This is a genomic window from uncultured Shewanella sp. (genome assembly GCF_947501665.1).
In the GTDB taxonomy this organism is placed as follows: Bacteria; Pseudomonadota; Gammaproteobacteria; order Enterobacterales; family Shewanellaceae; genus Shewanella.
This window is the reverse complement of the sequence record NZ_CANMWS010000008.1, coordinates 1-57671: the sequence shown is the minus strand read 5'-3', so window position 1 is coordinate 57671 and position 57671 is coordinate 1. Positions and strand designations below refer to the sequence as shown.

44 protein-coding genes, 1 tRNA gene, 1 rRNA gene, 1 pseudogene and 1 riboswitch are annotated in these 57671 nt (G+C 39.1%); of the genes and pseudogenes, 30 read left to right on the top strand and 17 right to left on the bottom strand.

Translation table 11 applies throughout. From position 1 onward, the window contains the following. Positions 1-134 precede the first annotated feature (134 nt). From Q0976_RS07495 to Q0976_RS07480, 4 genes and pseudogenes are all read left to right on the top strand, one after another. Positions 135-554 (top strand): hypothetical protein, encoded by a 420-nt coding sequence (locus Q0976_RS07495; protein WP_299492606.1) that lies wholly within the window; start codon positions 135-137, stop codon positions 552-554. Positions 555-672: 118 nt separating this feature from the next. Next, entirely contained in the window at positions 673-834 is a 162-nt protein-coding gene (locus tag Q0976_RS07490; RefSeq protein ID WP_299492604.1) for a hypothetical protein, read from the top strand. A gap of 265 nt (positions 835-1099) precedes the next feature. Then, positions 1100-1660 (top strand): hypothetical protein, encoded by a 561-nt coding sequence (locus Q0976_RS07485; RefSeq protein ID WP_299492601.1) that lies wholly within the window; start codon positions 1100-1102, stop codon positions 1658-1660. 208 nt (positions 1661-1868) lie between these two features. Then, positions 1869-1976 (top strand): annotated as a pseudogene (locus Q0976_RS07480) (cytoplasmic protein); the annotation flags it as partial. A gap of 264 nt (positions 1977-2240) precedes the next feature. On the opposite strand, the gene Q0976_RS07475 reads toward Q0976_RS07480, so the two are convergent. Next, on the bottom strand, positions 2241-2984 hold the full coding sequence (locus Q0976_RS07475) for a 5'-nucleotidase, lipoprotein e(P4) family (protein WP_299492599.1): 744 nt from the start codon (positions 2982-2984) through the stop codon (positions 2241-2243). A 1200-nt stretch (positions 2985-4184) separates the two neighbouring features. Between Q0976_RS07475 and Q0976_RS07470 the strand changes: the two genes are divergently transcribed. From Q0976_RS07470 to Q0976_RS07455, 4 genes are all read left to right on the top strand, one after another. Continuing rightward, complete coding sequence (locus tag Q0976_RS07470) at positions 4185-5402, top strand: aspartate aminotransferase family protein (RefSeq protein WP_299492597.1); 1218 nt, start codon at positions 4185-4187, stop codon at positions 5400-5402. Between the two features lie 145 nt (positions 5403-5547). Continuing rightward, positions 5548-6567, top strand: coding sequence for an arginine N-succinyltransferase (gene astA, locus Q0976_RS07465; protein WP_299492595.1), 1020 nt, complete (start codon positions 5548-5550; stop codon positions 6565-6567). Positions 6568-6576: 9 nt separating this feature from the next. Next, entirely contained in the window at positions 6577-8037 is a 1461-nt protein-coding gene (astD, locus tag Q0976_RS07460; protein WP_299492593.1) for a succinylglutamate-semialdehyde dehydrogenase, read from the top strand. 111 nt (positions 8038-8148) lie between these two features. Continuing rightward, positions 8149-8946, top strand: a complete 798-nt coding sequence (locus Q0976_RS07455; protein WP_299492591.1) for a DUF1338 domain-containing protein — start codon at positions 8149-8151, stop codon at positions 8944-8946. A 316-nt stretch (positions 8947-9262) separates the two neighbouring features. Here the strand turns inward: Q0976_RS07455 and Q0976_RS07450 are convergent, their stop codons facing one another. Then, on the bottom strand, positions 9263-10078 hold the full coding sequence (locus Q0976_RS07450) for a delta-class carbonic anhydrase (protein WP_299492589.1): 816 nt from the start codon (positions 10076-10078) through the stop codon (positions 9263-9265). A 243-nt stretch (positions 10079-10321) separates the two neighbouring features. On the opposite strand from Q0976_RS07450, the gene ahpC reads away from it, so the two are divergent. From ahpC to Q0976_RS07425, 5 genes are all read left to right on the top strand, one after another. Next, a complete protein-coding gene (gene ahpC / locus Q0976_RS07445; RefSeq protein WP_299492587.1) occupies positions 10322-10891 on the top strand; it encodes an alkyl hydroperoxide reductase subunit C in 570 nt (189 codons plus the stop codon). 171 nt (positions 10892-11062) lie between these two features. After that, complete coding sequence (gene ahpF / locus Q0976_RS07440) at positions 11063-12682, top strand: alkyl hydroperoxide reductase subunit F (RefSeq protein ID WP_299492585.1); 1620 nt, start codon at positions 11063-11065, stop codon at positions 12680-12682. A 299-nt stretch (positions 12683-12981) separates the two neighbouring features. Then, positions 12982-13275: a hypothetical protein gene (locus Q0976_RS07435; RefSeq protein WP_299492583.1), complete on the top strand. Its 294-nt coding sequence runs from the start codon at positions 12982-12984 to the stop codon at positions 13273-13275. Positions 13276-13284: 9 nt separating this feature from the next. Further along, on the top strand, positions 13285-13968 hold the full coding sequence (locus tag Q0976_RS07430) for a hypothetical protein (protein WP_299492580.1): 684 nt from the start codon (positions 13285-13287) through the stop codon (positions 13966-13968). After that, positions 13965-14390, top strand: coding sequence for a helix-turn-helix transcriptional regulator (locus tag Q0976_RS07425; protein WP_299492579.1), 426 nt, complete (start codon positions 13965-13967; stop codon positions 14388-14390). The genes Q0976_RS07430 and Q0976_RS07425 overlap by 4 nt, the downstream gene beginning before the upstream one ends. A gap of 138 nt (positions 14391-14528) precedes the next feature. On the opposite strand, the gene Q0976_RS07420 is transcribed toward Q0976_RS07425, so the two are convergent. Together Q0976_RS07420 and rbsK are read right to left on the bottom strand one after the other, a co-directional pair. Beyond that, positions 14529-16259: a transporter gene (locus Q0976_RS07420; RefSeq protein ID WP_299492577.1), complete on the bottom strand. Its 1731-nt coding sequence runs from the start codon at positions 16257-16259 to the stop codon at positions 14529-14531. 120 nt (positions 16260-16379) lie between these two features. Continuing rightward, positions 16380-17288 (bottom strand): ribokinase, encoded by a 909-nt coding sequence (gene rbsK, locus Q0976_RS07415; RefSeq protein ID WP_299492575.1) that lies wholly within the window; start codon positions 17286-17288, stop codon positions 16380-16382. Positions 17289-17555: 267 nt separating this feature from the next. Further along, positions 17556-17732, top strand: a riboswitch (cobalamin riboswitch). A gap of 120 nt (positions 17733-17852) precedes the next feature. Here rbsK and Q0976_RS07410 point away from each other — a divergent pair. Continuing rightward, the gene (locus Q0976_RS07410; protein WP_299492573.1) at positions 17853-19904 is read left to right on the top strand and encodes a TonB-dependent receptor; all 2052 of its coding nucleotides are present in this window, start codon (positions 17853-17855) and stop codon (positions 19902-19904) included. Between the two features lie 83 nt (positions 19905-19987). On the opposite strand, the gene Q0976_RS07405 is transcribed toward Q0976_RS07410, so the two are convergent. After that, positions 19988-20587 (bottom strand): outer membrane beta-barrel protein, encoded by a 600-nt coding sequence (locus tag Q0976_RS07405; RefSeq protein ID WP_299492571.1) that lies wholly within the window; start codon positions 20585-20587, stop codon positions 19988-19990. A 198-nt stretch (positions 20588-20785) separates the two neighbouring features. Beyond that, positions 20786-21430 carry a porin family protein gene (locus Q0976_RS07400; protein WP_299492569.1) on the bottom strand — a complete coding sequence of 215 codons (645 nt, stop codon included), beginning with the start codon at positions 21428-21430 and terminating at the stop codon, positions 20786-20788. Between the two features lie 477 nt (positions 21431-21907). Here Q0976_RS07400 and Q0976_RS07395 point away from each other — a divergent pair, with 477 nt between their 5' ends. After that, positions 21908-22639, top strand: a complete 732-nt coding sequence (locus Q0976_RS07395; RefSeq protein ID WP_299492567.1) for an HDOD domain-containing protein — start codon at positions 21908-21910, stop codon at positions 22637-22639. Positions 22640-22707: 68 nt separating this feature from the next. Here Q0976_RS07395 and Q0976_RS07390 read toward each other — a convergent pair whose 3' ends face one another. Further along, entirely contained in the window at positions 22708-23598 is an 891-nt protein-coding gene (locus Q0976_RS07390) for a LysR substrate-binding domain-containing protein (RefSeq protein WP_299492565.1), read from the bottom strand. Positions 23599-24245: 647 nt separating this feature from the next. Between Q0976_RS07390 and Q0976_RS07385 the strand changes: the two genes are divergently transcribed. Then, a complete protein-coding gene (locus Q0976_RS07385) occupies positions 24246-25166 on the top strand; it encodes a bile acid:sodium symporter family protein (RefSeq protein ID WP_299492563.1) in 921 nt (306 codons plus the stop codon). A 198-nt stretch (positions 25167-25364) separates the two neighbouring features. Next, positions 25365-26810, top strand: a complete 1446-nt coding sequence (locus Q0976_RS07380; protein WP_299492561.1) for a hypothetical protein — start codon at positions 25365-25367, stop codon at positions 26808-26810. Here Q0976_RS07380 and Q0976_RS07375 read toward each other — a convergent pair. The 5 genes from Q0976_RS07375 to Q0976_RS07355 form a co-directional block, all read right to left on the bottom strand. Next, positions 26761-29010 (bottom strand): PAS domain-containing protein, encoded by a 2250-nt coding sequence (locus tag Q0976_RS07375; RefSeq protein WP_299492559.1) that lies wholly within the window; start codon positions 29008-29010, stop codon positions 26761-26763. The two genes, Q0976_RS07380 and Q0976_RS07375, sit on opposite strands and share 50 nt — an antisense overlap. 293 nt (positions 29011-29303) lie before the next feature. After that, entirely contained in the window at positions 29304-32435 is a 3132-nt protein-coding gene (locus tag Q0976_RS07370) for an efflux RND transporter permease subunit (protein ID WP_299492557.1), read from the bottom strand. Then, a complete protein-coding gene (locus tag Q0976_RS07365; RefSeq protein WP_299492555.1) occupies positions 32435-33646 on the bottom strand; it encodes an efflux RND transporter periplasmic adaptor subunit in 1212 nt (403 codons plus the stop codon). Before Q0976_RS07365 ends, Q0976_RS07370 begins: the two co-directional genes overlap by 1 nt. A 331-nt stretch (positions 33647-33977) precedes the next feature. Next, complete coding sequence (gene srmB, locus Q0976_RS07360; RefSeq protein ID WP_299492553.1) at positions 33978-35204, bottom strand: ATP-dependent RNA helicase SrmB; 1227 nt, start codon at positions 35202-35204, stop codon at positions 33978-33980. A 561-nt stretch (positions 35205-35765) separates the two neighbouring features. Next, positions 35766-36479, bottom strand: coding sequence for a methyltransferase (locus Q0976_RS07355; protein WP_299492551.1), 714 nt, complete (start codon positions 36477-36479; stop codon positions 35766-35768). A 454-nt stretch (positions 36480-36933) separates the two neighbouring features. Here Q0976_RS07355 and Q0976_RS07350 point away from each other — a divergent pair, with 454 nt between their 5' ends. The 5 genes from Q0976_RS07350 to lysS all read left to right on the top strand — a co-directional run bounded on the left by Q0976_RS07350 (position 36934) and on the right by lysS (position 43960). Next, positions 36934-39294, top strand: coding sequence for a winged helix-turn-helix domain-containing protein (locus tag Q0976_RS07350; RefSeq protein ID WP_299492549.1), 2361 nt, complete (start codon positions 36934-36936; stop codon positions 39292-39294). An 836-nt stretch (positions 39295-40130) separates the two neighbouring features. Then, a complete protein-coding gene (locus Q0976_RS07345; protein WP_299492547.1) occupies positions 40131-40295 on the top strand; it encodes a hypothetical protein in 165 nt (54 codons plus the stop codon). A 308-nt stretch (positions 40296-40603) separates the two neighbouring features. Further along, on the top strand, positions 40604-41053 hold the full coding sequence (locus Q0976_RS07340) for a MarR family transcriptional regulator (RefSeq protein ID WP_299492545.1): 450 nt from the start codon (positions 40604-40606) through the stop codon (positions 41051-41053). Between the two features lie 185 nt (positions 41054-41238). Further along, positions 41239-42337 (top strand): peptide chain release factor 2 gene (gene prfB / locus Q0976_RS07335; RefSeq protein WP_299492543.1). Its coding sequence is split into 2 segments (ribosomal slippage): positions 41239-41313 and positions 41315-42337, totalling 1098 coding nucleotides; the frame shifts between segments, so codons are not numbered across the junction. 120 nt (positions 42338-42457) lie between these two features. Further along, complete coding sequence (gene lysS, locus Q0976_RS07330; protein ID WP_299492541.1) at positions 42458-43960, top strand: lysine--tRNA ligase; 1503 nt, start codon at positions 42458-42460, stop codon at positions 43958-43960. A gap of 116 nt (positions 43961-44076) precedes the next feature. Here lysS and Q0976_RS07325 read toward each other — a convergent pair whose 3' ends face one another. Beyond that, positions 44077-45117, bottom strand: coding sequence for a hypothetical protein (locus tag Q0976_RS07325; protein ID WP_299492539.1), 1041 nt, complete (start codon positions 45115-45117; stop codon positions 44077-44079). Positions 45118-45279: 162 nt separating this feature from the next. Continuing rightward, positions 45280-46329 carry a hypothetical protein gene (locus tag Q0976_RS07320; protein ID WP_299492537.1) on the bottom strand — a complete coding sequence of 350 codons (1050 nt, stop codon included), beginning with the start codon at positions 46327-46329 and terminating at the stop codon, positions 45280-45282. A 135-nt stretch (positions 46330-46464) separates the two neighbouring features. On the opposite strand from Q0976_RS07320, the gene Q0976_RS07315 reads away from it, so the two are divergent. Continuing rightward, on the top strand, positions 46465-46914 hold the full coding sequence (locus Q0976_RS07315) for a GNAT family N-acetyltransferase (RefSeq protein WP_299492535.1): 450 nt from the start codon (positions 46465-46467) through the stop codon (positions 46912-46914). A 126-nt stretch (positions 46915-47040) separates the two neighbouring features. Beyond that, positions 47041-48903: a methyl-accepting chemotaxis protein gene (locus Q0976_RS07310; protein ID WP_299492533.1), complete on the top strand. Its 1863-nt coding sequence runs from the start codon at positions 47041-47043 to the stop codon at positions 48901-48903. A gap of 165 nt (positions 48904-49068) precedes the next feature. On the opposite strand, the gene Q0976_RS07305 is transcribed toward Q0976_RS07310, so the two are convergent. Both Q0976_RS07305 and Q0976_RS07300 read right to left on the bottom strand, forming a co-directional pair. Continuing rightward, positions 49069-49144 (bottom strand) — tRNA-Phe (locus tag Q0976_RS07305). A gap of 163 nt (positions 49145-49307) precedes the next feature. After that, complete coding sequence (locus Q0976_RS07300) at positions 49308-50069, bottom strand: outer membrane protein assembly factor BamD (protein ID WP_299492531.1); 762 nt, start codon at positions 50067-50069, stop codon at positions 49308-49310. Between the two features lie 122 nt (positions 50070-50191). Between Q0976_RS07300 and rluD the strand changes: the two genes are divergently transcribed. Next, positions 50192-51163 (top strand): 23S rRNA pseudouridine(1911/1915/1917) synthase RluD, encoded by a 972-nt coding sequence (rluD, locus tag Q0976_RS07295; RefSeq protein ID WP_299492529.1) that lies wholly within the window; start codon positions 50192-50194, stop codon positions 51161-51163. Positions 51164-51174: 11 nt separating this feature from the next. Continuing rightward, positions 51175-51894 carry a peptidoglycan editing factor PgeF gene (gene pgeF, locus Q0976_RS07290; protein ID WP_299492527.1) on the top strand — a complete coding sequence of 240 codons (720 nt, stop codon included), beginning with the start codon at positions 51175-51177 and terminating at the stop codon, positions 51892-51894. A 305-nt stretch (positions 51895-52199) separates the two neighbouring features. On the opposite strand, the gene Q0976_RS07285 is transcribed toward pgeF, so the two are convergent. Further along, positions 52200-52724, bottom strand: coding sequence for a lactoylglutathione lyase family protein (locus Q0976_RS07285; protein ID WP_299492525.1), 525 nt, complete (start codon positions 52722-52724; stop codon positions 52200-52202). 97 nt (positions 52725-52821) lie between these two features. On the opposite strand from Q0976_RS07285, the gene Q0976_RS07280 reads away from it, so the two are divergent. The 4 genes from Q0976_RS07280 to Q0976_RS07265 all read left to right on the top strand — a co-directional run. Beyond that, positions 52822-53691, top strand: a complete 870-nt coding sequence (locus tag Q0976_RS07280) for a LysR family transcriptional regulator (protein WP_299492523.1) — start codon at positions 52822-52824, stop codon at positions 53689-53691. A 78-nt stretch (positions 53692-53769) separates the two neighbouring features. Further along, the gene (gene clpB, locus Q0976_RS07275; protein ID WP_299492521.1) at positions 53770-56343 is read left to right on the top strand and encodes an ATP-dependent chaperone ClpB; all 2574 of its coding nucleotides are present in this window, start codon (positions 53770-53772) and stop codon (positions 56341-56343) included. A 155-nt stretch (positions 56344-56498) separates the two neighbouring features. Further along, the gene (locus Q0976_RS07270) at positions 56499-56825 is read left to right on the top strand and encodes a hypothetical protein (RefSeq protein ID WP_299492519.1); all 327 of its coding nucleotides are present in this window, start codon (positions 56499-56501) and stop codon (positions 56823-56825) included. 679 nt (positions 56826-57504) lie between these two features. After that, positions 57505-57671, top strand: a 16S ribosomal RNA gene (locus tag Q0976_RS07265); the annotation flags it as partial.

The window sequence follows — 57671 nt, the reverse complement described above, 5'->3', positions numbered from 1 at the left end:
TGATCGGTTCTGTTTAATTTTATGTAAATTGATTTTAAGCAAACGAATGAAATACGTTAGTATAAATGAGATTGATTTCTATTCGTGTATACAGACCGTAGTGCATGTTTGTTGTGCTCTAAAAAGGAATTTTTATGTACTTATGCAGTATTATAATGTCGATGCTGGTAACGTATTTGTACGCCCAATATCAATGTAAACAACAGGACAGGCATATTGCCCTGCATTATGGCGTATCTCAAACACAACCTGTCCGCTTTCAAATTCCTTGTTCTCATGTTGGGTTTTATTGGTTTATTTATGCATTGCGCGCCCAATCTCTGATTATATTAGTGTTCAGTTTTGCCGAAATAAAATTAGCGCAACAATCTGTGTTGGGTATTGCCATGCAAGCGGTGGCAGGTGGAGCCTTGTTTTGTCTTTCTTTTATGATTTTAAGAGGGGGCAGCATAGTGTGGTTTTTGGCGACCTTACTGACATGTAATCCTTTTTTTTGGTTAAGTAATACGCGCTATTATCTAAAAAATAGAGATTTTTTTCATGATATATCATAGTGTTATATTTTTGTTCTGAGTTAGGATATTTTTTGTCTTCTTTTAGGGAGGAAGCTTGCTATATATGGGCTGGTAACGTATTATTTTTAAACATGTCTGTAAAGGATTGATGAGCATTATGACGTTAGAAGCAATTAAGCGTGCGGCAACCGCTTTAAAAAATAAGAAAAGTACCGATTCGTATACTCTTTCACATCAAATTAAAGCACAAATATTAGCACGTAAAATGTCAAGTGATGAGATCAATCATGTCTATGCAAAAACAAAAATTCAACTTTAACGTTTAAACAATTTTCCCTATTCCTTTAGGGGAGCCTTTAGGGTAACGCTCTGTTCTTAATCCAATGAATACATTGAATGATAAGAGTATTAAAATTCGTAAGCGACAATATATTTATGCGAACTCCTCATTAATTTCTCTTACTCTATGTAATCTATTCAATGTAAAAGCCCGTAGGCTTCACCGTAACGACTATCAAGTATTATGCGTTTATGGATTACAGGAAAGCCATTTATAACAATCAACACATAAGGAGTTGTGTGCTGTGTGGTATCATCGAATTTTTGACGAAATTATAGAAGGTGATGATGATTTTGTCGGCATGATTGCGTATGCCATTTACAAGCAAGAAAAAATTAAGTGGATTAATGTCCAATATGAAAAAACAGGTGCCTACCCTGTTAAAGACGAAATTGATCGCTATTTTCATGATGTCGCTTCAACGCCAGACTCCTTAGCTCGCTATCGCCAACAAGCTGAAAATATTGTTAATAAATTTACCCAGTTGTCTTTATTTGAAGAGCTGGATGAATATAAGAAACAATTACGGGACGATCAGATCATTAAATCTATCGAAGAGAAGCTGTATAAAGGCAAAACGAAAACCATATTTGAAAATGTGATTTCAGGTCTAGTGGCATCAGGGATCATTGTTATGTTGAGCATTTTTTTATTTTTATATGACAAAATGCAAGATGAAAATTTTAACCAAGCATCGGACATTCCTGACATTATCAAAAATAATCTACCCGATAGTTTGAACGATGACTTTAACACAGATTTAAATAAAAAAATCAATGAGAAGCTATCAGATAAGAGTTATTGAACAACCTTGAGTGGATAAGTGGATAACAGTCCTGAGCGAATAAATAGCCCTGAGCGAGTAAACAACCGTGAATGATAAGCGTCTAAAATTATCGATGGAATAAATTGCGCTTAGTCGTATATATTAGCCGCAGTATTTTGATGTGATTTTTTGATAATTTTGATATCTCATCGCCGTCAACAAGACTAAAGGCTACATCAAGGCTGGGTGGCATAAAGTTGAGTTTTTGACGGATGATACAAGCTTTAGTGTTGATTTTTATGCGCAGCAAGATTCTGATATTGTGACTGAAAACCGTTCGGAGCGTAATGAATAAGGCGTGAGTTAATGTCGTCAGTACAAGTGTCTATCGTCGTGATGACTGATTCGTTTTAATGCCACTTCAACCTGTTACATCAATATACTGAGCACTTAGCTATTACTTTATGAGTGTCACGTTAAGTAAGAGCATGATTCATTTCCACATCACGTTTCAGGCTTATTTTTTATTTTAAAATAAAAACCCGAGCCATTTCCATCGTCGGGTTTTGTTGTGTATGACGTTAACTAAATAACTAAAGCGAGAAAAAGCTGAGGCTTATTATTCATCCCAAGCGGTAAGGGGGGCCTTCATCCATGAGCCGTAAGAGGCGTTAGGTAACACAAACCAGTCTTTACCTAAATGCTCGGCTTGTTGTTGGACTAAGTGCCGTTGATATTTGGTTGATTTCTTGTTTTTAAAAATGGCGTCGAAATCGGCTAAAGTATCGCCAAATAACATCACAATGTGATAGTTTTCACGAATAGAAGCACGACGTTTCTCTTTAGTGTCAGTATACAGTAAGACATTATCGCTGCTGACTTGAGGTAAGTTAAGTGCTTTTAGGCTGTTGAGTGTTTCGGCTTTATTTGTTTGTAAGCGATCTGACACATAAAAAATATTAACGTTTTGTGAGTTCACATAATCTAAAAAAGCCTTTGCACCAGGAATAAGCGTCGGATGGCCTTTTTGTTCCCAGTCACTCCAGGTATCCCATGAAGTATAATCGTGGCAATTGTTCATATCACGAACCAGTAATGGACTGTTATCAATGACAGTTTCATCAAGATCCAGTACCACAGCCATTTTTTTAGCTGATTTGTCTGCTTGCATGATTTGCTTAAAACGCTCAGTTGCGAAAGCGTAAGTCTGTAGTTGTAGTGCGGTAACTTCAGCAGATTGCTGCTGGTAGCTTAGCGCTATTGCGTTTTCTTTGACTTTACAAGCATCATCATTACCCGCGGCCAATGAGACAGTGCTGATAAGGGGAAGGCTAAGTAAAAGCGCTGCAATTTTTTTTGTCATAGATGGAAAACCTTTATTTTTTACTGGTGGTATTAATATTAAATAATGTCAATTCGTTAGAACATGATTAAAAGCGAACTAAACCATTCAGACTCGTCAACCAGAGTTGAGATTTTGGCTGTCGCACTATTAATTAATTGCTGATTTAGGTGCTGACAGTCGAACTGATGATAAAATTTGGTGTTTATGAAGACGTGAGAGAGTCCAGCGATCGGTTGTGATCTCTTGTGTAAAGGGTGGCTGCTTTGATCACTCTATGTCTCAGTGTGAAGAATTTAGAAGCTTATTATTCATATTATTACATGATATTTTACAACCTCACCCATTTTAGACTAAATGAACATGCATATTTACATGGCTTGAGTTATTTACGTTTCTTACGTTACTGACAGGTTTGATAAATGAGTTGATAATAAAGGGCTGGTTAGGTTGTTGTTGTGCCTGTGTTTGTTTTTATTGTGACTGTTGAACTTTAGTAGTTTGTTCCCTTGTCGTATCAAACGCCTCAAGAAGGAGTGTTAGATGAAGGCATCTTTTATCTTATTGGCATAATGTCGAGTATTTAAGATCAATTGACTTGATGCGCCTTTAATTACTCTTGTTATTGCGATTAAGGGAATAATAGAAAAGCGTATCGTTAAATGATTTGTGAAGAAAGGAATATGTCATCGTGTTATTTCACCGTTAATGTAATGTGCAGTGTTCGAACTCATCGAAATCTTTGGCATGATTCAAATTGCATTCAACATTGATAGCTAAGTAATCTGAGTAATAAACGGTCAAGGCAAACGATAAAGTGAGCGAAAGCTTGTCTGGATGATCCTTTGAACTTTCCTTTTACTTTACTATGAACAATGTTCCTTATAGGCGTAAATAATAGCCAAATAAAGCCGCTTTTATTGTTTATTTATGCGTTTTTGGTGAATATTTAGAGTGAATGAGGTGTAAATAACTTTTTTATGACTATTTATGCGCTAAACGCCCATAGAATACGCTTGTCTAATTCCATTTTTCTAATCTTTATGCATTGAAAGCCGATCGTGAGTGAATAGAGTTTGTGAAAAACTGGCATTTTGATCACATTTTAGCTAATAATGTCGTTATCGTAATACAAGTCGCCGTATAAGCCCTAAGTTTTGTAGGGAATATTAAGTGACTACGGACGGTTTTTACCGTTATAACTAGAAAGGATCAGAAGCAATGAGCATTGACATTAATTTAACAAGAGCCCAATTTGATGAGGTCATGGTGCCTAATTATGCGCCTTCGGCTGTTATCCCTGTGCGTGGCGAAGGCAGCCGTGTATGGGATCAGACGGGTAAAGAATTTATCGATTTTGCTGGTGGTATTGCGGTGAACTGTCTAGGACATTGTCACCCTGCGTTAGTGGGAGCATTAAAAGATCAAGGTGAAAAGCTGTGGCATCTGTCTAATGTTATGACCAATGAGCCTGCATTGGAATTGGCGACAAAATTGGTCAATGCGACGTTTGCCGATCGTGTTTATTTTGCCAACTCTGGCGCAGAAGCGAATGAAGCAGCATTAAAATTAGCGCGTCGTTATGCGTTAGATAAGTTTGGCCCAGAAAAAGATCAAATTATCGCATTTGATAAGGCGTTCCATGGTCGTACTTTCTTCACTGTGAGTGTGGGTGGCCAAGCGGCTTATTCAGATGGCTTTGGTCCTAAGCCTGAAAGTATTTCTCATGTACCGTTTAATGATATTGCTGCTCTGGAAGCCCTGATTTCTGATAGAACCTGTGCAGTGATGATGGAACCTCTTCAAGGTGAAGGTGGTATTATTGATGCCGAACCTGAGTTTTTAGTCGCAGTACGTGCTTTATGTGATAAGCATAATGCCCTACTTATTTTTGATGAAGTTCAAACAGGTGTCGGCCGTACGGGTGAGCTTTATGCTTATATGTCTTCAAATGTGGTTCCTGATATTTTGACTACAGCAAAAGCGTTAGGGGGGGGATTCCCGATTGCGGCCATGTTAACCAAAGCAGATATTGCTGCGCATTTGAAAATAGGTACTCATGGTTCGACTTATGGTGGCAATCCACTGGCGTGCGCCGTGGGTAATGCGGTATTAGACGTCGTGAATACTCCTGAAGTATTAGCGGGCGTGAAAGAGCGTGAGCAATTGTTCCGTGACGGACTCAGTAAAATTAATGATAAATACAATGTCTTCTCAGAAGTACGTGGTAAAGGATTATTAATTGGTGGCGTGATGAATGAGCAATTTGCTGGCCGTTCAAAAGACTTTTTGGTGGCGTCTGCTGAAGAAGGTTTAATGTGCTTGATTGCTGGGGCCAATGTGGTGCGATTTACGCCTTCATTAGTGATCTCAGCTGCTGATATTGAAGAAGGTTTAGCACGTTTTGAGCGTGCAGTAGCAAAGGTTTTTGCTGCATAAAACGGGTAAAAGAGCCTTATTTATTTAAGGCTCTATCGAGTTGGCTGAAGGAATGCTTAGACAGTGCTTTTAGATGCAAATTTGTCGTGCTTATGTCAGGCATGGAAGGAGTTGACAGCCAAGTTACAATGAGGAGACATCATAGATGTTAATTATACGTCCTATTCGATCGAGTGATTATGAAGCACTCTATCGCATTGCAGAAGAGTCCGGTCATGGATTTACCTCTTTACCCGTCAATGAAACATTACTTAAAAGTAAAATTGCCCGAGTAGAAGCCTCTTTTCAAAAAGACTTACAAACACCGTTTGATGAAGGTTATTTGATGGTGCTTGAAGATACCGATACACAAGAGGTTGTGGGCACTTGTGGCCTTGAAGCGGCTGTAGGAATGGAAGATGCTTTTTATCATTACCGTTTAGGTACCGAAGTGTATCATTCTAAACAGATTGATGTGCGGAACGAGGCTGAAACCTTAACCTTATGTCATGACTATACTGGGGCCGCAGAGTTGTGTACTTTGTTTTTACGGGATACCTATCGTAAAAACAGCAATGGTCGCATGCTGTCTCGTAGTCGTTTTCTATTTCTCGCCCAGCACGCGAATCGTTTTGGCGATACAGTGATTGCTGAGATGAGGGGGGATTGTGACGATGAAGGGAATTCTCCTTTTTATGGTTGGTTACAGAAAAACTTTATTGGCATTGATTTTGTTGAGGCTGATTACCTGTCGGGTTTAGGAAAAAAAGCCTTTATGGCTGAAATGATGCCAAAGCATGCAGTTTATGTGTGTTTATTGCCTGAAGAAGCTCAAAAAGTCATTGGTGAAGTACATACCAATACACGCCCAGCATTAAATTTACTTGAAGCAGAAGGTTTTAGGTGGCGTGGGTATGTTGATATTTTTGATGGTGGGCCAACTGTTGAGTGTAATTTAAATGATATTCGCTCAGTCAGGGAGAGTCGTTTGTTAACCGTGACAATCGGTGAGATGCCAGAGACAACAACGAAATTTATTCTCTCAAATACACACTTAAAAGATTACCGAGCAACCTCGGCCCTTTTAAACGTCAGTGAAGATAACGATGATGTTATCTTATCACCCGAATTAGCCGCTGCGTTATTTGTTGAGCCAGGCCAACAAATTCGTATTTTGGCATTGTAGGAAATTAATATGACACAATTTATTCAAGGTCAGTGGGTTGCTGGTCTCGGTCACGAAGTGACTTCAATTAATCCGGCCAATCAAGACGTAATTTGGCGTGGCCAAACTGCAACACCTGAGCAAGTTGACATTGCAGTAATGGCTGCGCGTGAAGCTCAGTTTGATTGGTTTATGCTTGGATTCGATGCGCGTTTAGCGATTATTGAAGCGTATCGTGATCAGCTTGAAGCCAATAAAGCTGATCTTGCAGAAGTGATTGCACAAGAAACCGGTAAACCACAATGGGAAACTGCTACTGAAGTGGGTGCTATGATAGGTAAAATCGGCTTATCTGTTGCTGCATATCACAAGCGTACCGGTTCATCTGAAAATGATACGCCAGCAGGACGTGCGGTGCTGCGTCATAAACCTCATGGTGTGGTCGCGGTATTTGGTCCTTATAATTTTCCTGGTCATTTACCCAATGGCCATATTGTTCCTGCATTACTTGCTGGAAATACTGTGGTTTTTAAACCATCAGAGTTGACACCAAAAGTCGCTGAATTCATGTTAACGCTTTGGGAGCAAGCGGGATTACCTCAAGGTGTGATTAATTTAGTGCAAGGTGAAGTTGAAACCGGTAAGGCACTGGCGTCACATACTCAAATTGACGGTCTGTTCTTTACGGGAAGTTCACGTACGGGGCATATTTTACATCAACAAAATGCGGGGGACCCTGGTAAAATCTTGGCACTTGAAATGGGGGGCAATAATCCGCTTATCATTAAAGATGTGAATGATACCAAAGCCGCCGTACACGATATTATTCAGTCTGCTTATATTTCGTCGGGTCAGCGCTGTACTTGTGCCCGTCGTTTATATGTGCAAAAAGGTGAGCAAGGTGATGCGTTACTTTCGCAACTTGCTAGCGCAGTGAAAGAGATACAAGTGGGTGCGTGGAATGCGCAGCCACAACCTTTCATGGGTAGCATGATCTCAGAAACAGCAGCCAAAGGCATGGTCACTGCACAGCAATCATTGATTGATTTAGGTGCGACCAGCTTAGTGGCGTTAGCCCATATTGAAGCTGGGACGGGTCTCGTGTCTCCTGGGCTTATCGATGTATCTAATGTCACTGAATTGCCAGATGAAGAGTATTTTGGTCCGCTATTACAAGTGGTACGTTATAGTGATTTTGACGAGGCGATAAAACTGGCTAATAATACTCGCTATGGATTGTCAGCAGGATTATTAAGTGACAGTCGTGATGATTATGATTATTTCCTTGCTCGCATTCGTGCAGGGATTGTGAATTGGAATAAGCAAATTACTGGCGCGTCAGGTTCAGCACCTTTTGGTGGCGTAGGCGCCTCAGGTAATCACAGAGCAAGTGCTTTTTATGCGGCAGATTATTGTGCTTATCCAGTGGCTTCGGTAGAAGCGGATGCGGTGAGCTTGCCAGCAAACCTTAGTCCAGGTTTACATCTATAATGTAAAATCAAATCATGCTTAAATGTAAGCCTGATTAAATTTTATCCTGTTGTTTAGTGTATGTTCATTGAAGTGGCCAAAGGCGGCTTCAATGTTCTAAAGGAGTGAATAATGCATACCCATGTCGACAAATTGTTTGATGCATTGTGGCAAGATTATATTCAAATGACCCCATCGGCGGCCAAAGTCCATCAGTTGCTGTCTAATGGCGAACCCATTATTAACGATCATATAGCACTGAGAACCTTTAATATTGCCAAAGTGAATCTTGGCGTGCTAGCGGCACATTTTGAATCAATAGGTTACGTGGCTTGTGGTGATTATAATTTTGAGGCTAAAAAACTGGTCGCTAAACATTTTGAGCATCCAGATAGTACTCAGCCTAAAGTGTTTATTTCTGAGCTGTTGGTTGAAGAATTTAGTCCTGAATTACAGAAGATAGTAACAGGCTTTATTGATGAAATGGATGCCAGTGTTGTGACCGCAGATAACTTTTTGTATTCGGGCCGTCATTGGGATTTAGACTCGAAAACCTATGAAGTCTTATTGGCTGAAAGCGAATATGCTGCTTGGGTTGCGGCATATGGTTATCGCGCCAATCACTTTACTGTTTCGATTAATCACTTGCCGAATTTTGACAATATTCTTGATGTGAATCAAGCATTAAAACAGGCAGGTTTTGTGCTCAATGCAGTGGGTGGTGAAGTTAAAGGTTCCTCTGAGGTATTGCTGGAGCAATCATCCACCATGGCGGATAAAATCAATATGCACTTCAGTGATAAGCAGCTCGAGATCCCCAGCTGTTTTTATGAGTTTGCCTTACGTTATAACATGCCTAATGGTGAACTTTATACAGGTTTTGTGGCCGCATCAGCTGATAAAATCTTTGAAAGCACTAATGTTAATTAGCCCGTTAGTTAAGTCGTTGAACTAACGGATTAATCATTGAAAAGCCACTCAAATGAGTGGCTTTTTTGTTAATGCATTTAGTCTAATCAACCTGAACTTTGGATAATGAGTGTCAAAGAGTATTGGCCATCCATTTAAAGTCAATAGGTTAAAATCAGTCCCGTTATTTTTTATTGTTTAATTTGGCTAAATACCGCTATTTTTGTCTATACCAAGGCGGGATGTCGTGTCTAATAGTGGGCTATTAGTAGAAAACATAACATAGATAGGGGTAAAAATAGCGCTATTAAGCGGCGCAGCTTATCCCGAGTTCAAGTTAATCAATACTTGATAATTGAGCGGGGTTAATGACTAAGCTTCTCACGCCGTGGGCCTTCACTTCTTGAAAAACATTGCCTTCACACCAAGTTCCTAAACTGCGAATGTTGAGCTTTTCACAAAGGGGGCGGACACTCCAAGTGACACTTTTATTGGAGCAATGTTGTTGACTATATTGAGGGCCCGTTGTGGAGCCTAAGAATTCAATGGGTTGGCCAGTGTCTAAAGGGAGGGCTTTGGTTTGGTAAAAGTTACTGTGTTTTTCAACATCATAAGTAAAATCATTAAAGTCGACGGCGCCATCATCATTGACTAAGGCAAACACTTGGGCCTCGACTCTTAGGCTTGGGTTGGCGCAACTCGTCGTTGAGCAAGCAGCTAGCCCGACACCTGGCTCAACTTCACAGGATGAATAGACCCAATGCACTTCAACCGTATTACCTGGAATAAGCCCATTACACATGTTACCGGGAACGGGCATGACTTCAGCATAATTGAGTGTTTTACTTATATTGCATTGATAGCCGCCACCCACACCATTTTGATCGCCTTTACCCGCATAAATATTAAAGGCTTTCGCTTTGTGCTCAGCATTATAGTGAAAGTGGATATTACATAAGTTCATTTGGGAATAAGGAGGCGCGACACCAAAGGTTTGGCTATTGTCACCTTCACCTTGTTTGATATTTCTAGGGGCTTGGGGCCCAAAACCTTCGCAGGCGAGTTCATCTTCAGTTGCAAGTGTGGTTTGAGTGATAAGTATGAGGCTAAAAAGTAAGACTGAGAGAGGCACTTTTTGAATAATTAAGCGCATAGTCAAATCCTTTTATTCGATAGGGTATTAGTACTAAGTATAGTGAATAATTAACTTGAATATGTTTTTTTAACTTATTGTTTTTAAAGTCCAAAATAAGATTGTTATGGCTCTCAATTGTTTGTTCTAAAAAATCGATTAAACCAATAGATTTTATTCGTTATATTTAATTAGGATCTTATTCTATTATTCTTGCATCGAAACAAAACGCAGATTTTACTTTTTGTATTTACGGAGCAAGCTATGTATCAATCAATCATTAACACTCAACTTCAACCTTTTTCAGCAACGTCTTTTCATAATGGCGATTTTCATCCTGTGACAGAGCAAGATTTACTGGGTAAATGGTCAGTCGTTTTCTTTTACCCTGCAGATTTTACCTTTGTTTGTCCAACGGAGTTAGGTGACTTAGCCGACCATTATCAAAAGCTACAAGACATGGGGGTTGAAGTTTACTCTGTCTCTACCGATACGCATTTTACCCATAAAGCGTGGCACGACAGTTCAGATACAATTAACAAAATTCAATACCCAATGATTGGCGATCCAACCGGTAAAATTAGCCGTAATTTTGGTGTAATGATTGAAGAAGATGGCCTAGCACTACGTGGCACCTTTGTGATTAACCCTGAAGGTCAGATTAAAGTGGCCGAAATTCATGACTTAGGTATTGGTCGCAGTGCATCAGAGCTAATTCGTAAAATTCAAGCGGCTCAATATGTGGCAACGCATGACGGTGAAGTTTGTCCAGCAGCATGGCAGCCAGGTGAAGAAACGTTAGCGCCGTCATTAGATTTGGTCGGTAAAATCTAACGTTCAATGTTAAAAGGTATTGAGTGATCCTCTGTGAGTTTGAGTCATTCAATTGACCAGGTTGAGCCTGTCACCCCTGACCGATGGGCTCAACCTTTTTATTTTTTCTTTATTTCTATCTTCTTTCTTTTTAGCGCCCGTGAGCCATTTATTGTTATTCTAGGAGTCATTATGTTAGATGCGAATGTAAAAACTCAACTGAAAACCTATTTACAGAATTTGAAACGTCCAGTTGAACTTGTCGTATCGGCAGATGATACGGCTAAAGCAAAAGAATTAGCGGGTTTAGCTCAGGATATTACTCAGCTATCTGATTTAGTGACATTAACCACACAAGTCGGAGATCGGACGCCTTCAATGAAGGTGACGGCTCCATCTCAATCTGCTGAAGCGCAAAGCAGTATTACTTTTGCAGGTATCCCTATGGGACATGAGTTCACTTCTTTAGTGCTGGCGTTATTGCATACGGGTGGACACCCTATTAAGTTAGCACCTGAATTGATTGAGCAAATTAGTGCATTATCAGGCGAGTATCGCTTTGAAACCTATGTGTCACTCAGTTGTCAAACTTGTCCTGAGGTGGTACAAGCATTAAATATGATGGCGGCAATAAATCCTAATATTCATCATGTAATGATTGATGGTGCCTTGTTTCAAGAAGAAGTCGATGAACGTAATGTGATGGCGGTGCCGTCAGTGTTTTTAAATGGTGAGCCCTTCTCTGTTGGCCGGATCACTGTGGTGGATATTTTAAATAAAATTGATGTGAATGCCCAAAGCAGGCAAGCAGAAACGTTAAATGAAAAAGACCCCTTTGAAGTGCTTGTCGTTGGAGGCGGACCTGCAGGTGCATCGGCAGCCATTTATGCGGCGCGTAAAGGCCTAAGAACGGGGATTGTGGCCGATAAATTTGGTGGTCAAGTGGCTGAAACGGTGGGGATTGAAAACTTTATTTCAGTGAAGGCCACCGAAGGGCCAAAATTGGTGGCAAACCTTGAAGCCCACGTGAATGACTACGATGTGGATATTATGGATAACCAGCGGGCATTATCACTTCAGTCTAATAAAAACTCAGAACAGTTATTTGAGTTAGCTTTGGAAAGTGGTGCAGTGCTTAAAAGCCGTACGTTATTATTAGCAACGGGAGCCCGCTGGCGTGAAATGAATGTCCCTGGTGAGCAAGAATATCGCGGCAAAGGGGTGGCGTATTGTCCCCATTGTGACGGCCCGTTGTTTAAAGGAAAGCGTGTGGCGGTAATTGGTGGTGGTAATTCGGGTATCGAAGCGGCGATTGATTTAGCCAATATTGTGAAGCATGTCACTGTGCTGGAATTTGACGCAAGCTTAAGAGCCGATGAGGTGTTACAGAGAAAAGCGCGTTCTATGGGCAATATTGACATAATTACCCAAGCCATGACCACAGAAGTCACCGGCGATGGCAAGCGAGTGAATGGACTGAATTATACCGACAGAGCAACCAATGAATCGCATCATATTGCACTTGACGGCATTTTTGTACAAATTGGTTTAGTGCCAAACAGTGAGTGGTTAACAGATACTATTGATTTAACCTCAAGAGGTGAGATTATTGTCGATGAAAAGGGGCAAACTTCTATACCGGGTGTGTTTGCTGCAGGTGATGTCACTAATTCAGCATACAAGCAAATTATCATTGCCATGGGCAGCGGCGCGACCGCATCACTGGGCGCATTTGATCACCTTATTCGCAGTCAAGATGATATTGATGAAAAGATAGAGTCAGAAGCGGTTAATGAAAATCAGGCAGCATAACGTCGTTAATATGATTGAAAATTGAAGTGTTAATGGTCATTTTTGATTAAGCGTATTTTTGCTTTATATTCATAGAATGTAAAAAAGAGCCGACAAGATTGTCGGCTCTTTTACGTTTCAGTATTGATGTTATTTTTAAAAAGTGCGATTTTAGTTAATTATTTGATGGTTTTGTGATAAAAATGCGTTAGCTTTGAGCGCTGTGATAATCTAAATGCGCCTTCATTCATAACTCAATGCCATACATGGAGCCGTAGACTCAATGTGATGTTGGCAAGGATCTAACAAGGACAATAATAATGATAATGGACATGCCTCAAAATATAGAGAGCCTTGATGCTGATGTGTTTCAAGCCTTACAGCAACAAACTGAAATCGTATCCGTCATTTCTGTGACACAAGTATTAACCTCCGCCGATTTATTGATGAGATTGCAGACGCCCGTGCAGATGAAAAGGGGTCAATCTGATTATCGACCTGACTTTCAACAGACTGTTTTGCTGAGTGACAGTTGGGTACCGCCAACACCGATGTGGGGAGGAGGTGGAGATCAACCTGTACGTAAGTTCAGTGCTTTTCTGGTAGCTAGTTAAGGACTGAAAATGGATGTGTGGTTAGTTGCATTATTAGGGCTTGGCTGTATTGGCTCAGGTGTGATTTATTTTGCAAAACAGAAATCGTTGTTATGGTTAGGGGCTTTTTTTGTTGGTAGTGTATTGGCACTAACAGTGATTATTTCTGTTTTTTTTAGAGAACTTTCTTGGTTAGAGAATACGGGCTTAGGATTGGCGTTACCCATGAGTATTATCATGTGTCGGCGGTTTCCTAATTGGGCTTATTTTTTGATCATTCCTGCATCAATAAAATTAATTGATATGTTATGGCTGAATACGTATCTATTAACCCAAGTGCCCAGTTGGGTGTTTTATTTTACTTATATTGGCTATGACCTATTAGTGATGACGTTGATTTGGTATCGCGGCCCAATAGCCAATATACTCAAGCTCAATGTGTATTATAAGCGTTTTGGGCAGGAATATTTATTACTGATTGTATATGGGTTATTCGTATTGGTAAATCTCATCACTGGAATAGAAGAGCTGATTTATTATGGTTTGATTGGTGATTTTTTTATTGATGATAAACCATCGTTTTTTTATGAGTCATACCGTTATATGCGTTTACCGCTTTGTATTGCTGAGATATCAATATTGGTGATGATCAGTTATTTTGCTGTTAAGGCTGGGATCAATCAAAAGTATAAGATAAAGGGAGTTAGACTGTGAAGGAACTGGAAAGTATTGCCAAGCGCTTTGATTTGAGTGCCTCTGAGTTGGCGAAAATAATGGGCGTAAAGGAATCTGAGATTGGACAGTGGCAAACCGGCGAAGCTGAGCCAAGTAAGGGCAAGCTGTGTAAGTTGTTTGGTTTTATCAGTCGACACCATTTAGTGCAGGACTCATCGAATGAGGAGTTTATGCTGGGCCGTGATGATGTGAAGCCTGAGTGGGCAAGCGAACGTGATGTCAATGCGCTGACGCTGGATCTCAGCCAAGAAGAAAACGAGAAAGTCTTATCTAAGCTCAATCAAGCCACCTCGACAGCCAATTTATTATTACTAGCGACGGGGGAAAATGAGTTACACCATGGTGCGGTAAGTTTACTGTCGGATATTTTATTGGATATGAAACAGCTATTAAAAACGTGATTGGTTAATATGCTTTTTACTGAAATAGATATTCTTTTCGACATAAAAAGGTGAGCTGATTGCTCACCTTTTTTATTGGGTTTTATCTGAAGCGAGTGGTAGAGGCTTTATTAATCGACTATTACGTTTTTAGGTTGATTAGTACAGCACCATACTTAAGTAACCTAATATGAGGACTATCATCGAGGTGAGAGCGTAAGGGACGGGGTAACCGATAGCGGGAATATCACTTTGGCAAATGTCTTGGGCGCCTTTCATTGCTGGCGTGCTATTACGCGCCCCTGCACAGGCACCGGCTAAAATAGCGGGGTTCATTTTTCGAATATAAAAACCATATAACCAAGCCAGAAGAGGCGGCACCAGTGCGCCCATTAGCCCTAAAATAGCAATTTTGATGACAACGGTTCCTTGAAACGAGTCCAATATCTTAGGCCCAACGCTGGTGGCCAACACGGCAACAAATAGGCTTAAACCGATATCTTGTAAAAAGCTGCGGGCACCTTCACTCATTGGGCCGCCAAAAGCGGGATTGCGGGTACGCAAAAAAGAAAAAATAATCCCTGTTAGCATGCAACCTGCTGAGGTGCCCAGCGCGAAAGGGATCCCTGAAATATTGACACTGAGATGGCCACAGATATAACCAATTAATAACGAGAGGGCTAAATAAAAAGTCTCAGTGATGGTGCTTTCAACAATGGGCGTGCAGTTAAGTTTATTCGCCGCTTGTGTAACGCACCAATCGGATCCGGCAACGCGAATCACATCGCCCATTTCTATTTGGGTTTGAGGCAAAATAGGCAGCTGATGGCCTTGTCTAAAGAGGGCTTTAAGGTATAAGCCAAAGCCAATGTCTTGACTGAGCTGTGCTATGGAATAACCGATATAGGGGGATTGCCCTAAGTGAAGATCGGCGACTTCAATGTCAATATTACGTGCGTTGGGTTCATCAACCTCAGTGCCGATATGGCTTTCGCCTCCTTCGATAAGCTGATGATATTGGCCGCGAACACCTATGATATCACCCAGTTTCAATTTAGGATTGTCGGCTGCTTTTAGCACGTTATTATGTCGTACGACTCGCAATACTGTGGCCTGAGGATAAAGTTGATAGAGGCTTTCAGGTGTTTGCCCGACTAATTCTTGATGCTCAACGCGATAGGCTCGCACATCGAGAGGTAATACGCCAAGGTTTGAAAAGCCTAGCGTGCTAGGCAGAGCTTCATTGTCTTTTCCTGCGCCAAAATGACGCTCAGCTTCTATGCCTGCTTTAATGGGATCGCGCCCAAATAATGCGGGTAAATACTTGATTAAAAGAATGATAAAAATGCTCGATAATATATAACTAATGGCATAACCCGCGGCAATGTTGGCACTCACTTGATTAAGTGTCATGCCATCAGGCGCTTTGAATGCGCCTGAAGTGATGGAGGATTGCGCGACGCCCATCACCGCCGTGACTGTGTAGCTACCTGAAATAATGCCCGCCGCATAGCCTGGTGCAAGGTTAAAGAGTTTAGCGCCTAAAAAGACAATGATAAAATTACTGAAGACAACAATTAAGCCGATGACAACAAAGTCCATGCCACCGCGAGCGAGCCCTGAAAAAAACTGTGGTCCAACTTTCATGCCGATGGCGTACATGAACATCATCAAAAAAATATCAGATACCAGTCCTGGGGCATCGATAGTGAGTCCGTAAAATGTAAACGCACCGAGCGCAATGAGGACGCTAACCAGTAATGTTCCAGCGGTAGAGCCTAAGTTTACGCCCTTAATGCTAATTTTGCCTAAGGGGTACCCTAAGCTGATGGCGAGAAATAAAAACACAAACGGATTATTAGCAATGTAGTGAAAGATAAATGAAATCATATGTCTCTACTATAAATTTTGTAGCGCCATGTGGATAATGAACAGTATGGTCAATGGTGCACTTTTTGTGAAATTCAGTGTCTCATATGCATTGTCTTATTATTGCCTTAGATTTAAGGTTTATGTCAGTTCGTTTCGTTTGGGGATCGCCGCTTGAGCGCCGTGGCGGGTAACCGTTATGCCTGCGGCTTGATTAGCAAATCGAATGGCCTGATGTAATGGCATGTTTTCAGATAGGCCTACCATTAATGCACCATTAAAAGTATCGCCCGCGGCGACGGTGTCTATTGCAACTGTGGGAGAAGTCTTAATGAGTTGCCCATCGCCTTTTTCACTGACATAAGCCCCTTGGCTTCCCAGTGTGATGATAACGCAATGAACCCCAGCAAGGTGCAATTTATTGGCTGCTTGCTGTGCGCTTGATGTGTCTGTGACATTAATACCTGTTAATTCAAACGCCTCTGTTTCATTAGGCGTAATAATGTCGACTAACTTAAGTAATGCTGTATCGAGTGGCCTTGCTGGGGCGGGATTGAGTATGGTGTGGCACTGATGTTGTTTACTCAATAATAACGCTTGTTCGATAGTCTCTATGGGAGTTTCTAATTGTAATAGCAGGTAGTTAACTTGAGAGAATAGGGCTTTGTGTTTGAGTAGCATATCGGGTAATAGAGCTGCATTGGCACCGGCATTGACGGCAATGCAATTTTCACCTTGCTTATCGACAAAAATCATTGCACTGCCAGTACGTTCATTGTCAATAAAGCTGAGGGAATCAAGGATAAGACCCTCTTTTTCCCATGCGCTGCACATGGTTTTAGCCATAGGGTCGGTACCTAGTGCGCTAATAAAATGCACAGGTGTTGTGGGTTTTGATAATCGTGCGCAAGCGACGGCTTGGTTTGCGCCTTTGCCGCCAAATTGCACTTGATAGTTTTGAGTCAAACAGGTTTCTCCAGCTCTGGGAAGTTGCTCAACTCGCATAACATGATCAATATTACTGCTGCCTAAAATCAAAAGTGTTTTCATAGAAGTGGGTTTTATTACAGACTTGATAGTTAGCATTTATATACGCAAGTGAAAGGAATATGCAAGTGAGAGGGCAAGATATTTCATGGTGGTATTTCGTTTAACAGGCAAATGCCCTCGATTGATTGTTAGGCGTTAGTCTATGCTTTATAATGTTGATAATCGTGGTTTTTTAACATGGTTTCATTAGGAAGCAGGGCTTCCTTTTTTATTTTTCGTTAATATCGAATGTTGATTTAATAATAAAAAACCAATCAATGTGAGGTAATAACAGTCAGTTTTTAAGGTGCTAAATGCCACTTTTTATTAGGTGCATTTGGATAATCGGGAAGTTTGTGAAAATCAGACACTGCCCCCGCAACGGTAATAGTTTATGACGTGGTATATCTTATGTACTGCTTATAGACTTAAGTCCGGAGACCGGCCTTACAAATGATCTTGATGATTTCGGAGGGCAGATCTCAAGATGCGATGAATGCGTAAGCTAAGACTTTGTATTAAGGCATGTATTACTCATTTAACGTGACAATTTGCTCCGTTTATCCTTTGGGAGAATAAAGGTAAATGGGTATACAAATTATTCAAAAAAATCATTCATCTGTGTTTAAGTTGTCACTTGTCTCATCAGTACTCTCTTCACTCTTGTTTTCAGCGGCGGTTTTGTCCGCGCAAAAAACAGAAGAAAGTCAACAACAAAAGCAGTCGGATAAGCAGAATGTAAGCTATCCAAACGATACGAATATTGATGATGTTATCACTGTTATTGGCCGAGAAAAAAACACACCGCTGAATATAGCCGCAAATGTTAATATCATTGACAGCACTGAGATTGCACTTAGCGGAGCGACAACATTAACGGATGTACTGCGTGGCCAAAGTGGTATTCAAATTAGTGACAGTAACAGCGGTCCCGTATTTGCTATGCGCGGTTTTAGTGGCAGCCAAGCGGCTAATAATACGCTGATTTTGATGGATGGTCGCAGGCTAAATAATATCGATATTGCCGCGCCCAGTGTGGGAGCCATTCCGCTTAATTTAGTTGAAAGAGTTGAGATTTTATCCGGTAGTGCAGGGGTGCTTTACGGCGATCAGGCGGTGGGTGGGGTGATTAATATCATTACGCGTGCCCCTGAAGATACCGGTGGCAATGTGCAATTACTGGGAGGGAGCTATGATACGGTTGAAGGTCGCGGCAATGTGTCAGCTAACATTAATGACGAATGGAGTGTTTACTTAGCAGGCAGTCAAAATAACAGTGATGGTTACCGAAAACATAATAGTAATAATACGGGGTCGATTTTAGGCCGCTTGCAATATCAAACTAATGTGGATGATTTTTTTGTCGAGACTAGCTATTACGATAATGAACAAGATTTACCTGGCGCGTTAACCGCTGAGCAATATCAAACTGATCCCCGTCAAGCTGGCAGTTCAACAGGACGCCAGCATGAAATGACCAATGCTAGTCGCAGCGGTTATCGTCATCAACTCAATAGTATTTGGGCGTTATCAGCTGATGCAACTTATACCGATTCGTTAATTGATTACAGCTCGACCTCTATTTATGGTACGACGATCACACGGAATGAACGGTCTTTATTAGAATTACAACCTAAAGTTACAGCGAGTTTTCCGACGAGGAAAGGGGACATCAATCTTATTTCGGGGATTGATTATAATCGAGGTGACGCAAAATTCACCGGTAGTTATATCAATCGTGAAGACAAACAGAATATGGCAAGTGTATACAGCCAAGTGACTGTTCCACTCACTCAAGCAATGAGTTTAGTGACTGGAGGGCGGTATGCTTATGTGGAAGATGAGTTAACCGATTACGCTGTTTACCCTGATGGTGTTGATTTAGATAATGATGCTACAGCCTTTGAGCTCGGCGTGAATTATCGTCCATCAAATAGCCATCGTTTATATGTACGGGCCGAGACCAATTATCGATTTGCTAAAGTGGATGAGCAGGCATATACCTCACCTGGAGTATATGGTTTAAAGCCGCAAACTGGTGAGTCTTATGAAGCGGGGTGGGATTGGGTGAGTGCCCATCAAACCTTAAGGGTGAACCTTTATCGACTTGACTTAGAGGATGAAATTGTATTTGATTCTTCCGCGGATACGCCCAGTGGAGGCAGTTTTACTGGTGCCAATGTCAATGCTGATTCGTCAAGGCGTTACGGCGCGAGTGTAGATTGGGACTGGCAAGTATTGGCTTCTTGGCAAGTTGGCCTTGATTATAATTATATTGATGCTGAATTTACCAATGGAGAGAATAAAGGAAAAGCCTTGCCTTGGGTAGCGAAACACACGGCGAGAGTGTTTACCAGCGTGGATGTGACCGATGATTTACAAACCTTTTTCGAGGCGGTATATCATGGTCGTCAATTTTTAGATGGTGATAATACCAATGAGGGCCCCAAATTAGACAGCTATATATTAACTAATTTGGCGCTTAATTATACGCTTAACGATTGGTTAGCCAGTATTCGAGTCGATAATTTGTTTAATCAAAAATATGTTAGTGCAGGCTATTATAGCTATGGAACAGGGTATTATTATTCTGGTAGCGAAAGGCAGTTCATGGTATCAATTGGCTATAGTTTTTAGTCGGTTGTCATAAATTAGCTGCGATAAATAAGCACCGCCCTTTCATTGTGGAGTAAAGGGCGGAGTTACATTAAGTGCATGATTTAAAAGTTATAATGTAGGCCAAAATTAAACTGAGTGAGTTTAACAGTGGTTTTATCAACATTTTGACCTGCATTGTTTTCGTTTAGATTTCCAGAGATAAAATCATAACCTAAGTGAATGGTCCAGTTAGGTAGCATTTCAGCATCAATACCTAAACCAAATTGGTACCCCCAACCATCAATATCATTTAATGGATTTTCATTGGTATTCGTCGAATAAACATCAAAATTGATTTCAGTGTAGCTGACACCGGCTTTAGCATAGACTGAGAATGTGTCATGAAATGGCCAAATAAATTTAGGTGCAAGTGATATTCCTTGAGCGTTGAGACGGCCTTGATACTGGGTTTCTTTAATTGCGTTTTGTTCAGGATTAATATGATAATTTCCGGTTTTAAATGCTTGCGCCTCTAGTGCTAAATGATGATTAAATTGATAACCACTGATTAAACCATAGCTGTTTTCTGTACCGCTATAAGAGGATATATCTAAGTGAGTTGTGCCTAGTGTGCCGCCAAGGTAAAAACCGTCGGTGTTAGCCTTGGCTGTAGTGATATGTGTAGTGGCGAGTATAATTGTCGCAATAGTAATTTTTTTCATTATGTTTGGAAAAATATTCTATCTAGTAAGATTGATTGGGGGGGGGATCATTTAGGTCACTGAAATATAATAAGTTGTAGACTAAAGTCTTGAGCTTAGATATGTGGATGAAATGGGAAGGTAGAGTTGTTGATTTTGTCCTAAATAGTGTGGTCATATTTAGGACATATCAGAAAAGTACTCGCTTAAGCATGGGCCTTAAAAAGTATAATTTAACCCTACGCTAAATTGAGACAGTTTTGTCTTTAGTTTCGTGCCATAGTTATTTTTTAAATCGGTTTCAGCATAATCGTAGCCTAAGCGAAGCGCTAAGTGTTTATTAAGCGATGCATTAAATCCAACTGCGAAGGTGTAACCCCAGCCTTTTGTATTATCAAAATAATATTTTACGAAATATTTGTCATCTAATGTGGTGATATTCCCGTCGCCTGACACTTTCGTATAATTGAGGCCTAGCTTACTATATACAGATAAGACATCATTCAGCTGTAAGGTAAATTTTGGGGCGAAGCTATACGTTGTAGTGGATATTTCCCATTGAGCATGGGCGGTAGAATAGCTGGAATGATTATGTTCATCTATCGATACAAAGATGAGATCTTCAGATAGGTGGTAATCACCTGCTTTTGATATTTTTCCTTCTAATGCGAACCAGTGGTTAAATTGATAGCCAGTGTATAGGCCATAACTTTTCTCACGGTCATCAATAGATAAATCAGCAATTTTTAAGTTGGTATTACCAAATTCACCGCCAAGATAAAAACCTTCGGTGTTTGCGTTTGCGGTTGCAATATGCGCTGTCGTTAACATTAATGTGGCAATAGTAAGTTTTTTTGTGGTCATTTTATGTACTGAAAATGTTCATGTGTTATTTGAGGCGGCGGAGGTTAACATAGAAATTTAAATTAAAAACATTTGTTAAACTAAAGTATTAATATATAACAATTTAATGTGGTTATTCTTTAAACTAATGATATTCGTTACCATTGAAGTAGAGAGTGTATTCATCAAAATGGAAAAATGGTCGCTTTAGGCTGTTAGCGGTTACTTTGCACCCATTTCTGTTACTTATGTTAAATTAATAGCGGAATGCTGAAGGGGTCAGCTTTTAAAGTGGCAAATTTAAATAGCGTACTAATAATTGAATTTTATACTTAAAAATAATGAGTTTTGATTGTAAATTTTAATTTAAATTCTATTTTTAGCCCCTAAAATAGCCGAAACTTGTTAAGCTAGATAAGATTAGGCATTGTTTCATTTGTTTGTAAAAATAATGTCGTTGTTAAATAATATTAAAAATAAGAAGGTTTAAAACTTCAGATGACAGATCTTGAGCAGCAGGTATTTACTCAAGTACATGCGATTATTGGCAATGAAGAGCAAGTAATTGGGCGAAGAGGGATCTTGATCCCTTTGAAAAAAGCTATTATTGCCCAAAGTGATGTGCGTAATGTGATTGATATTGTTTCATCGGATCCCGCTTTATCTGCACACTTATTATGGCGAAGTCACTGTGCAGATTGTGTTGGAATGGGGACTCATCGGAATCGTTCATTAAAAGATGCATTAGTCCGTTTAGGTCAGATCAATATTTATCGTTATGCGTTTAGTTTTTATTTAAAGGAACGTTTGGATGAATTGGCTGAACCCTATAAAAAGTTAGTGCAGGGATATTGGACCTTGACCGAAGAGGTGGCGAGCGAGGCTCTTGACAGTTTACAAGGAATTAAAAGTAAAGGGATCAATCCCGATGAGGTGCAAACGTTAGCTTTGTTCAGTGTGTTTGGTGAAATCATTGTATTGAGTGCTTTTGCTTATTTAAATGATACTGCAAGCCAGCCTTATCCTTTAGGGGTATTAAAATCACTTATTGATAATCACCAGCAAACTTTAACTTTGCAGGCTTTTGCACAACTAGGGTTAGATGATGATCTGCGGGATGAGTTTATGATTGCTCATAATTTACAACAAGCTAGAGAAAGTCATTCGGCAGGTATGATATTGCAAGCTATTTTGGAAAAAAGAAATTTATTGTTAAACCCTAAAATATAATTGTTATGAAATACTGATGTTGGCCTCAAAGAGGACTTTTGAGGCCAATTATTTTTTACCCGAGTTTATTACTTTTTCATTCCTTCTTGTGAGACGAGTTCAAGCCAGTTTTGCGATAGCAGCCCTTTGGTATTATTAGGACGATAAGCTCCAAATAATGATCTGGTTAACCCCTTTTCTCCAAGGGATATACTGGTTAAACTGAGTCCGTGAGCCTCTTTTATAGACCAAGAGGGTAATGCTGCGATACCATCTTTACAAGCAATGCGTTGCAGTAACATCAAGGTAAGATCGCAATGGATCTGAGGTCCCGGTGTAATGCCTGCAGGTTCTAAAAAATGGCGATAAATATCCATCCTTTCAATGGGAACTGGGTAGCTTAAAATAGGATAACCCGTTAACTGTTCGGGAGTCACATAAGTTTCTTGAGCTAAAGGATGATCGGTGGCAACGACCAGTTTGACTTCAAAGTCAAACAAGTGTTTGTAATGAATAGACTGATCAGGTACTGGATCGGATGTGAGTACTACATCGAGAGAACCGGATCCCAGTGCATCAAGAGAATCAAATAGGTAGCGACTTGATAAATCTAAAGTTGCATGGGAGTGCATTTGTCTAAATTGGGTCATGACGGGCATTAACCACCGAAAACAACTGTGACATTCTATACCGACACGTAATAAAGGGTTTTCATCATTTAACCCCTGTTTTAATTCATTTTCTGTTTCCATGACTTTTGGAAGGATATCTTCAGCAAGTTTAAGCAGTTTTATTCCTTCAGGTGTAAAAGCTAATGGTTTGCTTTTACGAACAAAAATAGCAGAGTTTATTCTGGTTTCAAGTTCTTTTATTTGATGAGATAAGGCTGATTGAGTCACAAAACGTTTTGCAGCAGCGCCGGCTAAACTACCTGTTTCTTTTAAGGCAATTAGGGTGCGTAGATGTCTAAGCTCTATCATTTTATCTCCACATGGGTATGGCTCATGTTGCTCTTGAAATCAATTTTATAGCGAAGGATTAGGTTATCATAATAAACGTCTAGACGTCCAGATGCCTAAGTTAACTATTTTTGACTTTACATAAGCTGAATTTGGGGGAAAAATTGCGCTATTAAGTGGCGCTCCTTTACTATGGCGTTTTCGCTTATTGATGGACGACCCTATGGATGGGGGAGGTAGAGCGACGTTTGGAACCCAAGCCGACGACCCCATGGATGGGGGGAGGTAGAGTGACATTTGAACCCAAGCCGACAACTCCAAGGATGGAGAAGGTAGAGCGACATTTGGAATCAAAGCCGACGACTCAAAGGATGGAGAAGGTAGAGCGACATTTGGAATCAAAGCCGAGAATAACGACACCGCATAAGCTCTGCCTTGTATAAATAAACGACAAACTGCTGCAGCAATGCTCACAAAAGATCAACAGGTCCTAATTATGCGGCAATCTTGATTGAATGCTTGAACCTGAAATGGAGTCTAATTTACTTTACATAGTAACAAAAGTGTTACCGCATAAATGAGGCTAAGTGGTTTTTTGTATTTTGAATGTATTTATGTTGAAGTGAGCGGTATTTTATCTGTTCATCTTAGATTTTTGAGGACGATGTATGTTATCGCTAGTCACTCGTGCGTTTCCTTTTTGGGTATTGTTAGTCGTAGGAGCCGCTTTTGAAAATCCTGCGTTTTTCACCGATTTTAATGGCAGTATTTCGCCATTACTAGCAGTGATCATGTTATGTATGGGGCTCACGTTAACGCCTCATGATTTTTCTTTGGTATTGAAAACAAAACGGGTTATTGGGTTGGGGGTATTGTTACAATTTATCTTAATGCCTTTGTTTGCTTTTCTTATTGGGAACGCATTAGAACTGAATGCTGATTTATTAGTGGGAATGGTATTGTTGGGCAGTGTAGCAGGTGGTACGGCGTCAAATGTGATTTGTTTTTTAGCGAAAGGTAATGTGGCATTATCAATTACGATGACAGCGACATCAACAATATTAAGTGTTATTTTAACCCCTTTTTTAGTTGAGCTTCTGGTTGGAAAAGTGGTGAATGTACCTTTAGTGAGTATGCTGCTGAGCATGATAAAAATTGTTTTATTACCTGTGTTTATTGGATTAATCATTAATACTTTTCTGTCTCGTATGATAAGCAGTATCAATCGATGGTTACCCTTGATGTCCATGTTATCAATCGCGTTTATTATTGCAATTGTGGTGGCGCTTAATGCCAATAATATTGAGTCTATGGGCTATGTGGTGATGGTGGCTGTGGTGCTTCACAATGGATTGGGATTATTGAGTGGTTATTGGGGAGCGAGATTATTAGGCTATGAAGAAGCCATATGTCGCACCATTGCTATTGAAGTCGGTATGCAAAACTCAGGGCTAGCTGTTGCGTTATCAATGAAATTCTTTAATGCCATGACGGCATTGCCCGGAGCCATTTTTAGTGTTTGGCATGTATTATCAGGTAGTGTGTTGGCAAGCGTGTGGTCCTATAAGAAGAAAATAAAAATAAATTAAACGCAATTATTTGTTATTAAAATTTATTAAATTGATATTAAAATGTATCTTTTTTCTCTATTGATTTATTTTTTTTATGAAAATGACCAAACAGTGTTTTTAAATATCTTTTACAAGATTAATTAGACTATACTGATATTATAGTTTAAAAGTCAGTGTGTTAAGCCTGTTGTTTTTTAGTCAAATAAAAAGGTGCTTGTGTCTAAAATAAGTGTAAAGCAAGAAGATTCATTATCAATTAAGTTTATTCATCAATTAGAAGTCGGTGAAAATAGGCATTTGGGTTTGTATTTTTTATTTCCCAAAGAAATGGGAATTAGTACTAAGAGTATTGATGAAGAAGAGTATTACCATTCTGGGATCACAGGTAGGCGCTCCTATCACTCGCCTGGGATCCATCTCCCTTTGGTTCAAAGTCGTTTCATTAGTCAGAAAAAACGGACTATTGAAGAGTTTCGTTTATACCTGAATTTATTTGCTTATCAATTTGCCGTGGCGACTGAAACAGATTGTAAAGAGCTCAGACAAATCGAAGAGGCGAGTGAGTTTTACCCCGCGTTGAATGAATTATCTAATCAAGTGTTTCAGCTATTAAAACGCTTTAGACGTAATGAGCCAAGCGATCCGAAATGGAAATCTTATTTTGAAAATGCGGATAATTATTTATCTTGGCTTTGTGAACAGGAATTACTTAAATCTTTAGCACATTCTCCAAGAGATAGTGAATACAGTGAAAGTGTAGACGCGATTGTTCAATTTTGTCGTAAAGAACACGAGTACCGTAAGGAGCGGCGATATAATTCAGCTCAAACGATGAAAGATCCTAACCGTATCGCGAATAAAATGTTATTGCTTAGACGGTTAATACAGCAAGGTGTGGTACTTAAAGAAGAAAAAAAACTACTGGGGGTGGGGCTGAAAAAAATGACAACTGGGGTGGCAACTGGGCTTGTCATGCTTGTAGTCTCAAGTTTAATCATTAAAGCCCAAGGTGTGTTTAGTGGATTAACCACCAGTTTAGTGCTTTCTCTCGCAGTCATTTATGGATTTAGAGAAATTTTTAAAGAAGACATACGTAATGTACTTTGGAAATGGATTCGAAGGGGCCGCCCAAGATGGAGCCGAACTTTATTGGATACAACGAGTAAGCTACTTGTAGCTAAACAACTCGTTTGGCTTGATTTTATTAGAAAAAGTGATTTACCTCCACCAGTATCCGATATTTTAAAACAGCGAAATAAACAAAATAAGGTTGACTCTGAAATATTACATTACGGGGTTTACACTAAAGTTGCCAGTAAAGATTTTCTAGCGGGTTACTCGACTATTCAAGAACAAATTAACTTTAGCTTAGCGCCTTTTGCCCGTTATTTAGAAAGAGGGAAAGCGAAGATTTACTCTGAATCTGAGGGGAAAATAAGTCATACATCAGTAGAAAGGCGTTATCAAATTAATGTGGTTGTAGTGTCTAGAATGAATAAGCAAGACATGAGATATGCAAGGTACAAAATTACCATGAACCGTTCTAGTATCGTAGAGATCAGTGAGAGTGAATTACCGAGTAAGTTCACTCACCTTAATGAGCTTAATGCTGCTAACGGTCTTTCTTCGGAGGAGAAATACTTAAAGGATCATGTCGTGTAAAGGCTTGGCAAATATTATGTTCACCGGTTTGTTTAGCGCGTTTAAGCGCAATTTCTGCATTACTTAAGAACTGTTCTAAGGTTTGATCTTCTTGATATGATGCGATACCAATGCATATACCATCACCTAAACCATTTGCTTGTAATTTATTGAGAGACTCTAAAGCAAAGTAGTGAGCTTGATCTGCATCGGTATTAGGTAAAATGATGATGAGTTTGCCTAATTGCCATTTGGCTATTTGATACCGGTGAGGCAGATCCCTAAAGAGTTGGGATTCAACTTCTCGTTGTCTATTTTCTATTTGGGCTATATCACTGATATGACTTAACATACTTTCGGCAGTAATATCTAATAGAAGTAAACTTGAAAACTCTTTATTAAGTGGGCTCATATTGTGAAAATAATCATCAAGATCGCGCAGACTGACCAAAATAGTACTGCGGTGAGGAATAAGATCACCTTCTTGCAAGTAGTTATTTTGTGACAGTGACCGTTCAAAGGTACTGACAATATATTCTATATCTCCAGACTCATCTAAATAACCTTTTAAAGTCGCTTGAGTACTGGCTTCTAGTTGCTCATTTTCTTTGCCATCAATCGTCCCTATCCAGCTGCCTTGTGTAAAAATTTGTTGGGTAATTTGAGACCAGTTTTTACCTAAATCTTTTTCTAATAACTGGGTTAAATTCTGATCGTTATGATCGGTAATATTCACCATATTATCAAAAGCACTATTGGCTCTAATGATGGTACCATTTGCATTAGACAGCACTGTTGGCACCGAGTTTTCGGTGATGAGCTGGTTAAGATAAACATCTTGTTGGTATTGCTTAAGTTCACTAATATCTTCAAAAGTCACGATCATATAGCGATACAATTTATCGGCATTGGGTTTGAGGTGAATTTTAACCACAAGGATTTGTTTTCCGTCGGGGTCGATTTTTATTTCACCTTCCCAGGACTCATGTTGTGTGAGTGATTCGATCATCTGAGCGTAGTGATCATCTTCTAACTGCAAAATACGTTGTAAACTTCTGTCTGCTAAATCATCCATAGGTTGTCTGAGTAACTCAGCGGTGATTTCATTAGCGGTGACGACACGCCCATTATCGTTGACTATCATACAACCGATATCAGCATGAAATAATTGATTTGATAATTCTAGGCTAAATTGTCTTGAACGTAACACTAAATGGTATAAATGAGTCAGTATTATGGCTAATGCACCTAACAAGGTGAGTAATACAGCGGCAATAATTAAAATATTTCGCCATTGATGAAATTTGGCTGCAATGTCACTGTTTCGAACATAAGAGAGTAAAAAATATTCTCGGCGTGTTTCATATTGAGTGACTAACTCAATCTTTAAATACACAAAAGTTGCATCTTCACCATGAAATTGACCAAAATTACTCATGGCCATTTTACGCCATAAAGCGGGATAGCTTTGTTTTAAACTATCGCCCAATGCTCGTGGGAAGCGGCTAATCTCTGGCTGTTTATTGGCCCCAGAATAGAGTAATCCTTGGGTATCTATCATCATTAATGGGGCTTTTTGACTAGAAAAGGCAGGCTTAATGCTATTGACCATTTTAGAAACGGAATTATAAGTGACTAAATAACCTTGTATTTCATGTTCATCTTTTGTTAACCAAGCTAATTGATATAAATAGGGTTCTAATACACCTTCTATGGGGGTGAATTCAAGTGGAGAAGTGTAGATTTCATCTTTGCCTATATTTTTTGCATTACCCAATAACGAAGGGGGTAATGGTTCTTGACCAAACTCATCTGTAGTGGCAAAGACAAATTGGCCTTTGGTGTTATATAGCGCCACTCCGAGTAAAGCGGGAACATTGTTAACCATCACTTGCCATTTCTGTTTTAAATAGGCTTGCTTGTTGGCAGAAGGCGCAACTAAGTATTCATCTAACACCTCGGATTGTGCCAACATTTGTGTTCTAAATTGTTGAAAGGAAATACTATCTGCCATTAATCCACCCACGGCTTGTAGCTCTGCATACCGTTGTGTTGCCCAATCTTCTTGTAAGCGTCGTTCACCCAATGTAATGATAATACTGGTGACAATAATGACTGCGACAGCCAACATGCATAATTGGCTGGCCAATCCTAGTAAGCGTTGATGAGTCCAATGTAGGCCTTGAGCATGGATAAGGACGGGGAAATTTCGCTTTAGCATTAACCTAATTTAAATGATGATTATTTTACAAGTTATGTTAGCACGAAACTGTTGCAGATACCCAGTAAGCTGTTTTTTATTCGGTAAAAATCAAAATTAATCTAATAGATTTTATGATGAGTTTTTTAATTTAGGTTGCTATTGAAATGTTAACATTTCATTTTCTGATATCTCGTTAAATATAATGTCATTAAAAGTAAATAAAGGTAATTGAAAATATACAAAATAAACGCTGTTTAGCGTTTATTTTGTCGTATGGGGAACTAATGTTTAAATGCAACTCCCAGTAAAGATTACGTTCTATTACTGTGTTGAGGCTGCCACCACCAATGGAATATTTTCTTTGAGGTGACTTTTATGTCATTGAGCACAATATACAATATGGGAACTAGAATTAAGGTGACAAAAGTGGCGAATAAAATACCAAAGGCTAAGGATGTTGCCATAGGGATCACAATTTTAGCTTGCAAACTTTTTTCTGCTAAAATCGGTACTAAGCCAACAAATGTTGTCAGAGATGTGAGTAAAATAGCGCGAAAACGATGACAACTTGAATCAATAGCGGCCTTTAGAATGGGGTAGCCTTCAGCGCGTGCTCGGTTGACAAAATCAACTAAGATAAGAGAGTCATTCACGACCACACCGGTGAGCGCCACAATACCACATAAGCTTAAAACACTTAAATTAATGCCCATAATGAAATGGCCAAATAACGCCCCAATAAAGCCGAAAGGGATCACTGACATGACAATTAATGGATGACTATAAGATTTGAGTGGTATAGCCATGAGCGCATAAATGGTAAAAAGTGCAAAAAAGAACCCTTGTATGAGGCCAATGAGCGCGTCCTCTTCTTCTGCACTGCCACCATCAAGAGCCGTTGATATATGAGGATATTTACGGATTAAGTCAGGGAAAAAATCTTTTTGGATTTGTGAAACGACTTTTGAAGGCTCTACTTTGGTTTTATCTGCATTTGCTGTAATTGTGATGGCACGGCGTCCATCGACTCGTGTAATGGAAGAAAAAGAGTCCCCCAGCTCAATATTAGCCGCAGCTGAAAAAGGAATCGCATCTCCATTAGCTGTGCGAATAAGCATGTTTTCTAAATGACCTATAGTGCGTCGTTGCTCTAAAGGATAGCGTACCATGACTTTAACTTCTTCTTTATTACGTAAAATCCGTTGGGCTTCATAACCGTAGAAACCATATCGAACTTGACGAGCTAGATCGGCTAAGGTTAATCCTAGGGCTTCGGCCTCTGGACGTATTTGTAAGAGAATTTCTTGACTGCCAGAGGAGAAATTATCGGTAATATCATAGACGCCTTGAAAACTGTTAAGTTTTGCTTTTAGCTCATTTGCAGCTTGAGAAAGTTCATCCAAATCACTGGATGTTAGGCGAAAAGAAATATCACCGCCACTACTGTTCGTCGTTGCATTAATGGTGAGCTTTTTGACTGATACTAATTCAGGTAAGGCCTCACGCCATTTAGCTGCAATATCATTGCCTGTTACTTTCCTGTCTTCAGCTTTGGTGAGTTCAGCAAAAATAAATGCCGATGTTCTAGAGTTAAGGCTAACAAAAGAATGTTTAACAACTTGAGCCCCCGTTTCCTTTTCGAAATCGGCATTAATGGCATATAAACTATTTTCAAGTGCTTGTACGGCATTGAGGGTATTTTCTTCAGAGCTTCCAGTATCCATATCCAAATTGACTTGAATAAAGTCAGAGGGAATATCCGGAAAAAAGACCCAGCGGACTTTACCACTTGTCACCAGTGCAATGGATAAGATTAACCCCCCCACAAAAATAGCAATAGTGTTGTACCTATGCTTAATGCAGCGGGTTAAGAAGTCGCGATATTGATGGTGAATAAAATAATGTAATTTTTCATTTAGTTTTGTTTTTAATTGTTTAAGCTTACCGGGATTTAGGTTGGGTTTTTTCGCTTTCATATGCGCCAAATGAGCGGGTAAGATCAGTTTCGACTCAATGAGAGAAAAGATTAAACATAAAATAACGACCATGCCAATGGATTGCCAAATAATGGCTTGAGGCCCTGAAACTAATAGCATTGGCACAAATGCCGCTATGGTGGTTAATACGCCAAAGGTTGCTGGCATGGCGACTTTTTTGGCGCCTCTAATGACATTATCCAGTGACTGGCCCTTTTCTTCTACTTCACTGTATGCACTCTCTCCGATGACAATAGCGTCGTCGACGACAATACCGAGCACTAAAATAAAAGCAAATAATGTTAACATATTAATAGATAAGGAAAAAGGTTCTAGTGGCATGATAAAAAGTGCGCCAAGAAAACTAATAGGCAGCCCCATCATGACCCAAAATGCGAGGGTTAAGTCTAAAAAGAGTGCCAAAATAATAAAGACTAACAGCGCACCATAAAAAATATTAGAGTACATCATGTTCAAGCGACCTTGGAGGTAATGGGTTAAATCACCCCAAGTATCCAGTTTGGCGCCAGTGGGTAATTGGAGCCTTTTTTCAGCCACATACTCTTTAACTTGCTTTGAAATTTCAAGGGCATTTTGATCATCGATACTTAAAATTTCAATAATGGCTGCGGGTTGCCCATTAAAACGGGTGTAACCGATCCGCTCTTCAAATCCGTCTTTAATTGTCGCAACTTGAGGTAACATAATTCGACTACCGTCTGGTAGTGTACTTACGACAATTTGAGAAAACTCTTCTTCATTATAAGCTTGGCCCTTCGTTCTTAATAAAATGTCACCGCCGGTGGCACGAATAGCACCACCGGGTAAATCAATGGATGAATTTTGTACGGCTTGTGCAACTTGCTCAAATGTGAGGCCATATTCTCTTAATTTATCTTCTGATAATTCTATGCTTATTTCATAATCTCGAACTCCACCGACTTGTGCGCGAGTAATGGCGGGAAGTGCGGCTAGCTCATCCCTGATTGATTTAGCCATTTCTTTCATTTGTTGTTGACTTAAATCGCCATATACAGATAGCCAAATCACATTATTTTCTGGCTTAATTCTATAAATCTGAGGCTTTTCAGTATTTGCAGGAAAAGTGGATATTGCATCGATACGCAGTTTTGCTTCATCCAGTACATCTTGAGGATCATAATTATCTTCAACCTCAATCGTTACCGTACCTTCGCCTTCACTGGCAATTGAGGTGACTTTCTTGATGCCATTAAGATCTTGAATGGATTCTTCGATCTTAATATTTATTCCTTCTTCTATTTCTTGAGGGGCTGCACCTGGGTAGGCCACTGATACTCTAATGGTATTGAGCTCTGAACTGGGGAAAACTTCTTTATTAATCAATAATGCACTGAATAACCCACCAATAATGAGTGCAAACATAAGCAAATTTGCTGCCACATGGTTACGAGCGAACCAAGCCATAATGCCTTTTTCTGTGTTCATTAGTTAACCACCTTGGCTAATTCTTTTGATGGCGTTTCTTGTGGAGGGTTTTTTTGCTGAGATTGATCATTATCGTTAAGAATTTTAACGGTTTGTCCATTTTCTGCGTTGTATATTCGAGTGGTGGAGACTTTATCACCTGCTTGCAAACTGTCTTTTATATACACGAAGTTAACATCAGAACGCACAATATTGATATCACGTATTTCAACTTCGTTATTTTTATTAATGACAATGATTTGATTATTGTGGATAAGGTTTCGGGGTAATTTGACCACATTTTTAACCGTGCGCCCTGTTATTTTAGCAGTAACAAAACTGCCATATTTTAGTTTAGTCGCATGGGCATTAGGTCTCTGTCTTAAATAAGGATCATTAATTTCAGCAACCAAATAAATCATTCTATTATCGGGATTAATGACTCCTTCGCTGCGAATGATTTTTCCTTTCCAAGTGTGTATTTGTCCCGCTAGCTGTGTTTTTAGTTCGACTTCTGTGTTGGGGCGTTCTATTGACGTTAAGTAAGCCAGTTCATTATCCGTAATGGGCAATCTTATTTCTGCGACATCAGTATCATAAAGTTCACCAATATTGGTTCCTAGAGAGACATATTGGCCTAAATCAATGCTTCTCGTTTTAATGATGCCATCAAATGGCGCACGAATAATGGTCCGTTCTAGATTACGTTCAGCGCGTGCCAGTGAGGCTTTGGCATATTTGACATTTGCTTGTTCTTTTTTAAGGTGGGGGATCCTTAATCCAAGCTCGGGGGCAACTTTACTGTCATAACCTTTCCAATCATTTTTTGCGACTTCTCCTCTGGCTTTTTCTTCATCTAATGCTGCCATTGCCTGAGCAAGGGATGCTTGAGCTTGCATCAGATCAGCTTCATAATCTGAGGGTTCGATACGGGCTAGCGCATCGCCTTTTTTCACAATACCACCGGAAACAAAATGATTAGAAACACTAATGATCCGCCCAGCAACTTCGGTGACTAATTGGGTTTTATACTTAGGGTTGACAACGCCATATGAAGATAAGCTTAACGGCATTGTTTCTGGCTGAACTTTAATCACATTGACAATAGGAACAGGAGTTGTGGTGTTTTTTTCCTCGGGAGGGGTTTTTGTTTTATTTAATAAGACAGCAGCAAAAATAAAAATAATGAGGATAATGAGAGGGGCAAGCCTCCTGAAGAAAATATTTAACATTAATGTCGCCTTTACGAATTAAAGATTCTTATTATTGCTCTATAAATTAACAGAGTATGTCGACGGGATAAAATGATTTTTGAAATTTAAGTGTATCAAAATCATACAAAGTAAAAAATGGCTACTTTAATGATGAAATGAAGTAGCCTATTTAGGTAACTATATAATTATGATAGTAATGTTTAAAATGAACATGTTTGTTTGTTTTTTGCACTGCAAGTAAAGAGGGCGCTTATTTTACTTACAGTGTAAGATTATTAATACTTTTGTGACGAACAATGGTTACTGAGTATCTCAAGTAGGATCCTAGCTTGAGTGATCACAATTAATATTATTTCTTTTTCTTTTTTTTATTTTTTTTACTAAAGTTTTTCTCTGTCGTTTTGACTTTTTTCTTCCCAGGAGGTTTAGCTTCTTTATTTTTAGGTCTGAGTTCTTTGATAAAGCGACGCTTCAAAGGCTGTTCAATGTAACGTTCAATTTTACCGACAACGCGAATATCATGGGCTTCGACTAAAGAAATAGCCGTTCCTTTAGCGCCTGCACGTCCAGTGCGACCAATGCGATGTACATAAGTATCGGCTGAACGAGGCATGTCGAAATTGATAACATGAGAAATATCATCAACGTCAATCCCACGGGCGGCGACATCGGTTGCCAGCAATACATTTACTTCTCCTTTAGTGAAGCGCCCTAGTGCTTGAAAACGTTGCTTTTGCTCCATATCACCGCGCATAAAGCTACAGTTAATACCTTCACGTTGCAGTTGGCCTTCAAGACTAGCTACAGCTTCTCGAGTTTTGAGAAAAACAATCGCTCGAGTGACATCTTCTTGGCGTAATAAGTGGCACAACATGGCAAACTTATGTTGTTTATCATCTGCAATATGGATCCATTGATGAATTTTGGCTTTTTCACTGCGAGGCGATTCGGCTTCAATTTTGATAGGATCGGTTAACAATTGCATAGAAAAACGATTGACGTCACTGCCCTCTAATGTGGCAGAAAACAACATGGTTTGTTTACGACCAACAGATTCAATCGCTAACGTTTCTACTACAGCAGAAAAGCCCATATCCAGCATTCTATCGGCTTCATCAATAACGAACACTTCGACTTCTTCAGCGTTAAAATGGCCTTTATCTAAGTATTCCATCAAGCGACCGGGCGTTGCTACCAATAAGTCAATATTGTTTTTTAATGCTTCTTCTTGAGGCCCATAAGGAACGCCACCCGTTATGATGCCAATATCGAGATCTAAGTCAGTGGATAAATGGGAGGCATAACGATGAATTTGACTGGCCAGTTCACGGGTAGGCGTCAGGATCAATACTCTGGCTTGACCACCAAATCGCCTTGGAAAGTCGATTAAATGTTGTATTGCGGGTAACAAAAAGCTGGCTGTTTTACCTGTACCTGTGGGAGCGCGGGCTAAAATATCACGCTGTTCTAAACCCATAGGTATTGTTTTTTGTTGTATTGTAGTCGGTTTATTGTGACCCATAGCTTTAAGTGAGTCTAATAAACAAGGGTCAAGATCAAGATCTTCAAATAGCATGTGTGGCGTCCCAATATATTTCAGCGGCACATTATATAGGCTAACGTGTCTAACTTAAATCTTATTGTGAAAATACTTTAGTGGGTAAATAGGGCCAATGGGTAGGTTGTCACATAAAGGTTGTTGAACTTTAGTGGCTAGATTATCTTTCTACTCAATGTGTTTTATTCATTGAGTAGCATTTACTTTACAAGAGTTGTTTATCCTATGATCCATGTGAGCAGGGCAGTTGTTCATTTGACTGATTATGGATGTAGGAAATGGCTATTGTTGTCTGGAGCAATCAAGACCTAAATAGCCTAAACTCGGGATAATGAGTGTCAAAGAGTATTGGCAATCCATTTAAAGTCAATAGGTTAAAATTAGCCCCGTTATTATTTATTGTTTAATTTGGCTAAATACCGCTATTAAGCGGTGCTGCTTATTTCGAGTTCAGATTAAATATCAAATGAGAAAAGTGGAGCGACGCTAGGATCCAAGCTGACGGCTCCAGATAAGCTTTACTTTGTCAAAAGACTTAACAAGTAACTGCAAAAAATTATCAGCATAGATCAATAGTCTCTATAATTTTAAGTAAAAACCTTGAGTGAGTGTTCGCATTTTTTCGGTATATTCTCCCTCTTTGGTACGGATATTGAGATGAGTACGGGAGAAGGGAAATGGCTGATTTTGTAAGTTTGCATGCTCTAGATTAATAAGGTGTCGATTGGGTGCTTTACCTTCTACACTGCAGACATCGACAATATGAGTTAGCTGTAATTGAAAATGGATTATTTTAGAAAGAAAATCGGGCAAGCTCTCAGAAGGTAAAATAAGGCTGGCACAACCCTGTTGGCTTAAGCATTTTTTTATAGAAGAAAGCAATTCGCTAAACTGGAGTGTGTCAGTGTGTCTAGCAGTGCTGCGTGCACTCGATTTAGATTGAGGCCCTTGGGTAAAATAAGGGGGGTTACAAATAATATGATCAAAAGAGGCTTGCTTGTCAGCAAAGCATTGAATTGAAATATGATGAATCCTTAGTCTGTCAGCCCAAGGAGAGGCTTTAAAATTATATTCACAATCTTCAATGGCATTTTTATCGAGTTCTATTGCTGTTATCTGTGCTTTGCTACGTTGAGCTGCCATTAAGCTTAGTATTCCACTGCCTGCACCGATATCTAATATCCTATGCGCTTTTCTCAGTGGTGCCCATGCACCGAGTAATACACTATCTGTACTGACTCGCATTCCGCAAAGAGAATCATTAATATGAAATTGTTTAAAGGTAAAAGGCATATTGAGTCGATCGTTTATTGTTTTGATAAGGGGGGCTTAGGATAAAGGAAATAACAGCACTTTTCAGTCTTTTTAATGCATTAAAAAAATGAATAGATTAATATTATTTTATAAAGTAATAATTAAGTTGCATTGTATTTTGATTATGTCATCAAGTTGCAATTTCACTTTATTATAATCCAGGTTCAGGATTGATATTATCTTGAGTTAATATACGTTGAATAAAATAACGAGTTTCATTATTACTTGCTTTTATTGTATTTTTAGCTTGGCTCTCATTTAATAATGAATTACTTATTCTTTTTAGCTATATAAAAGTGTATAATTTTGATGCGTATCATTATAATGACAAATTTTAATTTTAGATAATTGAAAAAAATAGCATTTTGTGCTTTCATATGCGACTAAACCATAGAGGCACAGCTTGTTTTGGGTATAATTTTGAGGTACAGGGATGCAATTAGGCGATTATTTTTTAGATCGAGAAACCATGCTGCTGCATTGTGGTGATGAAGAAAAAGCAATAGAACCTAAAGTCTATGATGTACTCATGTACTTAGTTGATAATAGGCAAAGACATATTTCCATTACTGAACTTCATGAGAATGTTTGGAAAGGACGTTTTGTCTCTGATGCGGCAGTGCGAAAAATAATCAGCAAATTACGTTTATTATTTGATGATAATCATAACGAACCTAAATATATTAAATCACTCTCTAAACGTGGCTATCGATTAATTTGCCATGTGGATTTAAATAAAAAAGCCATTAAAAATATTCCGCCCGTTCCTGATATCCCTGCTTATGACAGTTCACTCGATAGTGGATTAGCTCAAAATCAATTGGATATTCATCATGTTTCCTCTTCTTTAGAGCATACCTCAAATAGTGCTTCTCTAAGTCGTCATTCGAATGGCTCTGAAATAGCGAGTAATATCAATAATGATAATATCAACAGTCCATTAGCGGCTGAAAATGTTCAATTGAAAATAAACAATAAAACACCTCATTTGTCTTTTTGGCTGAGATTGACTCAATGGCAATCGACTGCTTTAGTGTGCAGCTTGCTTTTGTTGATTTCAGGATTCAGTTATCTCATTTATTTTTATGAAATTAATATTACCCCCGATAGCAAGACAGTTTTGGAGGGGATGGCTTTAAACGTTGATGGTAGTTATGATAAGGATGTCAGTAATAACAGTGCTCAACATACTGATGAGAAATCATCTTTGGTGATGGATGAGCGTAATCTTTTAAAAACACTGACAGGGGATAAAATCGGCATTGCCGTCCATGATGATAAACAGTTAACCGCTTTTGCCATGAAATTAGATGAAGGTGTTGGCTATCAAATATTTTTAAAAGACATGGCCAGTAATAAAGTCACGCAACTGGTGCAAAATGTGACTTTCCCTTTATCTTTAACTTTTAATCAAACCGGTGATAAGTTCTATTATATTGATCATGTTGAAGGCAGATCCTCCTTAATTGAATTTGATTTATCATTGAATGAATATGATCATCGTACATTAATTAAAGGCTATTTTGGCTTATATGATTTAAGCTTTTCTCCCTCTATTGATAATAGAATATATTTTACTGGAGAACGTAATAAAGATGATGGTATATCGGGCTACAGTTATAATTTTAGTTCTAAGGATATTGTACCTGTGACCGATAATATATCAGCTAAATTTATGGATATTAGAATGCGATTTTCTAATGATGGCCAGCAATTGGCGGTACTAAGACTTGATTCAGTAAATCATCAATCTGAATTACGCATTATTGACTTGCCGCTAAATAAGGTCGTTTATCGGCGCTGGTTTGAACAGAGAGTCTATTATCTTGAGTGGCTTAATGAACATAGGCTAGCTGTGTTGAGTAATAAGGGACTGTTTCGTCTTGATATTGCTACGGATAAAGTCAAAGTGTTTAATGGTGATTATAACTTCCGTGGTATGGAGCTTGCTAAGAGCAATGAGCATTTATATTTATTACGTCGTCAGAGCAGTGATAACCGCTTTGTGTCGAAAACATTGCCCTTTAGTGAGTTTGTCACCGATAACATTATTGAGGATGATCTCGATTTAACCTTGATGGGGGGGCAGAATAATAATGACAAAGCTTTTTTTACAGGCATAACAGCAACCCATTATGTGCTCAGTCAATTCGATTATCAGACCAATGAGCATACAGAGTTAGTTAAAGCTAAGGTTAGGCTGCGATTTTTATATTCCAGTCGAGATGGAGATAAGATTTTATTCAAAGAAGATAAGCGGTTAGCCTTTTTAACTTTGAGTACAGGTGTTAAACAATTTTTATCAACTAAACAGAGTGTGATTAGTTATGCGCGCTTTTCAAAAGATGAGACTGCAATTATCTATGGCGAAAAGCAATATGAGACTTGGGCGGTGAACCGTTATGATATCGCGACAGCTGAAACGACTGAGCTTTTCAAAGGTTACCAAGATGCCATCGAATATCGTGAGGGCTACGTATTAGTGGATGATGATTTTGAGCTGATTTTAGCGCAAAAGGGTCAACAGCAAGCACTAGGCTATAAATTGAACAGTGAGTTATATAATTTAGTCTTTATTATGGATGATTATTTGTACTGGCAGGATACTGATTATATCAAAGTGACCTTTAATGAGCTTAATCTTGCCACCTTTACACATGATCAAAAGCAATTTGATTTTTTACCGATAACATTTAATATGGCTATTAATCAGGAAGATGGGCGACTCTGGTATAATGCAAGAAAGCGAAAGTCTGAACTGTACCAGTTTAATATCAATCGATTCTTGCTCTGAGATAGTAGGGGGAGTGTCGAAAGTGAAGGCATTGATTAAAATGCGTGTCACTTATGAGCATAATCTTAGAGAAGCTGTATTTTAATTTAGCTGCCTAGTGTCAGAAAACCTGAAGTCTAGGCTCTTCATTACTACATGTGTAACTAAATACGTACCTAATATAAGGTTATCAGATATTTTGTTTGATTTATAAGCCCCTAAATATGCAGGTTATCTGATAATACAGCGTTTCTGTTTTTAAAAGGATATATTCAGCCTTTGAAAACTTTTACTTAAGTAATTATTACGAGTTGGTATCACTTTTAGTATCAGGCTATAACTTGAGATAACTCTGTCTCCTTCATTTATCTTTTTAATCAATATTACCATTTACTTTTTGAATATTCCTAATATTTTATGTTGGCTATGAGCAATACTATTTTTGCTCAGTCTAAACTCATACTGCCCGTTTGTACTGCTTTTATCTCGTTTCTCGCTCAGTTGTTTGAGTCAGTATTGCTATACAATCACTTATCGGCTGAGGTTTCATGGGGATGCTACTGTTTTATGTGTTTTTATTGTGTCATTATTGTGATTTTAGCTCATAAGCGAATAATACATGAAATAGCCCGCTAAAAGTTATTGTTTTGTTAATTTAGTCGCGGGATAGTAGTGCTATTAAATGATGTGATGAAAGTGACACTTAATTTTAGTGCTATGATTCGAGTGAGTTTAGTTGAGGGTATAATATAAAACTTTTTTTAATGTTATATATTAAGTTTGCGATTTTATTTCGAACGCTGCTTACCCTGCACTCTGATTATAAATAATAGTAATAACAAAAAAGGATATTCGAAATGAGAATGATATTTTTATCGTTAATGAAAAAGATGACAGTATTAATGGCTGCTGGCTTATTTTGCTCTACGACTTTGGCGCTTCCTATGACTGAAAAAGTATCTATTGATGACATGCCTGAGTCGTGCCCTGGACTGCCTACACTTTGCCAAGTAGAAGAGTAGATTTAAATAGTCAATATTTATTTTTAGTCGATTAAATTAAATAGGTTTTTTGTAAGTTGATATGTTGTGCTAGCGTTGTTTTTAGCTGCCCGTTTTGGGCAGCGCTCCTCTCTTAAGCCTCTATTCATTCAACACTGTGATCCATGTAGATTTTCTCACTCAGTTTGTCCGTTTATAAAAAGAGATAAAAGAATGATTATTTTCTTAGCGTGAAGGAGAATATATCTTGTTTGAGTGTTTTTCCCTTGAACTAAACTAGATTGTGCGCAATCATATTAGTGAGTTTTTATTATGTTGAAGGAGGGCATATGTCTGACATGAGAAAAAATGAGTCACTTAGCTTAGATAATCAAATCTGTTTCTCTCTTTATAGTGCTGCAAATGCGATGGTGAGGACATATCGTCCTTTGCTAGAGGTGCTGGAGCTCACTTATTCTCAATATTTGGCCATGTTGGTACTGTGGGAACATGACGGCATTAGCGTAAAAATTTTGGGTGAAAAATTGCATTTAGATTCGGGAACCTTAACCCCTTTACTCAAACGCTTAGAAGGCAAAGGATTGGTTATTCGTGCACGAAGCAAAGAAGACGAGCGGATGCGAGTTTTGAATTTAACTGAGCAAGGTTGCTTGTTAAAAGGTAAGGCGCAATCTATACCTGAAATGATGAAATGTAAAATCCAGGGCATGGATATGGATTTGGCGACATTTAAGCAAACCTGTGACCAACTTTATCAGGTTTTGAATGGTGAGAAATAGAAGAACATCAATTTTTCATTGTGGCTCTATTTCTCATGAGACATTATTACGTGTCCATTGACACGTCAAAATATTCTTCAAAACTATTCTTGATTTCTTCCTTTCCCCGCTAGGTTTAATGATCTGCTTAGGTTAAAATAGGCGGTTTTCTATCCGTGCAACCCAAAATAAAAGTAGATTAGCCCATGTTTGAAGTAAATCCGATAAAATTTAAAGTCAAAGAGCTCGCGGATCGTACCTTACTCCTTCGGGGGTATCTTTGACTACGATGCAAAAAAAGAGCGTTTAGAAGAAGTCAGCCGTGAGCTTGAAAGTGCAGAAGTATGGAATGATCCGAATAATGCACAAGCATTAGGTAAAGAGCGTTCAGCATTAGAAGCGGTAGTCAAAACCATCGATGATATGGATGCAGGTCTTGTTGATGTTGAAGATTTAGTTGAGCTGGCGGTAGAAGAGGAAGATGAAGAAACTTTCAATGATGCTGGTACAGAACTTAATGAACTAGAAAAACGTCTCGAAGAACTCGAGTTTCGCCGCATGTTTTCAGGCCCCCATGATTTAGCTGACTGCTACTTAGATATTCAATCGGGATCCGGTGGAACGGAGGCGCAAGATTGGGCCAATATGGTGTTGCGAATGTTCTTACGTTGGGGGGAAGCGCACGGCTTTAAACCTGAATTAATCGAAGTGACAGATGGTGATGTGGCAGGCATTAAAGGCGCTACCATTAAGTTTACAGGTGAATATGCCTTTGGCTGGCTGAGAACGGAAACCGGCGTGCATCGTTTAGTGCGTAAATCGCCATTTGATTCAACGGGCAGGCGCCATACCTCTTTTTGTTCTGTTTTTGTGTATCCTGAGATTGACGACTCTATTGAAATTGATATCAATCCAGCTGATTTAAGAATAGACACGTATCGTGCATCTGGCGCCGGTGGTCAGCACGTGAACAAAACAGAATCGGCTATTCGTATTACCCATGTTCCCACCAATACTGTGGTGCAATGTCAAAACGATCGTTCACAGCATAAAAACCGTGATTCGGCCATGAAGCAATTAAAAGCCAAGTTATTTGAATTGGAAATGCTGAAACAAAATGCCGATAAACAGGCAGCTGAAGATGCAAAATCGGATATTGGCTGGGGCAGTCAAATTCGTTCATACGTGTTAGATGATGCGCGTATTAAAGATTTAAGAACCGGTGTCGAGAACCGTAACACCCAAAGTGTACTCGATGGTGATTTAGATAAGTTTATTGAAGCGAGTCTAAAATCAGGCCTTTAAGCGTTAACCATAGGTGTTAATAATAGAGGCTTTATCGCTGCACTTCCTTGAGTTGTAGTAAGAAAAGTAAATCCTGATCCATTGATATGGTGTGATCTGTAACATTGACGAGATAAGAAGATGACTGAACAAGTACAAGATGAGAATAAGTTAATTGCTGAGCGTCGTGCCAAACTTGAGCACATTCGCACTCAATGTCCTGCCAATGGTCACCCAAATAATTTTGAGCGAAAACACAAAGCTGCGGATTTACAGGCTGAGTTTGGAAGCAACACCAAGGAAGAGCTAGAAGCATTAGGTCATCAAGTTAGCATTGCAGGCCGTGTTATGGCTAAACGTGGACCATTTCTTGTTTTGCAAGATGTGAGTGGCCGTATTCAAGCTTATGCAGCCAAAGACGTGCAAAAGGAGCTTAAGGCGAAGTTTCAAGGGTTAGATATCGGTGACATTATTGGTGTCACAGGTCAGCTGCATTTATCGGGTAAAGGTGATCTGTATGTCAATATGGAAGATTATCAGTTATTGACCAAAGCATTACGTCCATTACCTGAAAAATTTCATGGATTAACGGATCAAGAAACCCGCTATCGCCAGCGTTATGTTGATTTGATTGTCAATGAAGAATCCCGTGAGGCGTTTATCATGCGCTCGAAAGTCGTATCGGCTATTCGTAATTTCATGGTTAAGAAAGAGTTTATGGAAGTGGAAACACCGATGATGCATACCATTCCAGGTGGCGCATCGGCTCGTCCATTTGAAACGCATCATAATGCGCTCGATATTCAAATGTATTTACGTATTGCACCTGAGCTTTACCTTAAACGCCTTGTTGTGGGTGGTTTTGAGCGTGTGTTTGAAATTAACCGAAATTTCCGTAATGAAGGTTTATCGCCACGTCATAATCCAGAATTCACTATGATGGAATTCTATATGGCCTATGCAGATTACAAAGATTTAATGGATTTAACCGAGGAAATGTTAAGTTCTATTGCGACCGATCTTTGTGGCTCACCCAAACTACCTTATGGCGAACATACGATTGATTTTGGTGGCCCTTATACGCGTTTAAGCATGTTAGATGCGATTAAGAAATATAATCCAGATAACGCCACTATTCAGTCCATGACTTATGAAGAAGTCAAAGATGTTGAGTTTATGCGCAATTTAGCAAAAGATTTAGGCATGACCATAGAGAAGTTCTGGACCTGTGGGCAACTGCTTGAAGAAATTTTTGGTGAAACCGCAGAGCCTCAATTGATGCAGCCTACTTTCATCACTGGATACCCTGCTGATATTTCACCATTAGCACGTCGTAATGATGATAATCACTTCATTACCGATAGATTTGAGTTCTTTATTGGCGGCCGTGAAGTGGCAAATGGTTTCTCTGAGCTTAATGATGCAGAAGATCAAGATAACCGCTTTAAAGCACAAGTGGATGCTAAAGATGCAGGCGATGATGAAGCGATGTTTTATGATGCCGATTACATTACAGCTCTTGAGCATGGTTTACCACCAACCGCTGGGCAAGGGATTGGTATTGACCGTCTAGTGATGTTGTTTACAAATACGCACACGATTCGTGATGTGATTTTATTCCCAGCGATGCGCCCACAAGGCTAATGCTAAATGGGATATTGTTGGAGTATCGTTAAGCTCTGATTGCTTAACGATGCTTCTTGTAAATAATAAAAAAACCAGCATAACGCTGGTTTTTTATTATCAATTTAAAGGTGGAATTAACTGGGCATAAATTGACTATCCGCTGAAGGTAAATTCTTAGCAGGTCCGCGAGCATATTTAATGATTTTTTTATGGGCATCACTATGGGATAAGGTTTCCATAAAGACTTTATATCTTCCATTTTGACTTTTACCTAATACCTTACATAACCATGCAAGTGAGTCAGCGAGATAACGATCGTCTGTATTTTTATTATCCCAAATATATTGAGCCACATGATCGAGTACATCAGGTTGAGTTAAAGGGAGTTGAATCGCTTCTCTTGCAGCGGATTTGATTTGAGGAGCATCATTACTGATTAAACGTGATAGTAAATCCTGAAATTGAGGCGTTATATTGGCTATATTCTGGGTAGATTGAAATGATTTCTTGTCCAAAGTCCATTTGTTTTTATCATACCTGAGTTCCATTGAACCCAAATCTGTATACATAATACGTAAGTTTTGGAATGTTTGGGTACCGATAAATATACGGCGTTTATAATGTAAATATTGACCAACGCCATCGGGTTGGCCCAGTATATTTACAATTTGAGCCAATGTACTGCCAAGATCTATTTGTTTAAACTTTTCTGAATTGGCTAGCTTATTTGGAAAAACTATCAGCTCTTGTACTTGATATTCATTAATTTTAAAAGATGTTCCAGTATAGCTGTCAATATTTCTGAGGGCTTTTTTCAAATATCGTTTAATTTTGTTTGGCTGCTTTTTATTGAGTAGCTGTGCGAGAAAGTCTTTGTATTCAGGATGATTATATTCAGTGAATGCTTTGATGAGCCAAGCATTTGTATCATCAAATTCATCATGTTCTTGATCTGCACTGGTATTTATTGTCCATAGAGTGTAAGCCATTAAATCCCAAAGTTCGGGATTATCAGGCAGTTCATGGTGCATGGCTTTTGCACCAAGTTTAACATCTGCTAGGTTCTGGCTTTGTAATAGCTTTGCATAAATGAGCTGTTTATCTTTAAAAGAAGCATTACTTGTAAAAGACAGTAATGACAATAAGGCAAATAAGAAAATAGCGGCTATTTTCATGAGTGGGTCTCCGTACACACAAAATACTCATTTGTGCATCTTTTTATTGTTATTTATTTTACATTTTTGAGTCGGTATGATGTCTTAATTCTATTTAATAATCAACTTAGTCAGAGTCTTATTAATAAGATAGTCGCTGTTTACAGAGTTATATTTTTCTTGCTAAGAACGAGTCGGAATGTTAGGAGTAAAGCCATTGGCCTGATATATAAGTTTTTCTGCTGAGCCTTCGGCATAATGTGCAATTTTCTCGTGGGCATTGCTGGCTGCTAACGTTTCTAAGAATGTTTTATAGCGCCCATTATTACTGTGTCCCAATACTTTACATAACCAAGCCATTGAGTCAGCCATATATTTATCTTGTGTTTGTCTATTGTCCCACAGATATTGAGCAAGTAAATCCAATGATTGTTGATCCGATAAAGGCAGTGCCATTGCTTCTCTTGCTGCTGCTTTTATCTGAGGGGCATCATTGCTGATCAGTCTAGAAACTAGGTCTTGATATTGTGGTTTAAGTGCAGTAATGCTTTGGCTGGCTTGCAATGATTTTTTGTCTACTACCCATTTATTTTCATAAAATCTCAGTTCCATAGAGCCTATATCACTATAGGTGAGGCGAAGGTTTTGAATTGTCTGGTTGCCAATAAAAAAACGAAACTTGTTATTAAGGTATTGACCAACACCATTAGGCTCTCCAAGTGCCTTTAAGACATCATCTAAGGTGCTTCCCAATTGTAATTGTTGAAAAAGTGCTTTTGTCGCGTGTTGCTGAGGCTGAATAGTACTGATATCGATGACTTGATAAGTGTTAATATTAAAAGAGTCTTGAGAACCTTTAGGTAGTGTTTTGAGTCCTTTTTTTAGGTAACGTTTAATTTTGCTGGATTGCTTTTGGCTATTGAGTTCAACTAATAATGCGCGATATCTAGGATTGTCATATTCTGTGATAGCTTTGATGAGCCAAGCGTTGGTGTCATCAAATTCATCATGATCTGAATTGGCATGATGAATCGTGTGCCAAAGTGTGTAAGCGGTTAAATCCCAAAGGGCTTGATTATAAGGGAGCTGATGGTGCATGGCTTTTGCACCTAACTTTATATTGGACAAATGTGGATCGGTAAGCAATTGAGCATAGATTAGTGTCTCGCCTTTAAAGTGTGCATGGCTATATATTGAGAAAAAGGTAAGTATAATAAAAGTCAATATCTTCATTTTGTCATGTCCTTATGATGCTCATTCTTTTTAATTAGAATGAATTACCTTGTTTTAAATGAAATGCTGTAAAATTATAGCCGATATAAATAAAAGTGTTAGTGTAAAAGAGCTAATTCCAAAAGGTGATAAAACATGCACTATAACGGGGGAGTAAAGGTGATTGACTATAAATCGCAATGGTTGACAGATATAGAATTACCATTAGCGAATAAGTTTTACCGTTATTTTGCTTTTCGTGGAAAGGCTAAGCGGCATGAAGATTGTGCCATTGTACGATATCAACAAAATGAGCTTGTTGCATGTGCATATCTTAGGCGTTATGAGCATTTCAAGTTACTTGCAGGGGTTGCTGTGGCTCCGATGCATCAAGGTGTTGGCGTTGCACGTTGTTTATTGCATTTTCAGTCGAGTAGATTCGACGATAAGACTTATACTTTTCCTTATGTTCATTTACAGCCCTTTTATGAATCTCTGGGTTTTGTTTTAGTGGATATGCAAAAAGTCGACGCTGGCGTGATGGGGCTTTTTAAACGTTATCGAGATCAAGGGCGTAACATTATCCTGATGCTATATCATGGTTGATAGTCTCAATGATGAATTTCATTTTTTTCGCTTTCATCCGCTGTATCCTAATTAACTCAATTTGTTAGTGAGCTGTAGGTTCACTATGTTATTGGGATTTTATAATTAATATAGGGATGATATTGAATGTTAATTCGTCATAAGCTTATGCTAAGTGCTGTTATATCGATTGCAGCATTAGTTGCCATGTTTAGCTTACAGCTTTATTTTAGCCATATTCAAAAAGAACTATCACAAGTTGCTCAGCAAATTATATCGCTTAAAAAAGAGACCTTAGTTTTAAGGCAAAATGAAAAAGATTTTTTGTCGAGATTATCATTAGAATACGTTAATGAGCATGCTAAAAACAGTGAAAAGGTGAAGGCTCATATCGATGCAATTAAGACCATATTAAATAATCATCATATTACTACAGCCCCCTTGTCTGCATTCAATCATGACTTGGTGGAATATATTAAAAATTTTCATCAAGTTAGTTTATTAAATGAAAGTATAGGATTCACTCCAACATCAGGTTTGTACGGCACCTTGCGCAGTGCTGTTCATGAAGTTGAGGAAGTTGTTAAAGCGTTAGAGCAGACAGAGCTGATGCTGCAAATGTTACAGCTTAGGCGTAATGAAAAAGATTTTATGCTGAGAAAGGATTTGGTTTATTTGGAAAAGTTTAATAAGAATATGCAGGCGTTTAACGCGCTACTGATGACATTGAATATTTCGAATACTGACAAACAGCAAGTGAAGCAAAAGATGAATGAATACCAGCATGACTTTACTTTGTTGGTTGATAAATCGGTTTCGTTAGGGTTATCAGAAAACGTAGGTAAGATGGGGGAAATGAATCAATCAATACAAGCCACAGAAATTAAACTCAGTGAGATGGAGGAATTGACTCTAAGGCTCATTAATAAACAAGAAAATGAAGCATTTATCACGGGATTATTGGTTGCAATATTGATTACCATTGTTTTACTTGCGACCACTTTTTTTATTATTCGAAGTATTATAGCGCCAGTCAATCATCTGACAAAAGTGATCACGGCAATAGAAGTTAATAAGGATTTAACACAACGCTGTGATCTTGCTACTCATGATGAACTTGGGCAAGTTGCATTACATTTTAATCGAATGATTGACAGTTTTCAGCAAGTCATAGAGCAAGTTGTGGATTCAGGAGAAGTCATGACCAGTGCTTGTCAGAATTTATCTCAAAACGTACTCATTGCATCACAAGGTGTTGAAAAGCAGCTTGATGAAACAGATATGTTAGCCACAGCAATTACTGAAATGGGGGCAACAATTGAAGAGATAGCAAAAAATACAGAACTGGCTGCGAATAAGGCTAACAACACTCATGATAATGCCCAACAAGGCGAGCAAGGGATGGTGATAACCGTTGAAAAAATACAGTCTTTAGCTAGCCAGCTCAATGATTCTCAAGAGGTGGTGAAAGCCCTTGAGAAAGATAGTGAGACAATAGGCAGTGTATTAGATGTGATAAGAGAAATTGCTGACCAAACGAATTTATTAGCATTAAATGCAGCCATTGAAGCAGCAAGAGCAGGAGATCAAGGTCGGGGTTTTGCGGTGGTGGCCGATGAAGTGAGAAGCTTAGCGATGCGAACGCAGGAGTCAACAGAAGAAATATCATCTATTATCGATACATTACAAAAGCGAACTCAATCTATTGTTAATTTAATGGAAGAAAGCCAGCAACAAGGCAATGAAAGTGCAAAACAAGCACAAAGTGCTGGAGATTTACTGGCGCAAATGAATAATGATGTGAGTAATATTATGGATATGAGTACGCAAATTGCCACTGCTATAGAGGAGCAGAGTATGGTGGCATCTGAGGTGAATAAAAACGTGGTGATTATTAGGGATATTGCCGAGGAGTCATCAAAAGTGGCCACACAAAATGCTCAAGCATCTAATGAAGTGAATACAAGAGCGACTTACTTACAAGATGCAGTGAAGCAGTTTAAAGTGTAATCTTGATGTGTGTTCAATCCTGAGGTGATTAACTTTAGGTTAATCACTATTTGATTAAGTCATGATTGACAATATTCAATTGGCACTGTTCATAAAATTTAGGCATAAAAAAACCTCAATTAAGAGGTTATGATTTAATTCGTTAGATTGATACTGAATTAAAAGTGGTGCCCGAACCCGGAATCGAACCAGGGACACGAGGATTTTCAATCCTCTGCTCTACCGACTGAGCTATTCGGGCAACGGGCGCAATTTAAAAGCTTTTTGACTCTTGAGTCAACTATTATTTTTAAAAATGATTAAAAAGAGTTTCGATTGATTGTCTTTTGGTCAAAATGAAGCACTCAAGCCAACATTGAGCCCGTTACGTGGAACGGGCTCAATAAGCGTATTGGTCAATTAAATTATTCTGCGACTAACTCATTATTAGGAAAGTTTTTCTGCAGAACTAATAATGCATTACCTTTTAAAGTATTTTGCCCTAACTCTCCATAGGCTTGTGCCATAATTTCCAATGCACGTTCCGTTGAAGGTGTGTCTGGATAGGTCTCAAGCACCAATTGAGCTCGGTTGGCAGCAGCACTCCAGGCATTCATCTTTAAATAATATTGTGCCACATGGATAGAATAGCGCGCTAAACGATTTTTTATTGCTATCATTCGTTGTTGAGCATCCGCAGCATACTTGCTATTCGGGTATAACTTAAGTAGTCTGCCGAAATCTTTAAATGCATCTTGCGCAGGTTTTGGATCGCGATCGCTTCTATCGATGTTAAGCATGTCATGAAATAGATAATCGTCAATTTGCATATTGACTAATCCACGCATGTAGTAAACATAATCGATATCTTTGTGAGTGGGATTCAGGCGAATAAAGCGATCAATATTCGCTAGGCCTGAAGCAGGGTCATTAAGCTTATAATAAGCATAGATAAGATCCAGTTGAACTTGAGTTTTATGTGGACCAAAGGGAAAACGTGAATCTAAGGCTTCTAATGAACGTACGGCTTTGCTGAAATTACCCAGCTCCATAGAGGTTCTTGCTTGAGAATATAGCTCTTCAGGAGAGGTTTTATTCAGCGTAAGATCTTCCTTAGGGCTACTGCTACAAGCCACAATGGCCAGTGACATTAGGACTATGGCAGTACTTTTGGCAAATTTATACATACTTGAATTCGATTCTTTTAAAGTTATTGTTAAGAATTTTTCTATTTCACGATAAAATAGAAACGACTTGATTGTAACAGATAGTAAACAATTTTGGACCCCAAAAAGTGGGTACGGTTCCTATGACACAAGAGATTAATCTAAAAAGCGAGATAACATCAACACAAACAGGACAAAGACTAGACCAGACTTTGGCTAGTTTGTTCCCCGATTACTCGCGTACGCGCATCAAAGAATGGATATTATCAGGTGCTGTTTTTGTGGATGGAGTGGTAACAGACAAGCCTAGAATCAAGGTGTTAGAAGGGCAAGAGATTGTTATTCAAGCCACATTAGAAGAAGAAACAAAGGCCGAGGCGCAAGCCATTGAGCTTGATATTGTTTATGAAGATGATCATATTTTAGTGATTAATAAACAGGCAGGTTTAGTGGTGCACCCAGGTGCAGGTAACAGCGATGGCACATTATTGAATGCGTTATTGCACCATTGTCCTAATATTGAGTTAGTCCCAAGAGCGGGAATAGTGCATCGTTTGGACAAAGATACGACCGGATTAATGGTAGTCGCAAAAACCGTTGAAGCACAAACGCATTTAGTGGCTGCTTTGCAAGCAAGAGATATTACCCGTGAGTATGAAGCCATAGTACAAGGGACTATTATTTCGGGCGGTACGGTGGATGAGCCGATTGACAGGCATCCAACTAAACGGACACATATGGCTGTGGTGTATGATGGAAAACCCGCGATGACCCATTATCGCGTCGCGGAGAAGTTTCGTGCGCATACTCGTCTAAGGTTAAGACTTGAGTCGGGTCGTACTCACCAGATTCGTGTGCATATGGCCCATATTGGCCATGTTTTGGTTGGCGATCCTGTTTATGGGGGCAGACCTCGTCCGCCAAAGGGGGTGACCCCTGAGTTTTTTGAGACTTACATGGGCTTTAAACGTCAAGCTCTGCATGCGGTTCGATTAGAACTTGCCCATCCTTTTACTTGTGAAATCATGAGTTGGCAAGCTCCTATTCCTGAAGATATGAAAGTATTGACTCAAGCGCTGCGTCTCGATACTCAAGAAAATCCGTCTATTATTTGAGTGAAAGGTGAATGAAAAAAGACTCGACTTGGTTTATTCCATCTAATGTTAATATTGCATTTTCAACAAGATCAGGCGGGGTGAGTTTACCGCCTTTTGATAGTTTGAATTTGGGAGATCATGTCGGGGATAGCCCTGAGTCAGTTGCGGAGAATCGGCGGTTAATCGCATTACAATGTGATTTACCCGTTGAGCCTGCTTGGCTTGAACAAGTGCACGGTGTTGATGTTGTCAATGCAGATAACACCCAAGTACTTCGAGCTGATGGCAGTGTGACTCAAGATTTAAAACAAGTTTGTGTTGTGATGACAGCCGATTGTTTACCTATATTGTTATGTGACAAAAAGGGCACACAAGTCTCAGCTGTCCATGCGGGGTGGCGAGGATTATGTGACGGTATTATCGATTCAGCATTAGCGCATTTTAAGGCTTCACAAGAGGTGATTGCCTATTTAGGCCCTTGTATTGGACCCAATGTGTTTGAAGTCGGTGAAGAGGTCAAAGTGAAATTTGTTGAGCAAGATGCAGCTTGTGAAGCTTATTTTAGTCCGATTAAGCATAAATACTTAGCCGATCTTCAAGGTTTGGCTTTTTATTTACTTCAGCGGGCTGGGGTGTCTTTAATTTATCAAGATAAACGTTGCACTTACAATAATAAAGATCGCTTTTTTTCTTATCGGCGTGATGGTATCACTGGGCGTATGGCTTCATTTATTTGGTTAAATGAGTAAAACCAGCTAACACTTAGTTGGTTTTTTGAGTTCTATTTTGTGTTGATTTAGCTACATCCAAGCGAAATGTAGGCACCTTTTGAAATGATGGAATACAGAAATAGTGCATTTGAAATATCCCTAATAGACTGGCTCTTATTAGTAAAGAAGAAAGCTTTTAATACTATGTTATTCAACAATGTCTGAGAGTAAATAGCTCTATGTTCAGCTGACTATCAAGGATGATGGAAGTGTCATTTATGCAGGAGAAATTAATGACCTTGTCTAAAAGGCGTGTTATTTCAGCAAGATCCTGTATCTTCATGTCACTTGGGTATACTCGACTTTGATTGATAAGCGCCTGCTGAATAGATCAGTTCATAACTGTGACTGTAAATTTCTAAAATATTACCGAATGGATCTTCCATATAGATCATGCGATAAGGCTTTTCGCCCGGGTAATAATAACGAGGCGTTTTCATACGCTTTTTACCACCCGCAGCGACAATCTTTTCAGCTAAGCCTTCCACATCGGGATCTTGTACACAAAAGTGAAAAATACCCGTTTTCCAATATTCAAAATTATTTTCAGGATTTTCTTGGTTTTTGAATTCAAAGAGTTCGACGCCAATACGGTCACCTGTTGATAGATGCGCAATACGGAAGCTCCCCCAGTCTTTACCGAAAACATCGGTACACATTTCGCCAATGGCGGAGTCATCTTCGATAATGTCAGTGGGCTCCATAATGAGATACCAGCCAAGTATTTCAGTATAAAATCTGACGGCTTTATTCAAGTCTGGTACAGATATACCAATATGAGAAAAGTTACGTGGATAAACATTATTCATGATGATGTCTCTAGTTGATGAAAAGTAGAGCTGATCTTACGAGGTACTAACGATTATGTATAATTATCATTATTAATAACTTTGAGTATGAATTGTAATGATAAATTTAATTTGGTTGAATACTTTTTGTACTTTGGTTGAAGTGCAGCATTTTACACGTACAGCCAATAGATTGTTTATGACCCAATCGGGAGTCAGTCAGCATGTTCGAAAACTTGAAGAGCAATTACAGCAAAATTTGCTTATTCGACAAGGAAAACAATTTACCTTGACCTACGCGGGAGAAAGCCTGTATCAGAGTGGACGAAAAATTCTGAATGATGTATTTGATATTGAGCAAAAAATAAGTTCAGATCCTGATGATGCAGGTGAAATAAGAATAATGTCACCAGGCAGTGTAGGTCTCAAACTGTATCCTCGAGTTTTGGAGCTGCAGCAAACATCGCCTAAATTAGTCATGGATTATCGCTTTGCACCCAATGCGACTATTGAGGCGGCAATTATCAATTTTGAAGCTGATATTGGGTTGATGACATCGCTAACCGATGCCGTTGAAGTCAATGCGATAGCAATAGGTAATGAAGCTTTGGTGTTAGTCACACCATCTACGGTTTTAATACCTGATTGGGAAGTGTTATTCAAGTTGGGTTTTATTGATCATCCTGATGGTGAACATCATGTTAACCAACTTTTAGGGGCAAACTTTTCAGCCTTTCAGGGTTATGATAGCCTAATAAAGAAAGGTTTCTCTAACCAAATTCATTTAATTTTAAAGCCAGTCAGTATGGGATTAGGTTTTACGGTATTACCTTACTTCGCCGTCGATGATTTCATTAACACTCATTTGATTAAGGTTCATCAATTACCTAAACCAGTAAAAGAGGTGATTTATCTATGTCATCATAAGAATAGGCCATTATTAAACAGGATGAAAAAGCTAGTAGCGCATGTTAAAAGCTGGATGTAGTTTTTACCATCGCCCTTGAAATTGATTAATCCTCCCTCATATTTATATTAAAGATTATTATTGATACTTGGAGGGGATATGCGACCTGAACGTATGACGAACAAATTTCAAGCGGCCATTTCTGATGCCCAGTCATTGGCTTTAGGTCGTGATCACCAATTTATTGAGCCCGTGCATTTAATGATGTCCTTGCTTAATCAAGATGGCGGTTCAATTAGTGGATTATTGAATCAAGCAGGCATTCAAGTAAGCCACTTACGTTCTTTAATAGAGCAAGAGCTGGAAAGCTTACCGCAAGTATCTGGTGCCAATGCGGATGTTCAATTGTCTCAACAGCTAATTAGATTACTGAATAATTGTGATAAGTTAGCCCAAAAGCGAAAAGATAAATACATTTCCAGTGAATTGTTTGTGTTAGCTGCGTTGGAGATAAGCGATCCATTATCAAAAGCACTGCAAAAATCAGGCGCAGTTGCAGAAATTCTCAATAGTACGATAGACACAATGCGTGGTGGACAGAATGTTGATGATCCTAATGCCGAAGATCAGCGTCAAGCGCTCAAAAAATTCACCATTGATCTAACTGAACGCGCTGAACAGGGTAAATTAGATCCGGTCATTGGTCGTGATGAAGAAATTCGTCGAACTATTCAAGTATTGCAACGACGCACTAAAAATAATCCCGTGTTAATTGGTGAGCCTGGTGTCGGTAAAACGGCGATTGTTGAAGGGTTGGCTCAACGTATTATTAATAATGAGGTACCAGAGGGAATAAAAAACAAACGTGTCCTTTCTTTAGATATGGGTGCGCTAGTTGCAGGGGCAAAATACAGAGGCGAGTTTGAAGAACGCTTAAAAGCCGTATTGCATGAGTTATCTCAAGAAGAAGGGCAAATTATTCTCTTTATTGACGAGTTGCATACTATGGTGGGAGCAGGCAAAAGTGATGGCGCAATGGATGCTGGTAATATGTTAAAACCAGCATTGGCTCGTGGTGATCTCCATTGTGTTGGGGCTACGACATTGGATGAGTATCGTCAATATATTGAAAAAGATCCTGCGTTAGAGCGACGATTTCAAAAAGTCTTAGTTGATGAGCCTAACGTGGAAGATACCATCGCCATTTTACGTGGTTTAAAAGAGCGCTATGAGTTGCATCATCATGTAGAAATTACTGATCCTGCCATTGTCGCTGCAGCCAGCATGTCACATCGATATATCTCAGATCGTAAATTACCTGATAAAGCGATCGATTTAATTGATGAGGCAGCATCAAGTATTCGCATGCAAATTGATTCAAAACCAGAGCCTTTGGATAGATTAGAACGCCGCGCAATACAGTTAAAATTAGAAGAACAAGCACTCACGAAAGAAGAAGATGAAGCGAGTGTTAAGCGTTTAGATAACTTACGCCAAGAACTTGTTGAAGTAGAAAAAAAAGCGGCGGAACTCAATGAAGTTTGGCATACCGAAAAAGCGGCTTTGGCAGGCACACAGCATATTAAGTCAGATTTAGAACAAGCACGCCTTAATTTAGAGGTGGCTCAGCGTGCGGGTGATTTAGCCCGTATGTCAGAATTACAATATGGCCGCATTCCTGAATTAGAAAAACAGTTAGATTTAGCTTCTCAAGCTGAAATGCAAGAAATGACATTACTTCGAAATCGTGTCACTGAGGTTGAAATTGCCGATGTGCTTTCAAAGGCGACAGGGATCCCTGTGGCGAAAATGCTTGAAGGTGAAAAAGAGAAGCTACTACAAATGGAATCGGCGTTACACGATCAGGTGATTGGGCAAGATGAAGCGGTTGATGCGGTTTCCAATGCCATTAGACGTAGCCGTGCAGGATTATCAGATCCTCATCGCCCCATAGGATCTTTTTTATTTTTAGGTCCAACGGGTGTGGGAAAAACAGAATTATCAAAAGCATTAGCTCAATACTTGTTTGATACTGAATCGGCATTGGTGCGAATTGATATGTCAGAGTTTATGGAAAAACATTCAGTGTCACGTTTAGTAGGTGCGCCTCCTGGTTATATTGGTTATGAAGAAGGCGGTTATTTAACCGAGGCGGTAAGGCGTAAACCTTATTCTGTTATTTTGCTTGATGAAGTAGAAAAAGCACATCCCGATGTGTTTAATATTCTATTGCAAGTATTAGATGATGGTCGCTTGACTGATGGGCAAGGTCGAACAGTCGATTTTCGAAATACCGTTGTCATCATGACATCCAATTTAGGCTCAGATGTTATTCAAGAAGGATTCCATCAACTCAAATATGATGAGATGAAAGAAAAGGTCATGGAAGTGGTGACGCAAAACTTTCGTCCAGAGTTTTTAAATCGAGTCGATGAGTCTGTGGTGTTCCATCCACTGGGTACGGAACATATATTACATATTGCGCGTTTACAAGTTCAAGCGTTGGAGCGCCGCTTGGCTGAAAAAGAATATCAGTTATCCATAACTGATGATGCATTACTCTTTATTGCTAAAGCGGGTTATGATCCTATTTATGGTGCTAGGCCTTTGAAACGAGCGTTGCAACAAGAAGTTGAAAACCCATTGGCACAAAAAATATTAAGTGGTCAATTGGTGCCATCTAGCCCTATTAACATCAATGTCAGTGAGGGTGGATTAACTTTTAGTCAATAATCAACATCGATTTGCTAGCAATATAATGTGATGACTATCCCGTTGATTTTTTCAATTAACGGGATTTTTTTGTGTAAAAGTTGTATCTCAGCAAAACTCATGCTTAAGTTGATTACAGGCTTTATTTTTTTCTTGTATAAAAAGAGAGGGTGAAGATGAGAACTCACTGGTTTGGAATATTCTTAGGCTCATTTATTATCATTGCTTGTTCATCAACGCCTGAGTACGGTAGCGTTAAGGTATCAGCGCCTTACATTGGTGCCGGTAATCTTGATTATGAAAGCTTGTATCACTATGGTTATTATCGGGGTTGCCAACATGCTGTGGCAACAAAGGAAGGTAATGTCGAATTGATGAAATCTTTTTCTAAAGATACGGCACTTGATGGGCTAAGCAAATTTGATAATGGTTGGAATGCAGGAAAGAATATCTGCCAAGATGGTATTTCACATTCATTGTTTAGTTTATCGCCTGCAAAATAGGTATGTTAGGGCTTTTATTATAAAATAGTGGGATCTCTTTTCACTATTTATAGATTATTGCTCTTAGCTGATGTGCTCTATTTACAGCTAAATTGAGTTTGAAAGTCCTTTTAATCCTTTCAACTGATGTAAAAGTGAGTGTTTTGACTGTTTGTTGCTCGCTTAATGCTGTTCTTTAAATTAAATGCAAAAAAGCCCTTGCGCTAATCTCAAATCTCCCTATAATGCGCACCCACTGACACGGCAAAGCAGCTTACTAAGCAATTGGTAAACAGCAGCGGTGACAAGCCTAGATGTTATAGGGCGCAAGCAGTTAATAAGAGTAAAAGTGGCTCGATGAGATTAGAAATTACTCATTGAAAAACGTCTTAAAAAAACACTTGACGCACACAAGGAAACGCGTAGAATACGCCTCCTCAAGCCAACGACCTAACGTCTACGGCGATACCTGAAAAATCGGTATCACGTTCTTAAAGCACTTAGCTAGAACGTTGTTCTTTAAAAAGTTGACAAGCAAATCTGTGTGGGCACTCACAGAGATTAAGTTATTCGAAATTGCTTTTTTATCCTCGGATTGAAAGCAATCAAAAATTACTTAATGACCTCTTTCTTTTAAGAGGGAGTGTTCATGCGAATGAACAGAATTCATTGAGCAGGTCTTCGGACCAAAACAAAACTTTAATTGAAGAGTTTGATCATGGCTCAGATTGAACGCTGGCGGCAGGCCTAACACATGCAAGTCGAGCGGTAACAGGAAAGTGCTTGCACTTTTGCTGACGAGCGGCGGACGGGTGAGTAATGCCTAGGTATCTGCCCAGTCGAGGGGGATAACAGTTGGAAACGACT

Bases quoted from the DNA above. Each gene is read 5' to 3' on its own strand.
- Q0976_RS07400 (WP_299492569.1), bottom strand. From the start codon at position 21,430: ATGACCACAAAAAAACTTACTATTGCCACATTAATGTTAACGACAGCG.
- astA (WP_299492595.1), top strand. From the start codon at position 5,548: ATGTTAATTATACGTCCTATTCGATCGAGTGATTATGAAGCACTCTAT.
- Q0976_RS07455 (WP_299492591.1), top strand. From the start codon at position 8,149: ATGCATACCCATGTCGACAAATTGTTTGATGCATTGTGGCAAGATTAT.
- Q0976_RS07270 (WP_299492519.1), top strand. From the start codon at position 56,499: ATGAGAACTCACTGGTTTGGAATATTCTTAGGCTCATTTATTATCATT.
- lysS (WP_299492541.1), top strand. From the start codon at position 42,458: ATGACTGAACAAGTACAAGATGAGAATAAGTTAATTGCTGAGCGTCGT.
- astD (WP_299492593.1), top strand. From the start codon at position 6,577: ATGACACAATTTATTCAAGGTCAGTGGGTTGCTGGTCTCGGTCACGAA.
- Q0976_RS07370 (WP_299492557.1), bottom strand. From the start codon at position 32,435: ATGAACACAGAAAAAGGCATTATGGCTTGGTTCGCTCGTAACCATGTG.
- Q0976_RS07375 (WP_299492559.1), bottom strand. From the start codon at position 29,010: ATGCTAAAGCGAAATTTCCCCGTCCTTATCCATGCTCAAGGCCTACAT.
- Q0976_RS07340 (WP_299492545.1), top strand. From the start codon at position 40,604: ATGTCTGACATGAGAAAAAATGAGTCACTTAGCTTAGATAATCAAATC.
- Q0976_RS07435 (WP_299492583.1), top strand. From the start codon at position 12,982: ATGATAATGGACATGCCTCAAAATATAGAGAGCCTTGATGCTGATGTG.
- Q0976_RS07300 (WP_299492531.1), bottom strand. From the start codon at position 50,069: ATGTATAAATTTGCCAAAAGTACTGCCATAGTCCTAATGTCACTGGCC.
- Q0976_RS07470 (WP_299492597.1), top strand. From the start codon at position 4,185: ATGAGCATTGACATTAATTTAACAAGAGCCCAATTTGATGAGGTCATG.
- Q0976_RS07405 (WP_299492571.1), bottom strand. From the start codon at position 20,587: ATGAAAAAAATTACTATTGCGACAATTATACTCGCCACTACACATATC.
- Q0976_RS07430 (WP_299492580.1), top strand. From the start codon at position 13,285: ATGGATGTGTGGTTAGTTGCATTATTAGGGCTTGGCTGTATTGGCTCA.
- rluD (WP_299492529.1), top strand. From the start codon at position 50,192: ATGACACAAGAGATTAATCTAAAAAGCGAGATAACATCAACACAAACA.
- Q0976_RS07355 (WP_299492551.1), bottom strand. From the start codon at position 36,479: ATGCCTTTTACCTTTAAACAATTTCATATTAATGATTCTCTTTGCGGA.
- Q0976_RS07395 (WP_299492567.1), top strand. From the start codon at position 21,908: ATGACAGATCTTGAGCAGCAGGTATTTACTCAAGTACATGCGATTATT.
- pgeF (WP_299492527.1), top strand. From the start codon at position 51,175: ATGAAAAAAGACTCGACTTGGTTTATTCCATCTAATGTTAATATTGCA.
- Q0976_RS07410 (WP_299492573.1), top strand. From the start codon at position 17,853: ATGGGTATACAAATTATTCAAAAAAATCATTCATCTGTGTTTAAGTTG.
- Q0976_RS07365 (WP_299492555.1), bottom strand. From the start codon at position 33,646: ATGTTAAATATTTTCTTCAGGAGGCTTGCCCCTCTCATTATCCTCATT.
- Q0976_RS07490 (WP_299492604.1), top strand. From the start codon at position 673: ATGACGTTAGAAGCAATTAAGCGTGCGGCAACCGCTTTAAAAAATAAG.
- Q0976_RS07345 (WP_299492547.1), top strand. From the start codon at position 40,131: ATGAGAATGATATTTTTATCGTTAATGAAAAAGATGACAGTATTAATG.
- ahpC (WP_299492587.1), top strand. From the start codon at position 10,322: ATGTATCAATCAATCATTAACACTCAACTTCAACCTTTTTCAGCAACG.
- Q0976_RS07310 (WP_299492533.1), top strand. From the start codon at position 47,041: ATGTTAATTCGTCATAAGCTTATGCTAAGTGCTGTTATATCGATTGCA.
- Q0976_RS07420 (WP_299492577.1), bottom strand. From the start codon at position 16,259: ATGATTTCATTTATCTTTCACTACATTGCTAATAATCCGTTTGTGTTT.
- Q0976_RS07385 (WP_299492563.1), top strand. From the start codon at position 24,246: ATGTTATCGCTAGTCACTCGTGCGTTTCCTTTTTGGGTATTGTTAGTC.
- Q0976_RS07350 (WP_299492549.1), top strand. From the start codon at position 36,934: ATGCAATTAGGCGATTATTTTTTAGATCGAGAAACCATGCTGCTGCAT.
- Q0976_RS07285 (WP_299492525.1), bottom strand. From the start codon at position 52,724: ATGAATAATGTTTATCCACGTAACTTTTCTCATATTGGTATATCTGTA.
- Q0976_RS07320 (WP_299492537.1), bottom strand. From the start codon at position 46,329: ATGAAGATATTGACTTTTATTATACTTACCTTTTTCTCAATATATAGC.
- rbsK (WP_299492575.1), bottom strand. From the start codon at position 17,288: ATGAAAACACTTTTGATTTTAGGCAGCAGTAATATTGATCATGTTATG.
- clpB (WP_299492521.1), top strand. From the start codon at position 53,770: ATGCGACCTGAACGTATGACGAACAAATTTCAAGCGGCCATTTCTGAT.
- ahpF (WP_299492585.1), top strand. From the start codon at position 11,063: ATGTTAGATGCGAATGTAAAAACTCAACTGAAAACCTATTTACAGAAT.
- Q0976_RS07390 (WP_299492565.1), bottom strand. From the start codon at position 23,598: ATGATAGAGCTTAGACATCTACGCACCCTAATTGCCTTAAAAGAAACA.
- Q0976_RS07315 (WP_299492535.1), top strand. From the start codon at position 46,465: ATGCACTATAACGGGGGAGTAAAGGTGATTGACTATAAATCGCAATGG.
- Q0976_RS07495 (WP_299492606.1), top strand. From the start codon at position 135: ATGTACTTATGCAGTATTATAATGTCGATGCTGGTAACGTATTTGTAC.
- srmB (WP_299492553.1), bottom strand. From the start codon at position 35,204: ATGCTATTTGAAGATCTTGATCTTGACCCTTGTTTATTAGACTCACTT.
- Q0976_RS07450 (WP_299492589.1), bottom strand. From the start codon at position 10,078: ATGCGCTTAATTATTCAAAAAGTGCCTCTCTCAGTCTTACTTTTTAGC.
- Q0976_RS07325 (WP_299492539.1), bottom strand. From the start codon at position 45,117: ATGAAAATAGCCGCTATTTTCTTATTTGCCTTATTGTCATTACTGTCT.
- Q0976_RS07475 (WP_299492599.1), bottom strand. From the start codon at position 2,984: ATGACAAAAAAAATTGCAGCGCTTTTACTTAGCCTTCCCCTTATCAGC.
- Q0976_RS07280 (WP_299492523.1), top strand. From the start codon at position 52,822: ATGATAAATTTAATTTGGTTGAATACTTTTTGTACTTTGGTTGAAGTG.